The organism is Priestia sp. YIM B13489, assembly GCF_042787645.1.
Taxonomy (GTDB): domain Bacteria; phylum Bacillota; class Bacilli; order Bacillales; family Bacillaceae_H; genus Priestia; species Priestia megaterium.
Window position 1 is genome coordinate 1 of the sequence record NZ_JBHZOQ010000046.1, and the last position, 44761, is coordinate 44761.

Annotated in this window: 43 protein-coding genes and 2 pseudogenes; 19 read left to right on the forward strand and 26 right to left on the reverse strand. The window is 33.8% G+C overall.

All coding sequences use genetic code 11. The annotated features are described in order from the left end of the window. The first annotated feature begins 557 nt into the window (after nucleotides 1–557). From ACFX4W_RS05055 to ACFX4W_RS05065, 3 genes are all read left to right on the forward strand, one after another. Complete coding sequence (locus ACFX4W_RS05055) at nucleotides 558–845, forward strand: ArsR/SmtB family transcription factor (RefSeq protein ID WP_034651793.1); 288 nt, start codon at nucleotides 558–560, stop codon at nucleotides 843–845. Nucleotides 846–910: 65 nt separating this feature from the next. After that, a complete protein-coding gene (locus ACFX4W_RS05060) occupies nucleotides 911–2218 on the forward strand; it encodes an MFS transporter (RefSeq protein ID WP_377559281.1) in 1308 nt (435 codons plus the stop codon). A 912-nt stretch (nucleotides 2219–3130) separates the two neighbouring features. Then, a complete protein-coding gene (locus tag ACFX4W_RS05065) occupies nucleotides 3131–3280 on the forward strand; it encodes a hypothetical protein (protein WP_377256959.1) in 150 nt (49 codons plus the stop codon). 188 nt (nucleotides 3281–3468) lie between these two features. Here the strand turns inward: ACFX4W_RS05065 and ACFX4W_RS05070 are convergent, their stop codons facing one another. The 7 genes and pseudogenes from ACFX4W_RS05070 to ACFX4W_RS05100 form a co-directional block, all read right to left on the reverse strand. After that, a complete protein-coding gene (locus ACFX4W_RS05070; RefSeq protein WP_377559136.1) occupies nucleotides 3469–4311 on the reverse strand; it encodes an alpha/beta fold hydrolase in 843 nt (280 codons plus the stop codon). A gap of 21 nt (nucleotides 4312–4332) precedes the next feature. Continuing rightward, on the reverse strand, nucleotides 4333–5346 hold the full coding sequence (locus ACFX4W_RS05075) for an NADP-dependent oxidoreductase (protein ID WP_377559134.1): 1014 nt from the start codon (nucleotides 5344–5346) through the stop codon (nucleotides 4333–4335). A gap of 370 nt (nucleotides 5347–5716) precedes the next feature. Beyond that, nucleotides 5717–6466 carry an SDR family NAD(P)-dependent oxidoreductase gene (locus tag ACFX4W_RS05080; RefSeq protein WP_377256968.1) on the reverse strand — a complete coding sequence of 250 codons (750 nt, stop codon included), beginning with the start codon at nucleotides 6464–6466 and terminating at the stop codon, nucleotides 5717–5719. A gap of 68 nt (nucleotides 6467–6534) precedes the next feature. Beyond that, nucleotides 6535–7110 carry a TetR/AcrR family transcriptional regulator gene (locus tag ACFX4W_RS05085; RefSeq protein WP_377256971.1) on the reverse strand — a complete coding sequence of 192 codons (576 nt, stop codon included), beginning with the start codon at nucleotides 7108–7110 and terminating at the stop codon, nucleotides 6535–6537. Between the two features lie 552 nt (nucleotides 7111–7662). Next, nucleotides 7663–8112: pseudogene (locus tag ACFX4W_RS05090) on the reverse strand (PTS sugar transporter subunit IIA); the annotation flags it as partial. 262 nt (nucleotides 8113–8374) lie between these two features. After that, complete coding sequence (locus ACFX4W_RS05095) at nucleotides 8375–9760, reverse strand: PTS transporter subunit EIIC (RefSeq protein ID WP_377256974.1); 1386 nt, start codon at nucleotides 9758–9760, stop codon at nucleotides 8375–8377. Nucleotides 9761–9772: 12 nt separating this feature from the next. Beyond that, the gene (locus tag ACFX4W_RS05100) at nucleotides 9773–11116 is read right to left on the reverse strand and encodes a glycoside hydrolase family 32 protein (RefSeq protein WP_377559131.1); all 1344 of its coding nucleotides are present in this window, start codon (nucleotides 11114–11116) and stop codon (nucleotides 9773–9775) included. A gap of 348 nt (nucleotides 11117–11464) precedes the next feature. On the opposite strand from ACFX4W_RS05100, the gene ACFX4W_RS05105 reads away from it, so the two are divergent. Next, the gene (locus ACFX4W_RS05105; protein WP_377559129.1) at nucleotides 11465–12358 is read left to right on the forward strand and encodes an AraC family transcriptional regulator; all 894 of its coding nucleotides are present in this window, start codon (nucleotides 11465–11467) and stop codon (nucleotides 12356–12358) included. A 170-nt stretch (nucleotides 12359–12528) separates the two neighbouring features. On the opposite strand, the gene ACFX4W_RS05110 is transcribed toward ACFX4W_RS05105, so the two are convergent. Beyond that, nucleotides 12529–13344, reverse strand: a complete 816-nt coding sequence (locus ACFX4W_RS05110) for an AraC family transcriptional regulator (RefSeq protein ID WP_377559127.1) — start codon at nucleotides 13342–13344, stop codon at nucleotides 12529–12531. A gap of 197 nt (nucleotides 13345–13541) precedes the next feature. Here ACFX4W_RS05110 and ACFX4W_RS05115 point away from each other — a divergent pair, with 197 nt between their 5' ends. Further along, nucleotides 13542–15734 (forward strand): alpha-galactosidase, encoded by a 2193-nt coding sequence (locus tag ACFX4W_RS05115; RefSeq protein WP_377559126.1) that lies wholly within the window; start codon nucleotides 13542–13544, stop codon nucleotides 15732–15734. 133 nt (nucleotides 15735–15867) lie between these two features. Here the strand turns inward: ACFX4W_RS05115 and ACFX4W_RS05120 are convergent, their stop codons facing one another. The 6 genes from ACFX4W_RS05120 to ACFX4W_RS05145 all read right to left on the reverse strand — a co-directional run bounded on the left by ACFX4W_RS05120 (nucleotide 15868) and on the right by ACFX4W_RS05145 (nucleotide 21419). Beyond that, nucleotides 15868–16926: an alkene reductase gene (locus ACFX4W_RS05120; RefSeq protein WP_377559124.1), complete on the reverse strand. Its 1059-nt coding sequence runs from the start codon at nucleotides 16924–16926 to the stop codon at nucleotides 15868–15870. Nucleotides 16927–16940: 14 nt separating this feature from the next. After that, nucleotides 16941–17789 (reverse strand): alpha/beta fold hydrolase, encoded by an 849-nt coding sequence (locus ACFX4W_RS05125; protein WP_377559122.1) that lies wholly within the window; start codon nucleotides 17787–17789, stop codon nucleotides 16941–16943. Nucleotides 17790–17900: 111 nt separating this feature from the next. After that, entirely contained in the window at nucleotides 17901–18476 is a 576-nt protein-coding gene (locus tag ACFX4W_RS05130) for a TetR/AcrR family transcriptional regulator (protein ID WP_377559120.1), read from the reverse strand. 204 nt (nucleotides 18477–18680) lie between these two features. Further along, nucleotides 18681–18845 (reverse strand): hypothetical protein, encoded by a 165-nt coding sequence (locus tag ACFX4W_RS05135; protein WP_377559118.1) that lies wholly within the window; start codon nucleotides 18843–18845, stop codon nucleotides 18681–18683. A 451-nt stretch (nucleotides 18846–19296) separates the two neighbouring features. Then, nucleotides 19297–19737, reverse strand: a complete 441-nt coding sequence (locus ACFX4W_RS05140; protein WP_328261659.1) for a DMT family transporter — start codon at nucleotides 19735–19737, stop codon at nucleotides 19297–19299. Nucleotides 19738–19874: 137 nt separating this feature from the next. Beyond that, the gene (locus tag ACFX4W_RS05145; protein WP_377559115.1) at nucleotides 19875–21419 is read right to left on the reverse strand and encodes an SNIPE associated domain-containing protein; all 1545 of its coding nucleotides are present in this window, start codon (nucleotides 21417–21419) and stop codon (nucleotides 19875–19877) included. 805 nt (nucleotides 21420–22224) lie between these two features. Between ACFX4W_RS05145 and ACFX4W_RS05150 the strand changes: the two genes are divergently transcribed. The 3 genes and pseudogenes from ACFX4W_RS05150 to ACFX4W_RS30700 form a co-directional block, all read left to right on the forward strand. Then, on the forward strand, nucleotides 22225–22449 hold the full coding sequence (locus ACFX4W_RS05150; RefSeq protein WP_377559113.1) for a YolD-like family protein: 225 nt from the start codon (nucleotides 22225–22227) through the stop codon (nucleotides 22447–22449). Nucleotides 22450–22896: 447 nt separating this feature from the next. Then, a complete protein-coding gene (gene map, locus ACFX4W_RS05155; protein ID WP_377559111.1) occupies nucleotides 22897–23643 on the forward strand; it encodes a type I methionyl aminopeptidase in 747 nt (248 codons plus the stop codon). 153 nt (nucleotides 23644–23796) lie between these two features. Beyond that, nucleotides 23797–23910, forward strand: a pseudogene (locus tag ACFX4W_RS30700) (DUF8096 family protein); the annotation flags it as partial. 178 nt (nucleotides 23911–24088) lie between these two features. Here the strand turns inward: ACFX4W_RS30700 and spxA are convergent. Next, nucleotides 24089–24490, reverse strand: a complete 402-nt coding sequence (gene spxA / locus ACFX4W_RS05160; RefSeq protein ID WP_377559110.1) for a transcriptional regulator SpxA — start codon at nucleotides 24488–24490, stop codon at nucleotides 24089–24091. Between the two features lie 617 nt (nucleotides 24491–25107). Here spxA and ACFX4W_RS05165 point away from each other — a divergent pair. Together ACFX4W_RS05165 and ACFX4W_RS05170 are read left to right on the forward strand one after the other, a co-directional pair. Continuing rightward, on the forward strand, nucleotides 25108–25284 hold the full coding sequence (locus tag ACFX4W_RS05165) for a DUF8096 family protein (protein WP_377559108.1): 177 nt from the start codon (nucleotides 25108–25110) through the stop codon (nucleotides 25282–25284). Between the two features lie 27 nt (nucleotides 25285–25311). Next, the gene (locus ACFX4W_RS05170; protein ID WP_377559106.1) at nucleotides 25312–25770 is read left to right on the forward strand and encodes an SMI1/KNR4 family protein; all 459 of its coding nucleotides are present in this window, start codon (nucleotides 25312–25314) and stop codon (nucleotides 25768–25770) included. A 671-nt stretch (nucleotides 25771–26441) separates the two neighbouring features. Here the strand turns inward: ACFX4W_RS05170 and ACFX4W_RS05175 are convergent. From ACFX4W_RS05175 to ACFX4W_RS05185, 3 genes are all read right to left on the reverse strand, one after another. Further along, on the reverse strand, nucleotides 26442–26921 hold the full coding sequence (locus tag ACFX4W_RS05175; protein WP_377559104.1) for a site-2 protease family protein: 480 nt from the start codon (nucleotides 26919–26921) through the stop codon (nucleotides 26442–26444). A 376-nt stretch (nucleotides 26922–27297) separates the two neighbouring features. Beyond that, nucleotides 27298–27423, reverse strand: coding sequence for a hypothetical protein (locus ACFX4W_RS05180; protein ID WP_274598754.1), 126 nt, complete (start codon nucleotides 27421–27423; stop codon nucleotides 27298–27300). 34 nt (nucleotides 27424–27457) lie between these two features. Then, a complete protein-coding gene (locus tag ACFX4W_RS05185) occupies nucleotides 27458–27730 on the reverse strand; it encodes a GlsB/YeaQ/YmgE family stress response membrane protein (RefSeq protein ID WP_377559103.1) in 273 nt (90 codons plus the stop codon). Between the two features lie 525 nt (nucleotides 27731–28255). Here ACFX4W_RS05185 and ACFX4W_RS05190 point away from each other — a divergent pair. From ACFX4W_RS05190 to ACFX4W_RS05205, 4 genes are all read left to right on the forward strand, one after another. Beyond that, entirely contained in the window at nucleotides 28256–28555 is a 300-nt protein-coding gene (locus tag ACFX4W_RS05190; RefSeq protein WP_377559101.1) for a hypothetical protein, read from the forward strand. Between the two features lie 12 nt (nucleotides 28556–28567). Then, nucleotides 28568–29701 carry an FtsK/SpoIIIE domain-containing protein gene (locus ACFX4W_RS05195; protein WP_377559100.1) on the forward strand — a complete coding sequence of 378 codons (1134 nt, stop codon included), beginning with the start codon at nucleotides 28568–28570 and terminating at the stop codon, nucleotides 29699–29701. Then, nucleotides 29698–30393, forward strand: a complete 696-nt coding sequence (locus ACFX4W_RS05200; RefSeq protein ID WP_377559098.1) for a hypothetical protein — start codon at nucleotides 29698–29700, stop codon at nucleotides 30391–30393. Before ACFX4W_RS05195 ends, ACFX4W_RS05200 begins: the two co-directional genes overlap by 4 nt. A gap of 289 nt (nucleotides 30394–30682) precedes the next feature. Next, nucleotides 30683–31003, forward strand: a complete 321-nt coding sequence (locus ACFX4W_RS05205; RefSeq protein ID WP_143256208.1) for a hypothetical protein — start codon at nucleotides 30683–30685, stop codon at nucleotides 31001–31003. A 242-nt stretch (nucleotides 31004–31245) separates the two neighbouring features. Here the strand turns inward: ACFX4W_RS05205 and ACFX4W_RS05210 are convergent, their stop codons facing one another. The 5 genes from ACFX4W_RS05210 to ACFX4W_RS05230 form a co-directional block, all read right to left on the reverse strand. Then, nucleotides 31246–31470 (reverse strand): helix-turn-helix domain-containing protein, encoded by a 225-nt coding sequence (locus tag ACFX4W_RS05210; protein ID WP_095380539.1) that lies wholly within the window; start codon nucleotides 31468–31470, stop codon nucleotides 31246–31248. Between the two features lie 363 nt (nucleotides 31471–31833). After that, entirely contained in the window at nucleotides 31834–32307 is a 474-nt protein-coding gene (locus tag ACFX4W_RS05215) for a hypothetical protein (RefSeq protein ID WP_377559199.1), read from the reverse strand. 802 nt (nucleotides 32308–33109) lie between these two features. Continuing rightward, complete coding sequence (locus tag ACFX4W_RS05220) at nucleotides 33110–33844, reverse strand: MerR family transcriptional regulator (RefSeq protein WP_016766065.1); 735 nt, start codon at nucleotides 33842–33844, stop codon at nucleotides 33110–33112. A 701-nt stretch (nucleotides 33845–34545) separates the two neighbouring features. Continuing rightward, complete coding sequence (locus tag ACFX4W_RS05225) at nucleotides 34546–35298, reverse strand: ParB N-terminal domain-containing protein (RefSeq protein ID WP_377559198.1); 753 nt, start codon at nucleotides 35296–35298, stop codon at nucleotides 34546–34548. 107 nt (nucleotides 35299–35405) lie between these two features. After that, complete coding sequence (locus ACFX4W_RS05230) at nucleotides 35406–36689, reverse strand: replication protein (RefSeq protein ID WP_377559197.1); 1284 nt, start codon at nucleotides 36687–36689, stop codon at nucleotides 35406–35408. A 927-nt stretch (nucleotides 36690–37616) separates the two neighbouring features. Between ACFX4W_RS05230 and ACFX4W_RS05235 the strand changes: the two genes are divergently transcribed. The 4 genes from ACFX4W_RS05235 (at nucleotide 37617) to ACFX4W_RS05250 (ending at nucleotide 41304) form a co-directional block, all read left to right on the forward strand. Further along, nucleotides 37617–38249, forward strand: a complete 633-nt coding sequence (locus tag ACFX4W_RS05235; protein ID WP_071277399.1) for an HAD hydrolase-like protein — start codon at nucleotides 37617–37619, stop codon at nucleotides 38247–38249. Then, nucleotides 38249–39622 carry an ATP-binding protein gene (locus ACFX4W_RS05240; protein WP_377559196.1) on the forward strand — a complete coding sequence of 458 codons (1374 nt, stop codon included), beginning with the start codon at nucleotides 38249–38251 and terminating at the stop codon, nucleotides 39620–39622. The genes ACFX4W_RS05235 and ACFX4W_RS05240 overlap by 1 nt, the downstream gene beginning before the upstream one ends. A 12-nt stretch (nucleotides 39623–39634) precedes the next feature. Continuing rightward, a complete protein-coding gene (locus ACFX4W_RS05245) occupies nucleotides 39635–40282 on the forward strand; it encodes a DNA-binding response regulator (RefSeq protein ID WP_377559195.1) in 648 nt (215 codons plus the stop codon). A gap of 512 nt (nucleotides 40283–40794) precedes the next feature. Then, nucleotides 40795–41304: a hypothetical protein gene (locus tag ACFX4W_RS05250; protein ID WP_377559194.1), complete on the forward strand. Its 510-nt coding sequence runs from the start codon at nucleotides 40795–40797 to the stop codon at nucleotides 41302–41304. Between the two features lie 1188 nt (nucleotides 41305–42492). Here ACFX4W_RS05250 and ACFX4W_RS05255 read toward each other — a convergent pair. Next, on the reverse strand, nucleotides 42493–42651 hold the full coding sequence (locus ACFX4W_RS05255) for a hypothetical protein (RefSeq protein WP_377559193.1): 159 nt from the start codon (nucleotides 42649–42651) through the stop codon (nucleotides 42493–42495). Then, nucleotides 42651–42908, reverse strand: coding sequence for a hypothetical protein (locus tag ACFX4W_RS05260; RefSeq protein WP_377559192.1), 258 nt, complete (start codon nucleotides 42906–42908; stop codon nucleotides 42651–42653). Before ACFX4W_RS05260 ends, ACFX4W_RS05255 begins: the two co-directional genes overlap by 1 nt. Nucleotides 42909–43386: 478 nt before the next feature. On the opposite strand from ACFX4W_RS05260, the gene ACFX4W_RS05265 reads away from it, so the two are divergent. Further along, nucleotides 43387–43581: a hypothetical protein gene (locus ACFX4W_RS05265; RefSeq protein WP_377559191.1), complete on the forward strand. Its 195-nt coding sequence runs from the start codon at nucleotides 43387–43389 to the stop codon at nucleotides 43579–43581. A gap of 1030 nt (nucleotides 43582–44611) precedes the next feature. Here the strand turns inward: ACFX4W_RS05265 and ACFX4W_RS05270 are convergent. Beyond that, on the reverse strand, nucleotides 44612–44734 hold the full coding sequence (locus tag ACFX4W_RS05270; RefSeq protein WP_377559282.1) for a RuBisCO small subunit-like domain-containing protein: 123 nt from the start codon (nucleotides 44732–44734) through the stop codon (nucleotides 44612–44614). Nucleotides 44735–44761 lie beyond the last annotated feature (27 nt).

Consider the following 44761-nt stretch of genomic DNA (forward strand, 5'->3'; position numbering starts at 1 on the left):
TTCCTTTTCAGGGTAACGGCTTTCGCTTTTTCTCATATCCCATACCCTCTGTCACATTGTTTGACTTTGCAGTCATCCTACTGCTTATGCAGATGACATAGGGCTTACCAAGTTCCACTTTCTACAGATGCAATAGGGGAAGGCAGGTTCTTTACTCCGGGTAAGATGCGGGACGCATCAGAGTAGCATTATGATTCTACTTTTCCTCTTACCAAGACCCAAGCGAGACTTATGCATTATCTTGAGCTAACCTTGACGAAGCTTACAAACCTTCACTTTCGTTTACCATACCTATCTTCTCCTAGCAGTGTTCTGGACCATGCATTTGTCCTCTGTTTCCGCATTTCCTCATGCAACCGACAGACTCGTTACCAAGCATGCCGTTTCGGATGGAGACCATCTTTGCGTCTAGATGAGTAGCGCTAGCTACGCTGTGAGAAAGCAACTTCTTGTCGCACCATAATCACGATTCTAGGTACTAAAAATAAATTGAAGCAGTTATTGTTAAGGAAAATAACGATATTTGACAATCTGGTTGTTTATTATATAATAGTTCTATGACTTTAGAACAAACAAATGATCTTCAAAGAGTTAAAATATTTAATGCATTAGCAGATGAAAAGAGAATAAATATTATTCGTATCTTATCTCAAGAAGAAAATTGCCCGCGATGTACAGATATTGGAAGGAGTTTAGGGATTAGTAAATCGAATGGTTCTTATCATTTGAAAATTTTATCTGATGCACAGCTGGTAACAATTAAACGAGAAGGTGTAACTAAATACGTTTCTTTGAATACTGAAATGTTTAAACAATACCTTCCTGGATTTTTGGCTACATTATAAAGTAGCTTTTTTTTTACTAATTAGTTTTAAAGTTTTATGACTATTTGATTAAAGAGGAGTTATTTATGAAAAACAGGATGAATTATCTCATTGTAACGTTATGTTTCATTGTTCTATCTGGTGTCATTAATGCTATTTTATTTAACGTAGCTCTTGAGGATATGACAAAAGATCTGAGTGTTACGAGCTCTGCAATCAGTTGGATTGTTATTTCTTATACATTGGTTATTACTTTTGGCTCAATTACATATAGCAAATTATCTTCCTACATTCAGATTAAAAAATTATTAATGATTGGTGTCCTTTTATTCACTTTAGGTTCAGTAATAGGCTATTTATCTAATGGATATATTGGAGTTCTGATAGGCCGTATTATTCAAGCTATGGGGGGCAGTTCTTTTATTGCTTTATCCATGATCACAGCAAATCAATATCTTCCTTTAGCTAAACGAAATGTCACTCTTACATTAATAGGAGGGTGTTTGTCTCTAGGTTCTGGATTTGGTTTTTTGATGGGAGGAATACTAACCCATATATGGGGGTGGCCATCCTTATTCTTATTTATGAGCCTGACTTTACTCACAGTTTTTGGCCTATACTACTTTATCCCCTCTGGATATGCTGGTAGCGAGAAAGTAACTAAACCCTTTGATTTTTCCGGATTGTTTTATTTACTTCTCTTTGTTATTTCTTTTATCTTAGGAATAAAATTAAATGGATATTTGCTTATTCTAAGCGTCCTTTCTATCCTCTTATTGGGCTTGCATAGTAAAAAACAAGGAGTCTTGTTATTTATTGATTTTTCCGTATTCCGATCTTATTCTTTTAACAAATTAATCTTAATTAGTTTTATTAATAATGCAGCCATGGTAGCTATTTTGTTTCTTTTTCCTTTACAAGCCATTCGAACATTTCATGTATCAGTTATCCTAATTGGTTTCATCTTATGTAGTATCTCAATAGTAGGCTTTTTGATTAGTCTACTTGTGAGGAAAGCTGTTCATTTTATAAGTAATAAGAAATTAATGGTTATATCTATTGGTGTACAATTAATAGGTTTTGGCATTCTAATCTTTCTTGGTCTTCATTCTATGGTTATGATCACGCTAGGAGTATTATTTATCTATATAAGTTTTAGTGCTCTAACTGTAATTATTAACATTGAAATTCCTCATACAATAGAGAAGGAGAAAATGTCGATGGGGATAGGGGTATACAATCTCTTCAACTTTTTAGGGATGTCTTTTGGTCCTTCCATATCCAGTCGTTTATTAGAGATTTCTTCAAATCTTATTTTTTCCTTCTCCTTCTTTGTAGGGCTATTAATCCTTTCTTTTGTGTTATCCATAGTGAAACAAAAGAGTAAGGGGTAATGCTGCAATAGAGCAGAAGAAACTACCCCATGCAGCAAGGTAGTTTCTTCTATTTTCAGGCTGTATATAATATGAAAGGTTAGTTACCATAATGTCATTTATCGGAAATCATGTGTTAGAAGAAAGTGTTGAAGGGGTACAAATAAAAGATAGGGATAGCATCAGGAGGAGAAAATATGCTCGATAACTATGAACATTTCCTATTCTATAGGGAGGTTAAATGTCTAATTGCAGATTATGATAACTGTAGACATTTACCTACTAAGAACGAGTTGCATAATCAGATAGTACTTCTAACAAAAGTTCTTAAAAATGAATAAGTTATTATTATTCGAGCAAACTACCCAAGACGCCGTGAGGTATCATAAAATAGCTCTCCATTCCTTACGAGGATAGAAAAATCCACTGATTAGGTCCAGTGGATTTTTCTGTTTTTACGCTGTATAGGGTATACAACGTTAGTTAACATAATGTCTCTTTCCGGAACCAAGCAAGCAAAAGAACCCTTGGGGCAGTAAGATTTCACCAAGGATTCTTTTTCCGGAGTATGCATCTTTTTATACACTGTTCATTTATCAACGTTTTTTCAGTAGGTGGTTGAGAAACTAATGTATAAGAAGTGCACCTTTTATACATATGCTCGTTTACTACGCTTAATTCCTTGACAAAAGACATCCCAAGTTGAAGAGATTCTTTTCTCTAAACGCTCTAATCTTCCCCCATACAACATCTCTACAAATAATCCATCTAGAATGGTGAGATAGGCTGCCGTAGCAGTATCAGCACTAAATTTAGAATGTAATAAATGATCTTTTTCTTCAAATAATGATTCTAACAAACACTCTAAACTATTCGTTAATCGATAAGATTCACGTATTATCAGCTCTTTGAGTTGTTGTGGAGGAAAATATAATGAATAAAGAAGAATTTGAATTGGCCATTAAACAACTCCCCAATATAAGATATGAATATTTTATTAAAAAGTTGCTGACCATGAAGAAATTTGGGGTTTATATAACTATCGTTGGGCAACAGCACAAGGTATCCATGGTAATATTTTGATTCCTTTCTTTCCAAAAAAATTTTAGCAAAAAATATGAATGTATATTTGCTAAAATAATTCAATATTTTTTGCCAGGATCGTTGTTTTAATTATGGAGATGGATGCTCATCCTTCACTTTTGATTATAATTGATAAACGAAGACTAATATTCATATTTTCAAAAGGATAGTCTGTATTTTAATGTTCATTAGCTTAAAAATGTTAGTACAATTTCGACAAACTCTTTTGGATATTGAAATAAAGAACCATGTCCTGCATGATTAAATATTATTATCTTACTATTAGGAATTCTATTTGATAAGTCATATGAATTTTCTGTTGGAACCATGCGATCATTATCTCCGTTTATTATTAATGTTGGCTGAACAATTTTGGATAGATCTGCAGGCTTCTCTTTACCCCATTTAGTGATTGCATCTAATTGTTTTCTATAAGCTTTTAAACTAATTGTTTTATCTCGATGTTTTTTCCTTTTTTTTATTTGAGTTAGAAATTCCTTAGCCTTTTTCTTACCATTATCTGTGGTTGGAAAAAACAGATAGGTCTTGACGTCTTTAAAAGTCAAGGCAGCACGGACAAGATCAAGATTAGTAATACGGCTGACATTAGAAATCCCTTTTCCTCCTCGAGGTCCCGTACCAACTAATACCACCTTTCTTACCAAGTTTGGTTCTTTTGAAATTAATTCTTGCGCAATCATTCCGCCCATAGACAAAGCAATCAAATCAACCTTTAAAAATCCTAATAGTTTTATAAATGTGATAGCATCATCTGCCATTTGAGGGATGTTGTTTGGTACTTCACCATTGGATAGTCCGACCCCTGTGTTATCAAATGCGATGACCCAATGACTTTTAGCAAGACCATCGATAACCCTTGAATCCCAATTATCAAGATTAGCTGATAGATGTGTCAATAACATAATAGGGGTTCCTTTTTTTTCTCCTAATTCTCTATACGCATACCTTTTACCATTCTGTTGCTGAATGAATAAGTTAGGTGCGTCAATATAAGAATAATAAATCGACATTGCTCCTCCTCCTACTTACCTTCAAAATTTAATAACCACTTTTCCTTTTGGATGACCATTTGCAACTAAGTTTAGTGCTTCGTTAATGTTATCAATTGTAAAATTAGTAGGATCGATAGCTGGAACAATATTGTTTTCTTCAATAATGTTCGTAATTTTTTCTAACTGCTTTCCATCAGCTCTTACGAAAAGAAAGCGATATTGAACAGCCTGTTTTTTTGCTTTCCTATCAAATTTAGCACCAACTAGTCCAAAAAGGATTTGTTTCCATTTGGGAAAACCTCCATCTATTGCAAACTGCTTATTTGGTCCTGTACGAAGACTTAGTAAGCGACCACCTGATTTGATAATGGACAACTCTCTGTCAAATTCATCTGCACCGAGTGTATCAATAACATAATCAACTTTGTCTAATATTTCCCAATAATTTTCCTTCGTGTAATCTATATATTGATCCGCACCAGCATTCAACGTCCTTTCTTTAGCAGAAGGACTCCCAGAAACAATGACCTTCAATCCCATTTCTTTAGCAATTGGAACAGCCATTTGGCCAAAGCTTCCGGATCCTCCTGGAATGAACACTGTTTGCTCTTTTTTCGCTTCTAACTCTTCTGTTAACCCTTGAAATGCCGTCAAACCAGTTAGAGGTGCAGCAGCTCCAGTGACATAATCTAAATTTTTCGGCAAATGCCGGATGGCTGCTGCATCAACTGCAACATACTCTGCAAATGCTCCAATCTTCTCAATAGGGAGTCTCGTATAAATAGAATCTCCTACCTTAAATTCATGTGCATTTTCACCAACTTTTTCAACTATTCCAGTTAGTTCATTTCCTAATGTAAGAGGCATTTCATAATCTTGAATTAGTTTTACGCTTCCTGTAATATTTAATATTTCAAGTGGGTTGACCGCCGCAGCTTTGACTTTTACCAAGACTTCGTTGTCATCGATTTCTGGGATTGGAATGTCATTTACTTGGGCATGGATATTTTTTGAGTACTTGGTGATCTGAGCTGCTTTCATGAGTGTTTTCATTTTTTTATCAGCACCCTTCCGTTGAGTTGCATTTATTAAGTTTCTTTACCTTATTTTTATTATTTTTGCTGTCTGCTTCATTTTTCTATCCTCAATATAATTCTTTTTATAAGATCTTATGTTATTCCAATCATTTAGGTGGAGGGAATCTTATTTTAGGAGATGTCTGCCTCCCTATTTTAGGATCAACCCACCACCAAAAACTTAAATACTTACAACAGCATCTTTATGATCCATTTGGTACTGTTATTTTTTAGAACGTTCATTCTCAATTGATTAAATTTTTTTGAAACGATACTGTAAAGAAATTTATATTTCTCATCCTCACAGATTATTTCCGTTTCTTTAGTTTAAAACTTTTGGTGACAAATTATGCGCCTAGTATTGGATAAATTTGATCTCTTAATTTGAATTCATAGTTTACATCTACAATCCCTACCACTTTATCTCTGTCATAAAGTTCCATCATAAAACCAGCCATTTGCTTAGCTGTGTGATACATAGGGACATTTGCTTTATAATCAAATTCTTTCATATCACTTGCAGATTTCGCGAATTCTGTTTCCGTCATTGCTGGTGCTAAAATCTTCACCTTCATTTTCGCACCTTTCTGTTCGAGTTCTTTTGCAAGCCCTTCTGTGAATGCACTAACAAAATATTTAGATGCAGAGTAAGTAATACTACCAACATAAATTGCATATCCGAGTGCTGAAGATACGTTAATTAATTGAGTTCCCTCTACATGAGAATAGTCTCGCGCAAATAGTGTAGAAAGGATTGTCAATGACTCTATATTAAGACGTAACATGTTTTCTACCTTATCTAAATTCTGATCTGTTACAGAAGAGGATTCACCAATTCCAGCATTATTAATCCAAGTCTCAATTTGATACTCCTTTAAACTGTTGTACAGTGTATATACCTGATCTGTGACAGATAGATCACTTGTACGAATAATAACATCTAAATCAGGATTTATATTCTGAATGGCTGATTTAAGACCTTCTAATTTATCTAATCTTCTAGCTACAATAATTAAGTTTTTGCCGCGAGCAGCAAATTCTAGGACAGTTTCATATCCTATACCTGAGCTTGCTCCTGTAATAACTGTGTACTTCATATTCATTCTCTCCTTAAAAATATATTCAGATTGGTGTTAATTAGTTTATTTAAATAACAAGATATATCTTAGTCCAGTATTGATAAAGTCAAATCAATAATGGTTTCTAATTCTTTCTTATTATCTGTTGTTTTTGCTAATACTCGTATTCCTACAAGGGAATTATGAATAAATTTAGAAAGCCCTTTGATATCATAGTGTTCAGGGATTTCTCCTTGTTCTTGACCATGTTTCAGTAGATCAAATAATAAGGTTTCGGTCTTTATAAAAGTCTCTGTAACTTTTTCAGATACTTCTTGATCGAGTAACGATAATTCAACTGCTGTGTTTACTGTTAAACACCCTTTTGGCTGTTTATCATTTGGATAAATAACCATTTTAAATAATTTTCGTATAGCCTGCTTAACCGTTAATTCTGGTTTTATGTTATTTTTAATTCTTTCATCCATTACTTCTACATAATGACTTAGGGCTCGAATAAATAAAGTATGTTTATCCCCGAATGTATCATAGATACTTCTACGGTGAATGCCCATATAGTTCACTAAATCTTGCATGGATGTTTTTTCATACCCCTGTTGCCAGAAAAGCTCCATTGCTCTCCTTAATGCTTCTTTTTCATCAAATTCTTTATTTCTAGCCATGTACTCCCACCTTAGAAAGTATTATCTCGTATTTCTGAGAAAATATTTAGAACTATTTGACGCACTTAGAGTGCAACAATTTTATACTATTCATTCTCTCTCAATAAATTCTTTAGGTATTTTGAGAATGATCATTCTTAATTGGGTAAAAAAACTGTTAGATCTAACTTGTTTTGAGTATATCAATTTAAGAACGTTCAGTAAAGAATTTTTAACCAAAAGTTGAAGACCATTATTTTCCTAACAGCACAGAACTCATTCGTGTGTTTTCTCCTTTAAGTTTAAGATCAAAAATAACCTATTTTTCGCCACTAAATGTAAAAGATAAAACTTACTTTTTATAAATATAAGTTTTATCTTTTTTTACTCTTTGCACCAACAAAATTTGTCCTAACCACGCCAATGATAACTATATCTCTACCAATTAAGTGATAGAGTTGAAAGGATTCTTATAAGAATAAGACGCTAGCAACAATCGTATTTAGCTAAACTAAAAAATAGAAAAGAAAACATTAGAGTTACTTCTATGTTCTCTTCTCCGTTTTTAAAGTATTATTTCATACTGCAATTAAATATTACATCCCCAAAGTTAGTTACTCTCTCTTGACTTGCTTCAATTTCCAAAACCTTCTCCATATTTGTAATAATAATAGGAGTAACAATATCCTTCTTTTTACTTTTTAAATATTCTAAATTTACTTTTACTAAAGGGTCCCCTGCCTTAATAGGTTCATCGGTATTCACAAGTACTTCGAAGCCTTCTCCATTTAATTCGACAGTTTCTAAGCCGATATGGATAAGTAATTCAAGCCCTTTTTCAGAGCGAATTCCAATAGCATGTTTTGTAGGGAATACTTGGATAACTTGACCGTTAACCGGCGACACAACTTTCCCACTCTTTGGAATAATAGCAATTCCGTCTCCCATCATCTTTTTTGAAAATACAGGATCAGGAACTTTTGATAAAGGGATGATATCTCCATATAGTGGTGCAAATATTTCCTCTATTTGAGTAATATTTTTCTTTTTGAAAAGCCCTTTTAACATGATTATATTCCTCCCTTAAAACATTAGGATCATTGGATGGTCCACATATCGGATAAATATAATATTCTTGTCTCCATATATTTATCGATACAGACCTTTTAAATTGTTTGGTCATACCATCTTACGTCCGATAAGGTTGTTTTTATGTTTTCCATACTATAGTTATATTCACTATCTTCATCTTAGTTAGTAGATGAACATTTGACAGATAGCCATTTTACTTTGTTTTCTTCTCCATTGAGTGTTGGTAACCTATTGTATAGGTCAAAACAAATGACACAGAGAAAGCAACAACGTTTACAAGTATATAAAGGGGCAATTGATTATTTAAATATAGTAACATTCCAGGAATACCTGTTAGCGCCATTCCTGTGGCTTTTAAATGCAAGATAGAGGCTAGGAACCCTCCAACTCCTCCACCTATCATTGACATAATAAAAGGTTTCACTAAAGGAAGTGTTACACCAAAAACTGCTGGTTCGGTTATACCTAAAGCTGCAGACAAGCTAGATGGATAGGCAATTTGTTTTGTTTTTGGCGAAAGGGTTTTAAGTGCCACTGCCAACACTGCACCAGCTTGAGCGACATTTCCAGGTGCAATTGCATTTAACTTGTTCCAACCAGTCTGTGTAAGCATATTGATCTCTAAAAAACTTATAATGTGGTGAATTCCAAAAATACCAAGTAACTGACTAAAGCTTCCATAAATTAAACCTCCAATTCCATATGGTAACTCAAGTAAAAATTCAACCCCATGCAAAACAAGTAATTCTACTCCGTGGAAGATAGGACCAATAATAAAAAGTGCTAATGTAATACCAGAAAGTAGTGTTAAAAATGGTGTGAGTATAAGATCAAGTGAATTCGGTATTTTTGTTCGTAAAAACTGTTCGAGTTTAGATGCGACAATTCCTGTAATAAACGCAGGCAGTACAGAACCTTGATATCCTACAACTTTAATAAAGCCGAAAAACACTAATGGATCTTCTAATTTCTGTCCTACTGCGTATGCATTTGGTAATGCTGGATTAACAAGCATTAATCCTAGGACAATTCCTAATACAGGGTTACCACCAAAAACTTTAAACGTTGACCAACAAATTAGAGCAGGTAAAAAGGCGAAAGCTGTATCTGTTAAAACTTGTGTAAATAGCAACAATTCCTTCGGAACGCTTTTGGTTGTTAAGCCTACTAATTCTAGGACAGCTTCCTGGGTTATTAAACTTCTAAATCCCATAAATAAACCAGTCGCTACTAAGACAGGTATAATAGGAACAAAGATGTCTCCGAAAACCCGAACACCGCGTTGAAAGCGATTACCTTCTTTCTTAACAGAAGGCTGATTTTGAACATTTCCATCCAATAACTTCATAATTTCTGTATAGATCTTATTAACTAACCCTGTTCCTAAAATAATCTGATACTGCCCAGAATTAAAGAAACTTCCCTTTACTTTGTCTAAGTTTTCAATTTCTTTAACATTTAATTTGTCTTTATCAACAGTAATAATTCGCAGTCTTGTAGCACAATGTGTAACAGAATGGATATTTTCACTTCCACCAACTAATTCTATAATCTTTTTGGCCACCTCTTGATCTTTCATACTATTCTCCCCTTATAATGAAAAATAAAGTAATTCACCTTTTGGGTGTAACCCATCATATTTCACACTCAAATTTTCTTCCTCAGTAAAGTATCTTAATGAAAAAACGCATTCCCCATCATTCACAAATATCTCTATGGAGGAGTTATCACTAAAAATACTCATTTGTGATATACCTTGAACCTTCTTAGATTTCGTCTCCTTTTTATTGGTCGCCCAATTCTCACGCGTAACAGACAATACGTTTTTCTTACCACAATAATGAACCTCTACTGCTTCATTTCTCAAAAACAAGTGAAAGTCACTAGTGCAATTATCTCGAGTCAATTCTAGTTCAAACCGTCCACTTTCTAATTCAAAACAACCTTGTGAGGATGTAAAACTTTGTCTACATCTCCTAAGCTGCTTCACTTCTTCAATAGGTTTTTGTTTAATTTCCCCATCCTCCCATGTTATAACGCGTGGCAACGTCAAACAATGCAAATAACCATATTGCTTAGTAGGGCATAAATGCTCCTCTTCCTCGTTCATTCGTGACATCCATCCCACCATAATTCGTCTTCCTTTATGATCGGCAAAAGATTGAGGTGCATAGAAATCAAATCCATGGTCAAGTAATTCTAAAGAACCTTTTGGTAGAAATTTCTTTATTTTTTCGTCAAATTTTCCAGATATAAACGCTGCATAACTGGAAACACCTATTACGTTATCACCTTCTTCCAGTCTTACTTGAGGACAACAAACCAATATATCTGTTTCATCATTTATAGAAAACAAATCTGGGCACTCACACATGTTTTCTAACTGTTGGTCGTATAAAATATTTTCATATTTCCAATCCAACATGTTAAAAGAAGAGTAGAGTGCAACCGCACCTTTTCGTTCATTTGTTTGAGCACCTACAACCATCCACCAGTTCTTTTTTCCTCGCCAAACTTTTGGATCTCGATAGTGTTCTGTAAACTCTGCTGGTGTTTCAATTACATTTTCTTTTTTTATAAAAGTCCGACCATCTTTAGAGGTACTAATGCACTGGTAACTCTTCCTCTCTCCGTCAATTTTTACGTTTCCAGTATAGAATAAATATATTTCTTCTTTATGTTCTATACTGCTACCTGAATAAACACCATTTCGATCAAAACCTCTATCTGGAAGAATTGCAGAACCTTGATTAGTCCAATCAATCATATTAGTTGAAGTAAACAACCCCCACTCTTTGTATTGATGATTGGTATCAAAACGATTCCATTGATGGAAAAAATAATATCTATCTTTGAACCAAATTAAACCATTTGGGTCATTTATCAAGCCTCTATCAGGCTCTATATGATATGTCATTTTATAAGGATTCTTCAAAAAACATCTCACTCTCCATCAAACATCCCTTATTTTTGTAACGCTTTCATTTCCCTCTAAAAATAAACTAAAAAGAATCTATATTACAGGTACAACAAAAAATGTAAAATTTAACAATGTTTTATCCACGAAAATAAATTCAGGAAATAAAATTAAAATTCAAAATGTTTTTTGTGGAAGTGATGCTTCCTGCACTGCTGAACGTAATTCTTTTCATATCCCATCCTCCATTGAAAGTTAGTGTTGTATTTTGGGTAAATTTTTATTAATGTATTTCTTATAATTTATAATACGGAGACTTTAATTTTCAGGCAATGGTAAATAAAATATAGAAAAGAGGGTAATATATTGTTGTCTTTAGTTCATGATAAACATCAAAGTTTTCTTTATCGTCATTCAAAAGAACCATTAACCAAAGATGCTCGTATCTCTTCCATAGGGTTTGAAAAGCGTGTATCAACTGATTATTATTGGGATGGACGAATGCGTAAAAACAACCTTAACCATTATATCTTTCAATATACTTTGAGTGGGTATGGTGAAATACGAGTAGGTGAACAAACGTTAACTATTGGTCCGGGCCAAGCGTTTATTGTAAAAATACCAAGCGATCATTGCTATTATCTACCAGAAAAAAGTCCAGAATGGGAATTTCTCTTTCTTACATTAGAAGGGCCAAAAGCTGAGGAATGCTGGGATTATGTAATTGATCAACTCGGAATACATCTAACATTAGACGATACTTCACCGTTAATTTTTTCACTAAAAGAAATTTATCAATTTGCTGTTAAAGAGGGCATTGGAGACTCTTTTATTTCATCAGCCAAAGCATATGAGTTTATAATGAGTCTTTACCGTTTTACGAAAGGGCTTGATCAAGTTAAACCTGAGATTCCAAACGACATTCGCACCGCAATCCACTTTATGACGGAGCATTATCATGAACCTCTTTCACTAGAGGAGATTGCAGAACATACAGGTCTGTCAAAATACTATTTTACAAACAAGTTTCAAAAGTATACAAACACAACACCAATTCAATTTCTAACAACTATACGTATGGAAAAAGCAATGGAGCTCTTGCTAAAAACAAATAAAACACTCCATGAAATTGCGATAGAAACAGGATATGACAATGCAAATTACTTTAGCAAAGTATTTAAAAAGATGATTGGTATGTCTGCAGATAGCTTTAGAAAAGACAAAAAAATGTTGGATAATTATCATGTCATTATCAATTAAGAAAATCTATTACGCATAATAGAAACCAGATAAGGCTATCGAATTCTTTCCGACAGCCTTATCTGGTTTTTACATATCGTTGGTATTCAGATGGATAAAGATAAATTTAATAATTAAAAACTATCTACTTGTAAAGGTATAGAGTAGTAGTACTACTTTATATCCGATTATCATTGGTTCTTTCTATAGTCCGAAGGAGTGAGCTTTTTCATTTTTTTAAATGTCTTTGAAAATAGCAGTACATCATTATAACCTACTGATCGAGCAATATCCCCAATTTTAAGCTCAGAATTTATTAGGAGAAAACATGCTTTTTCTATTCTTAAATTTAATAAAAACTCTTGCGGCGACTTATTAAGATATTGCTTAAATAATCGATAAAGATATGAACGGTCAATGGAAATATATTTAGCAATATCGTTGACAGTAATATAATGCGTGTAATTCTGTTCAATGAAGAGTAACGCATCTTCAATATACTTTTGCTGTTTTACTTCCATGGCCATTTCACGATTTGGATAAAGCTCACTTAATATATATAGAAATTCATACAGCTTTGATGTTAATAGCAAATCTTTATTAGACATTAACCTTGAGGCCGTTATGATACTCTCCATACAGTTGATTAGTTTATGGTCTTGAGTGAACGTAAGAACGGGATATTCCATACATAAATTTGATCTGTTCAAATATTCTTTTGCTTTTACCCCATTGAAACCAATCCATGTATATTCCCAAGGGTCCTCCACATCTGCTTCATAATAAATCAAAGTGTTTGGTTCAATTAAAAATCCTTCATTTTTTCCTAGATGATAGGTTTTATCGTGTACTTTAAAAGTACCCTTTCCTTTTAAAATATAGTGAAATATGTATCCATTTCGTATTGCTGGACCATATGAATGCTTACTGATACAAGCTTCCCTGCCGCATGTGTATAAATTAAGATCTAAATTGTTATGTGAATGATTAGAAAAGGTCAAAGTCATTTTGTCACCTCGAATTGAAAATGATTGCAAGTTATCACATTGTTCCATAATGAGTCTACATAATTCCATATAAATATGTAAATAAAACTAATAAAATGAATACAGAAACATTAAGAAATACAACATATTTCACTAAATAATATCCGATATATTATAACTTAAAATAAGCGATATTTACTTATACGTGGGAGGTTATTATGACAATTTACATCGATGATGAACAACTTTTATTTCATTTGCAAGGAAAAAACACGAGCTATGTTATGCAAGTTATACGAGATGGCTATTTAGCCCACTTATACTGGGGGAAGAATGTTCGTTCATACCGTGGGAGTAACAAAATTATCTTTATGAATCGAGAGTTTTCACCTAACCCAGATGCGCTAGATCGAACGTTTTCGCTAGATACGCTACCTCAAGAATATCCTGCATATGGAAATGGTGATTTTAGAACTCCAGCTTATCAAATACAACTAGAAAATGGTTCTACTGTGACAGACCTTCGTTATAAAGAATACAAAATTTATAAAGGAAAACCAAATTTGAAAGGGCTACCGTCTACATATGTAGACGATGAAAATGAAGCAGAAACACTAGAGATTACTATGGAAGATGAATTGCTGGGACTGACTGCTACGTTAACATATAGTCTGTATGAAGAGCGCGATGTTATCACTAGATCTGTTCGATTTGATAATAAAGGAGTACAAAACTTGAAATTTCTTCGAGCGTTAAGTACTAGTGTTGACTTTCGTGATGATGAATATGAATTAATCACATTGTCTGGTGCTCATAGCAACGAAAAAAATATTCAAAGACGAAAAATTGTACCAGGAATTCAAATGGTTGATAGTTGCCGCGGAGCCAGCAGTCCTCAACAAGCGCCATTTTTAGCACTAGTAAGAAAAGGTACTGATGAAGATCAGGGTGAAGTGTATGCGTTTAACCTTGTTTATAGTGGGAATTTTACTGCACAAGTTCAAGTAGACCCATATCATAATACAAGAGTATCTATGGGGATTAACCCTTTGGATTTCTCGTGGTTATTAGAACCAGGGGAAACCTTTCAAACGCCTGAAGTGGTAATGGTGTATACAGCAAAAGGATTAGGTGACATGTCCAGTATCTATCACGAATTATATAGTAAAAGGCTATGCCGCCTGCCATTTCGAGATAGCGTCCGTCCTATTTTAATTAATAATTGGGAAGCTACCTATTTTGATTTTAATGCAGACAAAATTGAACAAATTGCTAATGAAGCAAAAAAAGTAGGAATAGAACTATTTGTATTAGATGATGGCTGGTTTGGAAAACGTAATGATAGTAAGAGCTCATTAGGGGATTGGGTAGTCAACCATCGTAAACTTCCAAAAGGCTTAGAAGATCTTGCAAATCGTGTGCGTAATCTAGGTATGGAATTTGGTTTATGGTTTGAACCTGAAATGATTTCTATAGATAGTAATTTATATCGAAATCATCCAGATTGGTGTTTACATGTACCAGATCGCCCTCATACCTTAGGGAGAAATCAACTCGTTTTAGATTTATCGAGGCAGGAAGTCTGTGACTATGTCATAAAAGCATTGTCAGATATTTTATCTAGTGCTTCCATAACCTATGTAAAATGGGATATGAATCGTCATATGACAGATGTAGGGTCAGCAGCATTACCGCCTGAACGACAGCGTGAAACAGCACATCGTTATATACTAGGGTTATATAAAATAATGGAAGAAATCACAAAAAGGTTTCCAAATATATTATTTGAGAGTTGTTCAAGTGGTGGAGGGCGCTTTGACGCAGGAATGCTCTATTATATGCCTCAAACATGGACAAGTGATAACACAGATGCAATTTCCCGTTTAAAAATTCAATATGGTACAAGTCTTGTTTATCCACCTATCACAATGGGAGCACACGTTTCATCTGTTCCAAACCATCAAGTTGGAAGGGTTACTCCACTTGAAACAAGAGGGTATGTCGCCATGTCTGGAAACCTTGGTTATGAGCTAGATTTAACCAAGTTAACTGATGAAGAAAAAACTGTAGTTAAACAACAAATTACCTTGTATAAAGAAATTCGATCACTTATTCAGTTTGGTAGATTTTATAGAATATTTAACCCTTTTGATGGGAATGAAGCCGCATGGAATTTTGTTTCTGAAGATCAATCCGAAGCAGTAGCTAGTTATTTCAAAGTATTATCTCAACCAGCAGCTCCTATTCGAACTATAAAATTTAAAGGTTTAAATCCAAATTATGTTTATCAAAATGTTGATACAGGAGAGCTATTTGGAGGAGATGAGTTGATGAATGTTGGTATTACCCTTCCAATAATCAAACAAGACTTTTTAAGTCTATTCTGGAGATTTAAAAAGCATATTATGTAACTTATGTAGGTAGCTTTATTAGTTTTTCTAATAACTGCTTTTATTCTGGAGATTTGAATCGTGTATCTTTTCATAACGAACCTAAGAAAAAAGATTATGAATATCCCTAGATGGGATATTCATATTAAATAAATTATTTTAAGAAAGGATAATCTGTATAACCTTCTTTTCCTCCTGCATAGAGCGTATTTTTACCAGGTTCGTTTAGGGGAGCACCTGATTGAATCCGTTCTACAAAGTCTGGATTAGCTAGTACCCAAGTGCCTACTGTGATAACATCTGCAAGATTATTATCTAAATCAGACGAAAGTTGATCTAGAGGACGACCTGGGCGGTTAACAAGAAGTGATTGATCCCAAAGTTGACGCACATCTTTTAGAAATTGTTCGTTTCCAAAGTGCATTAAATGCAGATATGCAAGGCTAAGCTTATTTAATTCACTTATTAAATAGTGATACATCTCAAGGCTATTTTCTCCCTCATCAATGCCTTGCGGTGTTCCTTGAGGAGAAAAACGGATGCCTGTTCTTTCTGCTCCTATTTCATCAACAACTGCTTTAGCTACTTCAATAGCGAATCGAGAACGTCCCTCAATCGTACCACCGTATGCATCTTGACGATGGTTGGAGTTTTCACTAAGGAATTGTTGGATCAGATAACCATTCGCTCCGTGAATTTCAACTCCGTCTGCACCAGCTTCAATTGCTGAACGTGCTGCTAAACGAAACTCATTGATAACATCTTTTATCTCAAGCTCACTCAATTCCCTTGGTGTTGGAATTTCTTTCATTCCTTCTGCCGTGAAAATTTCTACACCAGGTGCAATAGCTGATGGTGCAACTGCTTGGCGATGGTGGGGGGTGTTATCAGGGTGTGATACACGTCCCACGTGCATAAGCTGAATAAAAATATGACCGCCTTCACTATGAACTTTAGAAGTTACTTTTTTCCATCCTTTAATATGGTTTTCTGTATAAATACCAGGCGTATTAGTGTAACCTTGCCCATCATCTGAAGGTTGGGTTCCTTCGCTTATAATTAATCCAACTGAAGCACGCTGACCATAGTACTCTGCTACTAAATCGTTCGGGGTACCATCTAGTAAAGCTCTACTTCTAGTCATCGGAGCCATTCCTATACGATTTTTCAAATAAATGTTTCCGATACGAACTTTTTCAAATAATCTGCTCATATGAATACTCCCTTTTAGTAAGAATTAGAATCAAGAAATGAATTTACGTTTTCTGCAAATAGTTCTGGAAATTGAAACAGATGTCCGTGACCAGAATCAGGATATATAATCAGCTGTGCTTTGGGTAATTTCTCTGTTAAGATATAACTGTTTTTAGTCGGTACCATCACATCATTAGCCCCATTAGTAACAAGTACAGGGTGTTTGATGTTTTGTAACCATTCATAATCATGATTAGATTTTTGTTTAGCCCATTTTGCAATGGCTTGTAATTGTGCCTCTTTTACTTGTTCTGAACTGTTTACTTTTTTCTGATTGAAAATTCTTTGTAGTGAAGCCATTCCTGCAGATTTACTTGTTTCGGTTTGCTCGTAGAAAAAGAACATAAAATCATTTATTCCATCTTCTTCTGTTCCGCCGTGACGATTCATTCTCTCAAAAATCTCTGGATTTGGATTAATGCCAGATTCAGGCGAAGTACCTGCCATGATAACTTTTCTTACCAAATCTCCTTCTAGTAAAGCTAGCTCTTGTGCAACCATGCCACCAATGGAAAAACCAAGAATGTCAACTTGTTCTAATCCAAGAGCTTTTATAAATGTTGCTGTATCTTTTGCCATATCAGCAATTGTAGTAGGCGTTAGTCCATCAGTCTCACCAACTCCTTTATTGTCAAATAAGATTACCGGGCGTGTATTTGCAATAGGTTCAATCATATTTGGATCCCAGTTTTCCATCGTTCCTCTAAAATGAACAAGAAATACTACTGGTATACCATCTTGTGTACCAAATTTTCTATATGCGTAACGAATTCCATCTGCTTCAATAAATTCTGATTCTGTTGGTATTTTAAAGTTTGTCATTTTTGTGTTCCTCCTTAGAAATTAAAAATACGATTTTATAAGTATGCATTATGATGGTTTGTTTCATATTAATTTTAGAATGAACGTTCTAAAAAAGACAAAAAAAGAAAGCTAGTCTAACACTGAAAGTGCTAGAGCGATGATGCCTTCTAATTCTTTTTTATCATAATTAGTTTTTATTAGTACTCTTATACCTACCAAATTGTTGTGTAAGAAACGAGATGTGTTATCAGAATCGATTTCTTTTGATAGTTCTCCACTAGTTTGGCCCCGTTTTATAAGGTTATTAAACATATCTTCAGTACGGTTAAACATTTTTGTAACTATGCGTCCAATTTCTTTGTCCAACAAAGATAATTCAACGGCTGCATTTACTGATAGACAACCTTTTGGGTATTGTTCAATGGCATTCAGTACGAAAATAAAAACATCACGTATCGCCTGTTTAGTGGATGAAGTGCTGCTAATTATACTTTCCATCTTCTTGACGATGAGCTCTTCATAGTGATTAAGGGAAGCTAAAAACAATGAACGCTTGTCACCAAATGTGTCATATATACTCCTGCGGTGTATCCCCATATGATCCACCAAATCTTGCATGGATGTTTTTTCATAACCCTGTTCCCAGAAAAGATCCATTGCTTTTCTTAATACTGCTTTTTCGTCGAATTCTTTACTTCTAGCCATTTTATTTCTCCTTAAAAAAATCCATGAGTCAATACTAACAAAAACAAACGTCATAATCTATTGTAGAATGAACATTCTAAAATAAAGACATAAATTTCAAACCATGATTAAACAATAACATTTTTAGAACGATTAGTAAAGAATTATAACTAACCAATAATCCCCAAAACATTTGCTGCGTATCAAAATGGTATCCATTAACTTTCACTTAGGGGTATCGCCAAACGTTTCTTCTATTCGTTTAGTTTCTTCAGGATTATTTTCTTCCATTGTTTCAATTAATGAATCAAACTCTTCTACAGATGCACTCATACCAAATAAACAAGAAACAGCAATTAGAAAAAACCATCTGATCCCTTCCTCAATCAAACTGCCCCTTTAGTTGTATAAGAACCTGAAAGAAGAAGATAAAAATTAAGACAAGAAGAATTAAAAGGAAATCCTTGACTTTATTCCTTTAACGTTTTGAAACAGAATCAAATACATCGTCTGTAAAAGTATACGTTTACGGACATTTGTTTTGAATATAAATTCTATCATTTTTACCGTTCGTTTAAGTTTAAAATTTAATTACGAACGTCTTTTGGAAATCATACAATTTTACGAACATTTTTGGTAGAATAAGAGGAAAAGCGCGTCAAAAATATCGTCAAAAATATATGGAGTATAAGCGTAATCATAATAAAAACTTATTCAAAACAAGCACTGACTAAAATAGGAAACAGTTAGTGCTTGTTTAGGTAAGCATTTGTTATTTTTTATATTTTATTACGTTAGGTTTATAGTCGATTTCAAAACTATTTTCTTCTATTAATACATTTTAAAATTTTTGAATGATGATAACTCCAAAAATGATTAAAAGTACCCCTATCACTCTAGGAATACTTAAAGAATGCATTTGCACTCCTATTAATCCAAAATGGTCAATTAAAGTAGAAGCAACCATTTGACCTGCAAGAATATAAGCAACTGTAGCAGTAGCTCCTAGACGAGGTATAAGTACAATGGATGCAACTACATAAAAAGCTCCTAACAGGCCTCCAGTCCATACCCACCAAGGTGCTGCGAGCCATTCTTTATTTACACTCATGCCTTTTCCGAACAAAGATATAAGAAGCAAAACAATTGCACCTACTATAAAAGAAATAGTTGAGGCAATGATAGGGGAATGTACGACAGATCTCAATTGAGCATTGACACTAAATTGAGTAGGTAAAGCCATCCCAGCTAATAATGCAAATATAATTAAAAAAATAATCATTATAATCCTCCCATAACTCTTTCATGTTCGACAGAGCACATTGTTATTGAGAACTGTCAATATACGTCTTTATTTAGTCCGTAAATAAACGTATATTATGCCACTTTATACTTTTAGTTAGCAAAATATAAAAATCATTATGAAATTTCTTGTAACAAATTTTTTTCTAAGGTCAATGATTTTCTGTAATCTTCAGCTTGAGCTAATTTAGTAAACTCAACTGTTTTATTATGATTACTTTTAACAAGATCCTCAATTTCTTGAAGGCTAACTCTGAAAAATTCTTTTCTATCGTTAACTTTATTAACTTTTTTATGGGTCAGAGCCTTATGGATAGCATTTTCAAGAGTAGGAGCATCTTCACTAAAAATCATAGCATGAACATCAAATGTAAAAGGAACCGAAGCATCACCTAGCTCCTTTACACGATCCATTGGTTCAAGACGTCTAGTCATTCCAATTTTATATACATTTTCACCGAAAGACCCTATATTTGAAATAACATAAACATAACCGGCCCGTGTATTTTGCACTCGATATAAAACGTCTTCTTTATTTTTCTTTGTTTCTTCAAGCTGTCTCTCTAGCTCTCTAAGTTTATCTAACAATTTTTCTTTTTCATTATCGTTAGAAGTTGAAAGCTGTTCATTCATTTTTTCAATAGCTTGAACAAAGTGTTTTTCTTCTTTTTCAACTTTTTCTTTGGCTTTTTCTAATTCTTTCAAGGCTTTTGCTTCTTCGCGCATGCGTTCTTTAATAGCCTGTTGTTCTTCTTTCTCTTCTTGTTTCTTTTGTTCAAACTCATATTTTAAATACAATTCTTCCAGCTTTAATTCCAAATACTTTCTTTTAATAGACACTTGTTGCATATCAGTAAGTTTATTTAGTTCTTCAAAGACTTTTTTAATTCGTTTTTCATTCGATTCTATATTGTTAAATTTCACTTTAGAAATGGCATTATCACACTCATTATTAAATGCACGTAATGTTAATTTAATTGTATCTAATATGAATTCTTTTCCTTTTTTCTTATCATCCCCAATAGTCCAATCTAAGAAGTGATTTGTAGCCTCTTTGGATTTTACTAATTGTTGCTGTTGCTTACGAATATCAGCTAACTTTGATTGATAAACTTCTGAAGTTTCGAATCCATATTTAGGTTCATAAAAACCAAATGATTGCATAAGTTGCTCATCTTTTAATAAAATTAACTCTTCTTGTACCAACGAGATTTCATTTATAACGTCTGTTTTCTTAGAATTCAACTCTTCAATAGACTGAATAACCTTTTTCTTATCCTCAACTGCGTTTGCAACGGATGTAATTTCCTCAACTTCAGTTAAAAGAGTGTCTTTTTGTGCTCTCAATTCCTCAACCGTATTATTTAATTGCTTTTTATCATCGACCAGGTTAGATATAACTTCTATTTCATTTAACTCATTAAGTCTTTTTTCCTTACTCTCCTCTAATTCAACAAGCTCTTTTTTCAATTTTTTTATAGGAAATTGAAGAGCTAGTATTTCATCAATGTTATTATCTTTCCATAAGTTTTGAGCGTTCTTTAGAGCTTTATTGCGTTTAATTATAAGGATAATTCCTAAGATTAAAGGTATGACAAAAAACCACAGTCCGAATAACAAGCCGATAATCCAAGGCGAATGGTACCACTTTTCTTTATACATTATTGCTCCCCCTAAATATTTGTACGTTCAATTTATTTCTATTTTATCACTTTTCAGTTTACGTGAAGCATATTCTAGGCATCAAATTACGATTACTTAGTCTTATCGTTACTGCTTTCATATTTTTTAGTACTAAAGGCAAAAAAGATATCGAATTTTAATAAGGATTTTAATAATCTATGCTGAAATAAAATGAAGAGGTGAATAATTTGTTACTTACTATTTTAAGTACTTTTTTAAATAAGTCAGAAAAGCAGGATGCTAAAGATCCATCTATATTGATAGGTAATGTAAAAAATAAGTTGGAGAAGCTTTCTCCTGAAGAAATCATTGAGCTGGGATATAGAATTACACATGAGGTGTTTCTGATTTTACGAAAGTTTCCTACGGATACTAAGTATCACTTTATATTGTTTAAATAACTGGCTGCTGCTGCACAAAACATCCCAGTTGAGTTGAAAGATAGAGGTCTAATAAAAGATTCACCAGAAATCTTAGCATTTCTAAAAACACAAATATCGGAGATAGTAGCTTTATTTACTGAGATGGACAACGATAAAAGAATCCAGGGTATAACTTTAGAACCCATGAAGCGTATCAACTTCTTTTTAAATAGGAGAGCAACCTTTATTGAGTTAGTAAAAGGATTCAATGGTGTACTAATATGTAATAAAAGCACTAGAGATTGGGAGCTTGAAGAAATAGACAGAGAGATTTTTATAAACAAAATGGAATCGGACGACTTCTATTTTGAGATAAACGTTTCCAGGCGGATGCATCGCCGGCAGTAAGAGTGAATTTTCTCATGGAGGAAGAGCAAATGGAACAAATCAATTTCACCTTGATTGAGGCACTACATACAAATACACAAGTATACCTTACATATTATAAGAACGGGCAACATATAAGCGATACTGGATTCATCCAATTTGTTGACGCCCTGGGGGATGAATTTATTTTCATTGATGAAGTATTTGAGTTAAAGAATAAAATGAGGTTAAGTGAACTAATTGATGTTCGTTTCACATAAAATAATGTCATCTTCACTATTTGTGGTAATCTAATAAGAGCCAATTAGAAAAGAGTGATCAAAATGGAAGGGAAAGAGCAAGAAATAGATCTCACTAAAGTATATGATTATGCCGAATATCCAGATAAACATTAAATAGACTAAACTAATAAGAGGGTATTATGTTCAATATACGAGCATATATCCTCTTTTCTTATACATATTAGATTCGTTATTTAGATACTATACATATAGTTTAATATGTATAGATTATAAAGGAGCTTAAGTTTGTTGCAAATGGAGGCGTGATGAGGTCTTCAGATCGAGCGTTAACATGATTAAGGGGGTGAGTGGTATGAGTTTGGTAACTTTGTAATAAGTGATATTAAGCAATCGGACCAGTTTATGTAGAATCGGAAACATTACTTTGGGTAAAATGAAAACATCAAAAAATTGGAGGGTTCATATATGACAGTTGGAGGTAAGGATGATATTGATGGGCTTAAGGAAATCGGCAAAATCGTTGCTTTAACAATAAGTGAAATGAAAAATCAGACACGTGCCGGAATGACGACCAAAGAATTGGATGAAATCGGGGGACGTTTTTTAAGAAGATATGGTGCGGTCTCTGCACCCAAGATAACCTACAATTTTCCCGGTAACACATGCATTAGCATTAACCATGAAGTTGCTCACGGAATACCGGGGAATCGGAAGATTCAAGAAGGTGACCTAATAAATATTGATGTCTCTGCTGAGTTAAATGGTTACTTTGCCGATGCAGGTCATTCCTTTCAGATCCCTTTATATAACCCTTCTGTAACACGTCTCTGTCAATACACACACAATACCATGATGAAAGTTATTTCTTCACTTAAACATGGGGTGAGATTGAATGAAATCGGAAGAATTATTCAAAATGAAGCCCAAAAAGGTGGTTACAAGGTACTTACGGATCTTTGCAGTCACGGCATTGGAAGGTCTTTACATGAGGCACCTGAAGATATTTTACCTATCTATGACAAGCATGATAAACGAGTATTGAAAGAAGGTATGGTTATTACTGTTGAGCCTTTTTTATCAACTGGAGCAGAGTATACAGTTGAAAGTTCGGATGGATGGACTTTATGTGTGCCCGATAATAGTCTTTGTGCACAATATGAGCACACAATAATTATTACAAGGGATCAACCGATAATTACAACGATAGCTTAGATATTGTTTTCAGATGTTAGGCCCATAGATGTTTAAGGAAGTCATCAAACGGGCGTGTTTGTTGAGCAAAGATTAAAAGGTTAATACATATTAGTCATGTACAATATGTATTAACCTTTATTTTCTATGTTTTTTTTCGATTTGGGTCTTGATAATAAGGTCAGTGGCAGATGCGACAACTGCAATTCATCTTACTTCAAAAGTTCTGTAAAAGGTGGTATTTTCTTACGCGAATGTCGGGAATGCGGCATGAAGAAGAGTATCTAAATATAGAGGATTATATAGTAAAAGGAGAAGAGTTTTTACCCTTCTCCTTTTTATGTAGATGTAGTTGTGTTTACTCATTTTTAGAATCTGAAATATATACCTTACTACACTGCCGATGCCTTTTATTACAATCTACTTTAGAAGTTAAGGCAGTCGTTGATTGCTCTTCTATTACCCTCTAATGATCACCTACTACTGCCTGTTCTGTCATCGTGAAAGTACGAAGTTTCCGAGGAATAAAAGCTCTTATCTCTTCTTCTTTATATCCGATTTGCAGTATTTTACGATCTTGTATGATAATAGGGCGTTTAAGTATAAAAGGATGGTTCTTTATCAAATCATACAGACCCTGTAACGACAGTGCATCAATCTCTATATTTAACTTTTGAGGGATCTTTGATCTTGTAGAAATAATTTCATCTGTACCCTTTTCTGTCATACTAAGAATATTTTTAATTTCATCTTCTGTAATAGGTTCATACGATAGATTTCTCTCAATATAATCAATTTGATGTTCCTCAAGCCAAGCCTTTGCTTTTCGGCAAGAAACGCAGCTGGTTGTCGTATATAGATTAATCATTTTTTACACCTCGTCTATATGTATTTTTTTCTATCTTTAATTAATCACTGTAAATAAAAGTATATAGATTTCTAATAAGTAAAAGCCACTTGTATACTACAAGTGGCTTTTTGCTACGTTGAACACATTAGGCAATTCACGTATTATTCCCATCACCATTATAACATAGTTTGTGCATCTGTTTAATAAATTTCCGGTCTTAATATGACTAAAAATTTGAGATATATGATTAAGAACGATACTAACCTTCTATATTTTATAACAAGGAAATGAAACATATAATTCCACTTTTTACAGCGCAGCAAGTGTGTTAAAGAAGGAGATTGAAATGATGTAAAATTGGAGGATAATTAAGCTTTATCTTTAATAGTGAGGTGTGTAAAAATAAAGGCCAAGTTTATCTTACATACTACAAAAAGGGACAATGTATTACAGAAAAGGGATTCATCCAATCTGTTGATTCCCTGGGGAATTTGTTTGTTTTTATCGAGGAAGTATTCGAATTAAAAAATAAAATGAGGTTAAGTGAGCTAATTGATGTTCGTTTTACATAAAATAATGTCACCTTCGCTTTTTGTGGTAAGCTAATAAAAGGCAATTAGAAAAGAGTGATCGACATGGAAGAGAAACAGCAGCAAGAAATCGATCTTACTAAAGTTTATGACTACGCTGAATTTCCGGATAAGGTCAGTGGCAGATGCGACAACTGCAACTCAGCTTACTTCAAAAGTTCCGTAAAAGGTGGCGTTTTCTTACGTGAATGTCGAGAATGTGGCATGAAGAAAAGCATTTAGTTGGTATTGATTGAAAGGGTTGGGGAAATGAGAGATATTTGGGATGATGGATACAGTCAATCAAAGAAATTAACAGAAGAAATGGTCAACGATGCAGAAAAGAAGTTGGGTGTGAAGTTGCCAAAATCCTATATTGAGTTATGTAAAATGCAAAATGGAGGCTCTTTAAAATATTGTGACTACCCTACCTCCGTTCCAACAAATTGGGCAGACGATCATGTAAATGTCCCTGAGATTTATGGAATAGGGAAAGAAGGCATTTTATCCAGTGATTATTATATAGAAGAATGGGAGTTACCAAAAGATATTGTTTTACTATGTGGAGAGGGACATTGGTGGGTTGCATTTGACTATCGGGATACAAAAGATAACCCTCCTATAATTTATATGGATTTAGAATGGGGAACAGACACACTTATTTTTGAATTAGCTCCTGATTTTGAGACCTTGGTAAATGGCTTATTTATTTATGAAGATGAAGAATGACTACATTTATACAATACAAAGGAACTGGCATTCAATTGTCGGTTCTTTTGTATTAGTTTCATATGATTTGATTCACCAAGCTCTCCCTTTTCCTCATCACATTCTACTTTAGTCCTTATGTCTCGTCCATTTCATGAAAAAGATAAGCTATTAGGCCAACCACATATTTTTTATGTAAGATGTTTGAATTTTATTTTTCGGGTTAAAATCTATAATCAACTAACTTTTTTTAACAGTATGTGATCCATGTGACCTTCTACTCTCTATGGGTAGAAGGGTTTTTTATCTGTTTAAGTTCTTTCCTTTTGGGTATAAAAATAAATGTAAAGTTATCTAAGTCACCTACCTTTGTTTATAGTATGTTTTATCTTGCCTTCTATCTATAGGATAGAGGGTTTTCCTATGTACTCTGTTTAATAATTTTATTGGCAATGAATAAATGTGTTACCTTTCTCGCAGGGTATACAATGACATTTCAATCACACAAATGACCTTCTACCTGACAGGAGTAGAAGGTTTTTTGATATCAATTATTTATCAACTTCAACACTAATTGCTGGATTAACCATATTATTTAAAGTAATTTTATTTTTATCATCTACTTCATTACGTAAAAGTGAATCCCATGTAGCTTCGCAAACCTATCGCTTCACATCATTATTTCAGCTTTATTAATCAGGGTTACATGTTATTTTTCCATATCTCAATGCATCATAAATAGCACGTCCATCGCTTGAATTTGTTTCTGTGTATTTGATGGGTAGTAGCGAGAAGACAATATAATAAACAGAAAAGTAGACAAACTGGTAAGAAAAGAGACTTGCTGAAAGGATGTCAGCCATAACTAAGCCATTTATAAGGAAAATAAAGGCTAAATTAGCAATGGCACCTCCAGCATAGACACAGGCATGGGTAAATCGGTTGTCGTATTTTAGTTTCTCATATACACAAAAAGAATCCAAAAAGTAAACTGATTTTATTTTAACTTTCTTCCATTTAAAAATGGTTTTTCCTTTTCCAATTGTAAAATCCACTCTCCCTCCGAAAAAGATTGCCATGATAGAATGACCTAATTGGTGAACAAGAGATACAAGTGGTAGTACAAGTAAGAAAGAAAACAAGAACTTAGGCATATCACTGAATCCAAACACACTTCCATCTCCTTTATTATAAAATGATTTAATAAACAGTTAGCTTATTAAGGTAGATAAATTCTTTTTGATAGTGGACAGACTTTTCCATACAGAGGAGGCGCCTTTTTAATCATATTTACAGTCCTTTGTTTCGCACTTTGAAAGGTCTTTAATCAAAATATAGGACCAATAGATTTTTACTAAAGCAGCAGTTAAAGTAATTAATAATCTTTGAGCATTGCCTATAGAGAAGGATATCTTCACTTTATTTTTAAACATTCTCCATAACAATAAACGACCCTATGTATCGTAACCAAAGTTACTAAGGCCGTTTATGTTATATTCTGATTTATTTTTTTCTCTTTTTCTTTATAATAAAATATCTGGTTTCTCATTAAGCTTCTGACAGAACTTCGATATCATTATTAATTTGATCGAACAAATAAGTAAGGTAAGAATCTAATTCAAATTGATTATCTTCAACAAAATCATCTAACACAGACTTACTTTCTTCTCTCATTTTTAATCACTCCAATTTAATTTTTTTCGATTTATCATGCATGATGACCATGATTCTTTTTTTGTTCCATTTTCCTTAGAACAAAGCTTACGATTAACACCAAAATGATTGCTCCAATAATGGCTGGAATGATGGCAAAACCACCAATAACTGGTCCCCAACTTCCCAGGACCAGACCACCTAACCAAGAACCAATAAAACCGGCGATAATATTACCAATAATGCCTCCAGGAACGTCACGCCCTGTAAGTAAACCGGCAAGCCAACCGATAATTCCACCTACAATTAGCATCCATAGAATTTCCATAAATCACTCTCTCCTTTTGAAATAGTTATTTGACTTTACCCCCGGCTAAAACTCATTAATCCTGTTATTTTTTCCCTCTATAAGTTTTTTCTCTTTATGTCATAAGATCATGTAGTTTTGCTTGCCCTTTATTTTTGTTCACTTGGACAACATCAAATGTCTCGTCCATTTCATAAGAAGAATAAGCTATTAGGACAACCCCTAGCATATAAAAACCGAGCGCATCTTACCTAACTACCTACTAATCCCCTACTGCAGTAAGGGTTCTTTTTTATTTTTTGACTGGACAGGCAAGCTTACTACAGTAGCTACATAGTATCTAAAGAATCTTAGCTTCATTATCTAATTAGTGTCTAGTTCAGTATCGCTACCGCGTTAATACAAGCTTTATATGCGTAATGACGCCCTTCATGGAATCTGTAAGGGAGCTGAGCCGAAGAGGCGAAGGGGGCGACCGGATGTGTTGAGCTGAAATAACTAAGGCGTGAAAGGCAAAAAAATTAAAGAATGAAAGAAGGTATCAACATGAGAAAAACACAAAGGTTTCATTTTCAAAAGATCTTTCCTTTAACCCTCCAATCATCTCTCACGAGACCTCGTCCCTTCAGGGCTTATTCCTTTGTTCCATTTAGTCCATTTGCCATGCTTGACCCTACTATTCTAACCATAGGAGGCATTGTCTTAGGGGTTGCTATCATCGAACGGGTATTAGAGCGATGGGGTGTCATTGATCTTGTGGATCAGTTCGCAAAGGTCATGCGTTTTATCTTACCTGTCACCTTCTATAGCGCCTTAATTTACTTTTTTGTGACCTTTATGTTTTGAGGAGGGATTTAGATGTTTGAAAAACTAAAATTGCGTGGCCAATTGCTTAAAGCGTTTCGTACGGCAGAGATTTACCGGGTGGTGAAACGTGGGGACCGTACCTCCTATCTGTTTCCAAAGATTCATCGAATCGATCACCATCAAACGTACACTCGGTACGCCTTTTCCTTACTAAATGGTATCAATCCTGAACTTCTAAATAAAAAAAGATGGGCCTTACGACAAGTATTAGGCAGCAACATCGAAATAAACGGCAGCTTAAAGAACTTTAGTATTACTGTTCATCACAAAAGCCTACCAAAGATGCTCAATTATAGTTATGAGATCATTCATCCTTATATTGAGAAAATGGAGCTCCCAGTATGCATTGGTCAAGATATCTATGGAAACCCTGTTTCATGGGATTTTGCGGATTTAGAAACGTTACTGATTTCTGGCGAAATTGGGGCAGGAAAAAGCAGCTTAATGCGCGTGATTCTCACCACATGGGTGAAGTATACCTCTCCTGAAGACTTGCGCTTAGTCTTAGTGGACCTTAAACGAGCCGATTTGGGCTTATTTCATGGGATTGACCACGTGGATGCGCTTTGCTTTGAAGCGAAAGACATGAGAAAACCTTTTGCGTTGTTACGAGCTGAAATGTATCGACGAGGGGATTTACTGTTAGAGCATGGCGTCACACATATCAGCAGGCTTCCTTTTAAGCTACCTCGTATCGTTGTGGTAATTGATGAAATGTCCATAGTGAAGAGAGAAACGGATCTTGTAGAGATGATTCAACAGTTTGCCAGCCAAGGTCGTGCACTAGGTGTTCATACGATTATTGCCATGCAGCGTCCGGATGCTGATTTATTAAACTCTGCGTTAAAAGCCAATTTAAGGGTTCGGATCTCTGGAAGGCAAGCCGATGCGACGAATGCGAAAGTAGCTGGAGTACTCGGAGCAGAAGAAATTGATGCAGCTGCCAGAGGTCGTATGAAAATTAAGATTGATGACGTGAAAGAGTTTCAAGCCTATTTCTTAGATGAAGAAGCTTGTAAGGAAATGCTTTCCCCTTATAAAACACATGTGAAAGATCCTGAACCGCAACTAGAGGTTGTGTCACAGTCTATCTTTGGGTTATTAGAGAAGGAGGAACAGGGATGAGTTTTCGACTATCTCAGCGTGATAAAGACATCATTGGGTTTATCAATCAGTTTCGGGCTGTGGATCGAGACTCATTAGTAGAACGCTTCTTTAAACAGCTGAAATCGCCTGTAAATGCGTGTAATAGTGTCATGGTACGTTTATATCGATTAGGACTCATTGAACGCACACAGCAGTATTCTCCGACCGCCTATTTGCCTGTGGATGCAAAGATCAAAAAGAACTCGCAGAAAATACTCCATTTCCTTTCAATTCTAGATATCTATAAACAAATGTGTACGTACAGTGCGCCTAAACAGGTCATTGTGGAAGATAAGCCCACTGGACGAAAAGGAGGTATCGAACCAGATCTGTTTTGTATCTTTAAAGGATCCCCTTTTTGGGTTGAAATTCAACGAAATCAGTATTCAGAACAGAAAATGCAAGCGAAGATCAATCTATACGAGGAGTTTTTCTTTTCAGATGAGTGGAAAACGTTGCAGTGGCAGCCTGAAGATCAAGCAGCCATCTTCCCTTCTGTAATTTTAATTACACCTGTTCGTTATGCAGTATCTTCGGATCATATCCGTATCATACAAGTAGCAAGCATTCACGAACTTATGGAGAAATATAAGGGGTCTTCCAAACAAACAAAAGAAGTAAGGTCAAGAATCACCTCCTCTTCTGGGGGAATTAAAATCAACTTAACATAGAGTACTAGAAAAGTGTTTTTAATCACACAAAAACAGGCTACCTCAAAATAATGAAAGGTAGCCTGTTTATACACCTTTCATCCGCGCATTTGCAAAGGGTTATGGAAACAGCGTAATCATTAACATAGAAAGAATTAGATAAAGTTGAATCAATCCAGGCGTCTGCAGGAGACGAAACTGTCATACGCGGAGAAGGTAATAGATTTGCATACTGGTATCGAATGGAATTAATTCGTATAATAAAAGAGAATAAGTAGCAATACCAAGGCAACCGAGGAGGTGAGCGAATATGAGTCTACGAGAAGAACTACTGGCGCAGGAATATGAGGAAAGAAAAAAGCCGAGAGGATTCGTATACTTTACAGACGCTGACGGACAAGTTGTCGCTAAAACTTGCCGTGAATGCGGCGAATTAAAACATGCAAAGAACTATCATCATAAAAGCGATGGATTTGGTCAACTTGGACCATACTGCAAAGGCTGCGTTTCTGTTCGCGACCGAGATTATTACGTTAAAAATAGGGAGCACGTAAAAAGAGTTAAAAATGCTTATTACCATAGGAAAAGATCTGAGCAACTTTCTTTTAATTTATTCGAAAATAGCGAGTAGAATCACGGCGGCCAATAAGGTCGCTTTTTTGTTTAAATACTGATAAATCCCTAGAAATCGCCATTCAATGTGTTAATGACATGTTTCGAGCACGCTAGCATGTAAAGAGGAGCAATTTGATGAATAGGACCGTTTTAACGGCGAATTAAAAACAGGCTTTTAAACGATTACTAAAGCCTGTTTTTATATACTTGGAGAAACAAACTTTCTAAAGGAATAAAAAAGAACTGTAATAAGCATATTTAAATATCCCAAAAATCTTCGCTCTTAATATTAGGATCAATCCTTCTTAATGCTTGTAATATCTTTTTCATAGTTCTTTGTGTAGGCAACCTTTCGGAGTTGTTTACTAAATCACCAATCGTACTTCTACCTAATCCTGACTTTCTTACAAGCCATTCTTGATTAATGTTTCTTTTATCAATCCATTTACCAAGTCTAGTTCGCCTTTTTCCTAACCCGAACATTATAGATACCCCTTTACTTGTTATTACTCTAGTTATGTCCAAATTTCACTAAAAATAAAACGTTAAAAATAAGTCATAGTGGACAAGCCAATACCATATCATCTATTAAGACATCAAAATACTACATAAGCACAACGAATAAATTTAATATGTATTTTTTAGAAGCTTCTAGAATAATGTCGATATTTTGGTCATAATCATATAGCATGAATACAGTTAAGACCGCCTTATACACTGATACATATTGGGCGGTCTTTGTTACCGGTATTCTTTGAAATTAGACTTCACACAAAAAACCTTTATCTAGAGGGAAAAGGTTTTTTGTGTGAATATTAAATAACGAGATACGACCATTCTAGCAAATCATTTTTCAAAAAAGGTTTTTAACCACTTATAAAAACTCTTCTTTTGTTGTTGTGCTTTTTTTAACGATCGAATTTCACGAGCCATTGAGATTAATTGACGTTCGCGTTCCTCAAACTTGGCATCGATATAGCTTTGTATCTCTTTCATTTGTACCTCACATGATTCTAAGCTAAGGGTTTGCTTTTCAGTTGAAATGGTTGGTGGAGTGTCTGGTACTAGGTTGAATTTTTTTGCAACGGTTATAACGGCTTTTTCTAAGGTCATCTCGGGATGAGCATAAATTCTTTTTAGTTCATGAAAGATGGTAACGTCGTCGTTCGTATAAGCTAATCTACCGTTTTTTTTAGTGAATTGCACACCAATTTTGGCAAAATGGAAGTTGTATTTTCGTATAGTTGCTATGGGCAAACCAAGTATATCAGCTAATTCTTCGGTGGTATATGCTGCTTCTGCGGTTATGACTCTCAACATATGATCACCTCCTCTTATCAAGAGAACTATTCTAGGTATATACGTTAAAACCTTCAATTAATAAGAGAACGAGATATTACATCTTGTAATGCTATTGTTACTATAGTAATCGGTATTCTCAATTGAGGGTATGTTATCATGTTTAGCTATTTACTAACGTCATAGATTAAATATTTGGCCTCTCCCCTCATCGTGATGGTTTTTCCTGATTCAGCGATGCATTTAGCTATATAAACATAAACTATCTAAAGAGATTAATCTAATAAATCATTAAATAGTGCTATCTTAATTTTAAAGTGTAATATCTACTGGATTTGAGTCAATAATTTAGATATAACAAAGTCGTCATGGTGCCAGATGAGCTAATTGTAGCATTGATAAATGTTAGAGTTTTATTTTTAGAGGATTAAATCTTTTGTTAAATAAAAATCTATTTTTGAATTCCTGTTTTATTTAGGGAATTACAAATCTATAAACTCGGAAATAAAACAATAATGATTCATTTCCGGTTTTATTAAACTTAAAACATTTTAAAGTTGTGTTTGTCAAAGAATAAATGAATTATCTTTTAAATTATTGATTTTTTGCACGTTGATGTTTTCAATAATTTCACAGCATGTTTGTTATAATTAAGCAATAAAATTCAGTTTAACATAAAATTAATCTTAAAATGATAATTAAAGCAATCATAAGTAAATTCCGATTTAGATATTCTTATGAAATTGATAAATAATTAAATAAAGATATTATTGTTTTTTATTATTTTTTAGTTAACAAAATAAAAAACTAGGAATGATTTTTCCTAGTTTGAGAATAGCTTTTGCCATAATGTCTTCTTTTGATTTTGTTCTTTAATCAACTCTTTTTGAGTATGAGTAAATGCATTTAAAAGGTCTTCATCTCTTTGTTTTAATAACTCTTTTAGATTAGTATTTATCAGTTCTTCAAAATTCTGTTTGCTTTGATTTAACTCCTGTTCAGCTGAATTATCTTTTAGCGTTTCTTGAGTTTTTCTAATGTTTTCAAGAAGAATTTTATCACGTTTTTTTAGGCTGTTTTCTATGTATGCTTCTAAGTCTTTATTTTCTGTTTTTACTTCAATCATTTGCTGCTTTGTTGCTGCAATTTCTTTATTTGCAATAGCTAACTCCTTTTGAGTAGAAATAAGTTCCTTTGTTAGAAGCTCCAATTTTTCTGAAAGAATCCTGTTAAATTCTATTTGTTGGTTCTGACCTTCAATTAGGTGATCTATCTTCTTTTCTAAAATAGACCGTTCTACGTGGTCATTAATAGTCATTTCTTCACCATTACGCCATTGTTTCACTTGATCCCAGGACCAACCTTGCTCATGAATTTTCTTCTTTATACTGTTAAGTGTCTCTAGATTCTCTTTTGTAAACCTTCTATGACCTTTTCCATAATCAGTGCCTGTCCACTCTGTAATAATATTGAATTCTTCGCACCATTTACGAAGCAAATCTCCAGAGATACCCAGTATATTTACCACTTCTTTTGGTAAGTACAATTTTTCAGACATAACTACACCTCCATATGTCAATTAATAATTAATATAATACAAGAATCAGGCAATTGATTTTGAAGTGAAACGTACCATAGGATTATTAACGTAGATTCTAATAACATTGTTCTTATCTCATTATTGATTCTATATTAACTGCTAACTTCTTCTATGTAAATCTTAAAGCAATAATAATGTAATAACCAATTCCTGAATAAGATTATTGTTTTATCTTTTAATCAATAACTATCATTATTGATTAAAACGAAACGGAAAAAACTTATTATTGATTTAATTATCGTTTAAATGCATTTAAGTTAATCTTAAGTTCAACAAAAAATGCATTTTAACTAAAAAATAAGTTCTTTTTTTATTCGCAAACCCGAATCCTTCCTTAAATTCACCTTAAGTTCAACTAGTATTCGGATATTAGAACACGCAAATAGGGTAATAGCTCTAAAATAGCTTCATTCAACTAATGATATATCAAAGATAAAATGATTAAGTTTAGCAGAGCCAAAAGGAAAGTTAAAGCATTCTTTTTAATTTAAGGACTTATAATAATACAATCAAAAATGAAAATGAAATCATATAGTAGATGAGCTATATGTAGAAAGTGGCTTTCAAGATAAATAGACAGCAAACAACTATGAAAGGGGACACCTTATAGTTGTTTGCTGTCCATTACGAATAACTAGCAATTCTTAGCTAAAAATGCTTTATTTTTGATATTCATAGATAACAGGAACTTTGTCCATTTTAACGGTTTTGGCCACAATATAACGACGATAGCCATCTTTCAATACCTTCGATTCTTTCTCAATCGTTAACGGTTTGTCAAGGTGTCCTGTACGCTTCACAAATTCAATGACTTCTTCTGTTTTCACAGGGTTTGGACGTGTCTTTAAGAAGGCTTCAGGAACGATAATGTCATCAAAACTCACGACGTCCTTTGTCCCTTTGGGCTGAATAGGTTGCTGCTTCTGTGGCGCAGCCTTTTTCTCTTGAACAGGTGTTTCGTTCACTTCTAGCTGTACAGGTTTCGCTTCTTTTGCTACAGGCTCTTGTTTTTCTTCCTGCTTGGTAGCTGCAACCTCTTGCTGTGCCTTAGAAGCCTCTTGTTGCGCTTCTTTTTTATCATTTGACTCATTGGCTTCTTTATCGTTTTTATTCGGGAGAACGGTAATCTGGAAGCAGATGATACCAATTTCCCCAGGGCACTCGTCAATGGGAATATCTAACGTGGGTTCCCCTTGAATTAAGATTTTTTCATGCATAATACTCTTTTTTGTTAGTCCGGTTTTATTAAAGGCTTTCTTCGCAACAAACACGGTATACGAAATAAACGTACTCTTCTTCAGTCCTTTAGGAGCAGCAGGTGAACCTTTTTCACGCATATCAAAGGCAACGTAGCGATCGTATTCTCGTAATGGTCCTGTCGCAGATCCTGTTATTGTCATTTTATGTGGCATCGTGATCTCCTCCTACGTAGTTTTATATATTGATTATTTAGAAGTATGTTCTAAATAATAATACCCTTACTAAACATCAGCTTCCAAGGGATTTCTTCACTTTTGAATTAGGAAACGGAGCCTTTTAACTGGTCCTGTTGGTGCAATAAAGCTTGTTCCTGTGGTGTTAAGGCTTGTCCTAGATCCTGTTTTAGCTGCGCCATTTCTAACGAACTGTACGTAGAACTGTGCTCTTTGAGTACGTTTTCTTCTTCTGGCGTTAGTTCTTGCCCTAAATCTTGCTTTAACTGAATCATTTCAAGCTGTTGATCCAAAGAAATAGTTTCTTCTTGTGTACACTCATTTTGCTCCTGTTCAGCTTGTAACCAAGCAGGAACCAATTCCTTACGGATGATATGTTTAGGCTTAAATAAAGCTGTCTTAGCTTCAGTATGTATGTCTGACTCAGATGTTTGTTGTTCTGTATTCCCTTTAAGTAGATTCGTAAATTGATTGTAAGCAATTTGATAAACAAGACGGCACATTTCATCGAGGGATAGGGTAGTACCCTTATGATTCGCTTCATGGACATATTTATCTAAGCCTACAATGGCTGTATAAGCGACTTCATGAACTTGTTCTTTCACAATCTCAATCTCTGTATCTCGTTTTACTGCTTTAGCTGCATTTTGAATACGAGCATAGAAGTCTTTTAGTTGATGACCATATTTACCTGCGTACACGTTATTTACTTTCTTAGGCACACCTTTGATATAAGCAAATGACTGTGAAGCAGATATTAAATGATTATTTAAATGCTTTTTAGGTAAATCAAGGTTAATAAAGGGGGACGACACTTTTTCGCCCTCTAAGCTTGGTGTATCAACGTTTTCAGCACTCTCTGGACTTGTCACAGGAGTTGTCACAGGAGTTGTCATTTCTTCTTGTTGAAGCGTTTGAATACCTGTTGTATCGTGTGCAAAAAAGATTTCTTCACAAATTTGATCAAAATTCGTATGGCTTTTAAGGATAAACACATAGCTATCAGGATGAGCACCTGTCGTATCTTCTTTGATATAACGGGCCACAATCATAAACGGTGTTGCCTTTAACGATTTCACAAAGCGAGAAACGGTACTTTGGGATACATCAAACTTTTCCATAAGTGTTTTGGAGTGAATGGCTTGAATGCCTGTAGCAACAAGGTTATAAATCACGTAATCTAACATTTCCATACGTTTTTTAGGGAATACTTTATGTAGGGCTTCTTGTTGTTGTTTAAAGTAAGTACGAAGGGTTTCTAAAAACGCTTCTTTCTTTTTACGAAGAGTCGGTGTTTCTTTCCATAACCATGTGAATCGTCCGTTGAAGGTATTTATATCGGGTAAATAGCAAGTCAATATCTTTGTCATTTGTTCATCTTCTCCTTTAAGGAACACAAAAAAGACATTATCTCCCTTGTAAAAGGAAAACAATGCCTCAATTAAGATAAACTAAGCCCTTGAAATAGATGTCAATTTCGTATAAAATAAAACCATAAGTTTTATTTTGTACAAAACTAACTCTATTAACAAGAGACTTCGACAAGTGTTTTCCCTACCGTTTCTAGGGGGAACGGTTTAAGAGTGTTGTCGCACTACTTAAACAGTTGAAGTCTTTTTTCTATCCGCACGTTTTTGTTAGTTTTATTATAGCGTTAACTAGTCTCATAATTCAATAAAAATTAGCAAAATATATCAAAACGAGTATATTTATTAGATGTCACCTCTAGGTCGGTGAAGAAATCACCTTTTCAAGGTGTATTTTTTTTGCACTGAGAGTTGTAATACATATATTAGCATAGCGCTAAACAGGTTCGTTGGGTAGTGTGAACTTTTATAGTCTCTTCTTTGTAAAAGTACTAAGTTTTATAGTCTATTTTTTAATAAGGACTACAAAACTTAGTGCAGATAAAGGCGGGGATACAGTAATAGGAGATATTAAGAATTGTGAAGTAGTCACTTTGTTTGAAAACACTATATATTTTTAGAATTATTAGCAGGAGTATTTCTCAACTTTCCCTCCATATTTAGTAATTGCTAATTACATTATTTAAGATCTTGAATAAGAGTCAATAGTCCTTATTTGTATGTGATAGGAAATAACATAAGAAATATTTTACATATATAGTTAAAAAAGTAGATTATATAGTTCTAAGGAATGTTTGTTTATAAAGGGTTTAATTACAAAATAAGGAAAAATGTGCTATTTTAAAGAAGTTTATAGTTTGTTACGATTAGATAACATGAATAAATGTTCGCCTTTTATTCTGATTGTTTAATGAAAATGGATGTGGAAACGTGATAAAGACAGTTATTTGCGATTTTGATGGAACGATAGTTAATTCAGCCCAGTTAGTATACGACCTTTTTAACAGCTTTTCAGACAAGTATAGTTATGAAAAAATGCCTCAAGAGAAAATGGATTACATTAGATCAATAACTTTTCGCCAACGTTTTAAAGAGTATAATGTATCTTTCTTTAAAGTTCCTAGCTTAGTTATGGATGTTGTTAAAGAATATAAGAAATCAGTTCCATATTTACAAGTTAATAGTGAAATGAAAGAAGTTTTAAGAGAATTAAAAAATCGAGAATTTAAGCTTGTACTAATTTCAGCTAATTCAAAAGAAAATATTGAGAAGTTTTTGAAATTAAATGATATGGAGTATTTCGACGAAATTATTAGATCTAAAAGGTTTTTTGGAAGAAATTTAACAATTAATAGCTATATTAAATCTCATAACTTAAGAAGGGATGAGACTATTCTTATAGGTGATGAGCATAGGGATATTATTGCTTCAAAAAAAAGTAACATAAAAATTGTATCCGTTACATGGGGATATGACTTAGAAGAACTTCTTATAACAGGTAGACCAGACTACTTAGTGAAATGTCCTAATCAAATTTTGAATGTAATAGATGGGGTAACTTAATGGTTGCTCTATTTGTTATCAGTGGATTATTTGCTTTAATATGTTATTGTTATGATCCTAAATATCCTCCGTTAAGGTGGATGACACTGCTATTGGCATGTGCATCATCTGCAGGCCTTTCTAGGGCTATCATAGAGTCATTTATCCCTATTTTGAATACGCATCATATGAACTTTAATTGGCTTAACACTTTCCTTTATTATGCGAGAATTATTACAGGTTTTTTCTCTATTTACTTTTGCCCTTGGGGAGTTCTTATGCATGCAATAGTCTATTCAGAGCGATTCTCTAATAAAACTATTAACAACTTAAAGTATATTTTGTTTACTCCTATTATCGTCATGATATTTACAACCACTTATGTACCTGACATCGTCCCTGATTTTAAAGGACTGTTTTATTGGGGAGTTCCTTATATTATAACTGGTTACATAATACACCTTTATTCCTATTTTACAGAATCAGATCCATACAAGAAAAAAACACGTTTTATAACTTTTACCATTATGCATCCAATTATGTTGTCAGCCCTTATATTAAATTATATTGTACGTGTATTTGATAACCATCACGAATACTGGAGGTACGTAATTGTATTTATGCTCATCTCTTTCAGCTATTTTATATGGAGAGCCTTTAAGCAAGATGGTGTTGGATCAATGAACGGCATAAAGATTAAATATGAAAAGCAGACACAAATTAAAGCGAATAAAGCTATTCTAACAGGTGTTAGCCTTATGAATCATGCTATTAAAAACCAAATATTTAGAATTGTGACAGGCATGAAGTTGATTAAAGAAAATACATCAGAGTTAAATCATTTGTCAGCCGAAGGGATGAACATGGTCGATAGTGGATCTGATCATTTACTGAAAATGGTTGAAAAGATAAACAGTAAGACACAAGACATTACAATTGTAAAAAAGCGTAATAATCTTACTGAAGTAGTAGATGACGTTATAAGTGAATTAGAAGTGGAGTTTGTTGAAAATCATATAGTCATAACTAAAGAATACTTAGACGAAGATGTATATGCTTTTTTTGATAAAACACCGACTAAAGAGGTATTTTTGAATATGTTTAAGAATGCCATTGAAGCAATAGAAAAAGAAGGCATTATAAACGTTAGAATAAATAAAAAAGGAAAAAAAGCTGTAGTTATCATATCTGATAATGGAATTGGAATAACAAAAGAAAATTTGGAATACGTTAAGAGTCCATTCTTTACCACGAAAAAATTAAAAGATGGAAATACTGGATGGGGACTTTATTATTGTTATGATGTGATGATAAAAAGTGATGGAAACCTAGAGATTTCCAGTCAAGTTAATGTAGGTACAGATGTCAAACTGACTTTCTCAACTAAGAAATAGAGGATGATTGATTTGAGTAAGCCAATAAAAGTAGTGTTAATTGAAGACGATTTAGAATGGTTACACAGCATTCAGACTATTATTAAAGCAGAAAAGGATATCGAGTTAGTGGGGTATGGGTCAACGGAAGAAGATACCTTAAGGCTAGCTAGGGATATTGATAAAGTAGATATTTTTCTTTTAGATATTAACTTAACTGGTGCTAAACTGGATGGGATTCACGCTGCGTATGAATTAAAAAAGATGCAATCTGTAGATAACAGAAATTGGAAAGTCATCATGTTAACTTGTTTAAGCGAAAAGGATATCATAATTAAGGCTTTTGCAGCAGGAGCTGTAAATTATATTCTAAAAAAAGATATGCATAACATAGCTAATATTATAAGGTCAACCTATGTTGGAAACTTCACAGCCATTGAAGCTATGTTAGAAGATTATCGAGATTTAAAATATGAGCAACAATTGACCAATTTAACCCAAAGCGAACGGGTTATATTTAATATGATGGAGAAAGGATACTCTCGACAGAGTATGCAAGAACAATTATCAAAGTCTAAAAATACTATAAAAAATCAAATTCAGAGCATTTTTAAGAAATTATCAGTTAGAAATATAAAAGATGCTATTGAAAAAGCTAAGTCCGGTGGATTAGAAAAATGACCATATATATGGTCATTTTTTTATTTAAGTACTAAAATTTATAGTCTTCAAGAAAAAAAAGACTACAAATTTTAGTGTTTTTTTAAAAAAGTACTATAAAAAAACGCACTACCCAGCTCATATAAGAAACTGTACTATAATTATAAATCGTTCTTATTTGATATTGAACGAGTAAGTTGCATAAATCCCTTTTTTAATTTCAGGTTTTAAATTATTAAACTCCTTTAAAAATCAATTATGTTTAAGAAGAAAATGGATTGCGATAGATATAACTTCTTCAGTCATTGTATTAAGAATAACGTCAATTTTTTATTATCTATTAATTTCGAATTAGAAAATAGTTGCTTATGAAAAAACAAAAAAGAATCTTGATATAACGAAAAAGATCAAAAAGGTGATAATAAGATTAAATCGTTGACTGAATAACAAAAGAAGCAAAAATAGGTACTCAAGAATCTATAAAAGAGGGTAGTTCTTGCCATTCAAATAGTTTCAGAGGAAGGATGATTGCCATGTACAATCAAAGACAAGCGAAAAATCAGAGACATTCCTTTGTTGTTGGTGTGGAATATAGATACGAGGATCTTTTTGTTAAAGTAGAGTTAGGAACATTCTGTACGACACCTCTTCATGCTCAACGGATTGCTAACAGTGTAAATAGTATAATTCTCTTGAAAAATCACATGGTCATTATTTTTAAAAATGCAAAATCTATCACGATTAGTGATAATTTCCTCAAACACGAGTATCAGTTTAGAATATGCATAAAGCCTACAATGCCGTTTCTTGAGTTATCAGCATTTACTCATCAAGAGAGAGAAGACTTCACTCGAAATCAATCTTATATCGTGAACGAAGAGAACATGAAAGAGGTTAATTGGAACTTGCAAACAGCTTTTCAATACCTTCAAGACCGATACGATGCACAAGATCGAACGCACTTTTCTTTTTGTCAAAGCTCTTTTTATGCCATTCCTGTATCTGCACAAAAACAGAAGGAGATACAGCATGAAACCTCATAAATCAATGGAATATATGGTTGCTGAAAAACAAGTACTTATTCCTTTAAGTGCTTGTTTTTTTTTATCATTTTTCTAGTGTTGAATTTTTTATTTAATACACTGAGGCAGCTTATTCAAACGACATTCAGTGAAGTATTTGATCCGAAACTGTTTTATTTATCTCTTTCATTTATTTGGCAGATGAACACCCACCAGTATGGAATGCTTTCTTATATGATGGTATTCATTACTTGCTTATTAATGGGCAGATTAATCTATAGAGAGAACAAAAAGTTCAACGTCTAGAATACGATGAGCTAATATTCAACAGATTTAACTGAGAAAGAAGACAGTGAATCAATTTCTATGACTGTTTATTCTAATTAAGCAAAGTCAAAGCAAAAATAAGCGAAAAATTTTAACATAGGAAAGAATATTCCGTTTTAATAAATGAACTGGAGAAAAAGGCGATACATAGTTAAAAATTTAAATGAAGAAACATAGCATGAGATATATAGTTAGTTGAATTTCTATTGCTTTGTTTAAAATAAAAAGGGGAGATGTTAATTAAGGTAGATACACGAACTTCATATGCTTTGTATAAGACTGTTAAAGATATTATGAATAGTTTCTATTCCATAATCTGCTGAAGGGGTTCAATGACCTTTAAACGCTCTCACATCCAGTTACATGATTTGAAACTAAACATAGTAAAACTAATAAGTTATCCATATTCAAGTTATTTTAATCACGAAGGCCTTTTTTGAAGTAACCTTTCACCAAAAAACCTTTCAGGACAAGCTTTTTTATTCGATTTTATTCTACAAAGGAAGAGGAAAAAGCAGGCCTAAGCCTGCTTTGATAACCTCTAAGATTAATCTTCAAATAAATGGTCCATTTCTTCTGCTTCTTCCCGTTTTCTTTTTTTTTATGAACTGCATTCTTTCCTCTTGAATCTGATGTAGCGCAATTCATTTGGCTTTCTTAGTAGCTTCTGTTTCATCGAACTGTATTGACTTAAACTTCTGAATGTTTAAGTGGTCGTATAAGTTATTGATTAACTTCATTAATACTCTAGTGTCTATTTGTGTATTCTTTGTAGTTTCTTTTACCTCACTTAACTCACTGTCTAAATACTGGTAAAATCCACTCGCTCTTTTTAGGTAAGCCTGACCTATTGCATCAATTGTAGCAGCATCTAAAAATGTTTCATCGGGGTACATTACTTCTTAATTTTTCATACCCTCGAATGATATCTTCAATGGCATCCCCTGGAAAACGATAGCCTCTTTCTTTCATATGTTTATGAACATATTCATCAGCCTCTTCACTTAAAGAAATCATTCTCCTGTGTTTACTTGCTGACATTATTCTTCATCCTCCCCAAAGAGTTTATTGAATGTACAATCCATATTTGTCATCGCATCTGAACATCTTTGCATTGTATCTATCGTTCGATTATACAAATCATCAATAGCTTGTTCTTGCTTTTCTACTTCTTGCATAATGGATAATGTTTCAATTTGTTCTTTCAAAAAAGCTTGTCTAGAAAGACCTTTTTCTTTGGCTAAACGATCTACTTTACTCACAGCAACCGGACATACATTTCTCACTTTAATCTCCATGTTTGTTCTCCTTTTCTGTGTTTTTATTGCATCAACATGAAAAACTTAAAAAACATCTTGAAGAGCATAAGGGGTTTTTGCTATCACAGGGTGTGATAGGCTAGGCAGAGCCTAGCAAAACCGTGATATCATGCAAAATCTTCAAGGAACCCCCTCAGCGCACCCTCAAATTAAAGAATAGTCCCGTCACGGGTCCTTCAGTAATCACAACATTTATGCCAGGAACCCCTTCAGCGACCCTTCATATGTGTGAAATGTCCCCTCAAGAGTCAATTTATTTTGAAGTGTTTTTTGAAAAACAATACAGAAGTAAGCAATCTTTTTTTATTTTCTTTCGTACGTTCATGGTTAAAACTGCAGTTTATTTTCACTTACAATAAAAGTGATTTACGCGTGCATTTTTATCATTTATAAATCAATTTTTATCCTATAAACAATTATGGTAAAAAGGGAACATCAGCGTCAAACGAAACAGGAAATGAATGAATTACAACGTGATATGAAGTACCAAGTAGAAGAGGAAAAAGCCGATACGGAATCAAAAATTGCGATGAAAAAGGATGCCATTCAATCGAGTGATTCAAGCATTCAGCTCTATAAAGATGAACAAAAAAGTTTACAAGAAAAGCTTCAAAAATTGAATGAAAAGCAACAAGATTTAGCCATGAAGTGAAAAAACACAGGGGGACGCAAAGGGGACATAGCTATAAAATAGAGGGACGTAAAGGGGACATCGGGATTTTAAAAGGAGACGTAAAAGGGACGTACACCAAAAAAAGGGGACGTAAAGGGGACATTTAGCGATTTTCTTTGTACCCACGGTTTTGCTAGGCTCTGCCTAGCCCCACACCTATGGTGGGGGCAAAAACCCCTTATGCTCTTCTCTCTTTTATAGTGGGGAACCATAATTTAGAGGAAAGGAACGAATGTCATGAAAGTGTTTTTGCCGAATGTTAATCTGATTGCTGTTAGAAAAATGTCAAAAGAAAAGACCGTTGCTTCCGAGGAATTTATAAAAGTTAACTTAAAAAGGAGGGGGGACCGATAAGAAATAAAGGATTATGACAAAGGAAGAAAAGAGAAATTGTAAAATAGATTTAATAGATTTTTTGCACGGAATAGTGGAGCACAATTTTAAAAGAACGGAGTACAGTTCAAGAAATGGAACGCTAAAAAAAGCAAAAGTTTGAAGGATAAGTGAAGGATGTCTACTTTTTCATACTTGAAAGGTAGAAGGAGTAAGTAAGCAATCGAAAGGTGTTTCTATGATGTTTCTTTTTAATAATTGGTTGAGATATTCCGTATAACACAAACGGGATGTAAACGAATATACATCCCGCCATGTGAAGAAGGAAAAAAATAGCTTTTAATGCAGCATATGATCTTTAAGGAACACCTCATTTACGTAATTGCATTGCCTAATGAAACAGTAACTTGAAAAAGTATATTCTCTTTAACAAACACCTCATTTAAGCATTGAGCTAAAAAAATATACAATGTGAACGAAATCGTTCTTGGTCTTTGACAAACACCTCATCTACACAGTAATAAATGAACATTATTGTCTACCCATTATATATATTCTTACTACGTTCATGACTACCATCCCCTTATGAATCAAACATACATGGATTTACAATAAGGTTTTCTGAAATATGCCTGCTGTAGACACCTCATCCCAAATGTAAGAAGCTTTGTAATGATTAGTNCTCCTCCACCTCAGCCAAGACCTGGGTTGCATCAGTACACCCGAACATGGGCAACTTCCACATGGTCCAGTATCTGCCATCGTAGTATCCTGGTGACTTGTTGTTCTCACGGTACACAAATCCGTGCTCAGTCTCGAATTCCAA

Bases quoted from the DNA above. Each gene is read 5' to 3' on its own strand.
- ACFX4W_RS05115 (WP_377559126.1), top strand. From the start codon at position 13,542: ATGACAATTTACATCGATGATGAACAACTTTTATTTCATTTGCAAGGA.
- ACFX4W_RS05230 (WP_377559197.1), bottom strand. From the start codon at position 36,689: ATGACAAAGATATTGACTTGCTATTTACCCGATATAAATACCTTCAAC.
- ACFX4W_RS05170 (WP_377559106.1), top strand. From the start codon at position 25,312: ATGAGAGATATTTGGGATGATGGATACAGTCAATCAAAGAAATTAACA.
- ACFX4W_RS05070 (WP_377559136.1), bottom strand. From the start codon at position 4,311: ATGTCGATTTATTATTCTTATATTGACGCACCTAACTTATTCATTCAG.
- ACFX4W_RS05225 (WP_377559198.1), bottom strand. From the start codon at position 35,298: ATGCCACATAAAATGACAATAACAGGATCTGCGACAGGACCATTACGA.
- ACFX4W_RS05265 (WP_377559191.1), top strand. From the start codon at position 43,387: ATGAATGAATTACAACGTGATATGAAGTACCAAGTAGAAGAGGAAAAA.
- map (WP_377559111.1), top strand. From the start codon at position 22,897: ATGACAGTTGGAGGTAAGGATGATATTGATGGGCTTAAGGAAATCGGC.
- ACFX4W_RS05065 (WP_377256959.1), top strand. From the start codon at position 3,131: ATGAATAAAGAAGAATTTGAATTGGCCATTAAACAACTCCCCAATATA.
- ACFX4W_RS05220 (WP_016766065.1), bottom strand. From the start codon at position 33,844: ATGTCTGAAAAATTGTACTTACCAAAAGAAGTGGTAAATATACTGGGT.
- ACFX4W_RS05060 (WP_377559281.1), top strand. From the start codon at position 911: ATGAAAAACAGGATGAATTATCTCATTGTAACGTTATGTTTCATTGTT.
- ACFX4W_RS05140 (WP_328261659.1), bottom strand. From the start codon at position 19,737: ATGATTATTTTTTTAATTATATTTGCATTATTAGCTGGGATGGCTTTA.
- ACFX4W_RS05055 (WP_034651793.1), top strand. From the start codon at position 558: ATGACTTTAGAACAAACAAATGATCTTCAAAGAGTTAAAATATTTAAT.
- ACFX4W_RS05180 (WP_274598754.1), bottom strand. From the start codon at position 27,423: ATGAGAGAAGAAAGTAAGTCTGTGTTAGATGATTTTGTTGAAGATAAT.
- ACFX4W_RS05125 (WP_377559122.1), bottom strand. From the start codon at position 17,789: ATGACAAACTTTAAAATACCAACAGAATCAGAATTTATTGAAGCAGAT.
- ACFX4W_RS05195 (WP_377559100.1), top strand. From the start codon at position 28,568: ATGTTTGAAAAACTAAAATTGCGTGGCCAATTGCTTAAAGCGTTTCGT.
- ACFX4W_RS05095 (WP_377256974.1), bottom strand. From the start codon at position 9,760: ATGAAAGATCAAGAGGTGGCCAAAAAGATTATAGAATTAGTTGGTGGA.
- ACFX4W_RS05205 (WP_143256208.1), top strand. From the start codon at position 30,683: ATGAGTCTACGAGAAGAACTACTGGCGCAGGAATATGAGGAAAGAAAA.
- ACFX4W_RS05240 (WP_377559196.1), top strand. From the start codon at position 38,249: ATGGTTGCTCTATTTGTTATCAGTGGATTATTTGCTTTAATATGTTAT.
- ACFX4W_RS05075 (WP_377559134.1), bottom strand. From the start codon at position 5,346: ATGAAAACACTCATGAAAGCAGCTCAGATCACCAAGTACTCAAAAAAT.
- ACFX4W_RS05260 (WP_377559192.1), bottom strand. From the start codon at position 42,908: ATGGAGATTAAAGTGAGAAATGTATGTCCGGTTGCTGTGAGTAAAGTA.
- ACFX4W_RS05120 (WP_377559124.1), bottom strand. From the start codon at position 16,926: ATGAGCAGATTATTTGAAAAAGTTCGTATCGGAAACATTTATTTGAAA.
- ACFX4W_RS05165 (WP_377559108.1), top strand. From the start codon at position 25,108: ATGGAAGAGAAACAGCAGCAAGAAATCGATCTTACTAAAGTTTATGAC.
- ACFX4W_RS05210 (WP_095380539.1), bottom strand. From the start codon at position 31,470: ATGTTCGGGTTAGGAAAAAGGCGAACTAGACTTGGTAAATGGATTGAT.
- spxA (WP_377559110.1), bottom strand. From the start codon at position 24,490: ATGATTAATCTATATACGACAACCAGCTGCGTTTCTTGCCGAAAAGCA.
- ACFX4W_RS05130 (WP_377559120.1), bottom strand. From the start codon at position 18,476: ATGGCTAGAAGTAAAGAATTCGACGAAAAAGCAGTATTAAGAAAAGCA.
- ACFX4W_RS05080 (WP_377256968.1), bottom strand. From the start codon at position 6,466: ATGAAGTACACAGTTATTACAGGAGCAAGCTCAGGTATAGGATATGAA.
- ACFX4W_RS05255 (WP_377559193.1), bottom strand. From the start codon at position 42,651: ATGTCAGCAAGTAAACACAGGAGAATGATTTCTTTAAGTGAAGAGGCT.
- ACFX4W_RS05250 (WP_377559194.1), top strand. From the start codon at position 40,795: ATGTACAATCAAAGACAAGCGAAAAATCAGAGACATTCCTTTGTTGTT.
- ACFX4W_RS05110 (WP_377559127.1), bottom strand. From the start codon at position 13,344: ATGACTTTGACCTTTTCTAATCATTCACATAACAATTTAGATCTTAAT.
- ACFX4W_RS05215 (WP_377559199.1), bottom strand. From the start codon at position 32,307: ATGTTGAGAGTCATAACCGCAGAAGCAGCATATACCACCGAAGAATTA.
- ACFX4W_RS05150 (WP_377559113.1), top strand. From the start codon at position 22,225: ATGGAGGAAGAGCAAATGGAACAAATCAATTTCACCTTGATTGAGGCA.
- ACFX4W_RS05190 (WP_377559101.1), top strand. From the start codon at position 28,256: ATGAGAAAAACACAAAGGTTTCATTTTCAAAAGATCTTTCCTTTAACC.
- ACFX4W_RS05085 (WP_377256971.1), bottom strand. From the start codon at position 7,110: ATGGCTAGAAATAAAGAATTTGATGAAAAAGAAGCATTAAGGAGAGCA.
- ACFX4W_RS05200 (WP_377559098.1), top strand. From the start codon at position 29,698: ATGAGTTTTCGACTATCTCAGCGTGATAAAGACATCATTGGGTTTATC.
- ACFX4W_RS05145 (WP_377559115.1), bottom strand. From the start codon at position 21,419: ATGTATAAAGAAAAGTGGTACCATTCGCCTTGGATTATCGGCTTGTTA.
- ACFX4W_RS05185 (WP_377559103.1), bottom strand. From the start codon at position 27,730: ATGGAAATTCTATGGATGCTAATTGTAGGTGGAATTATCGGTTGGCTT.